At 69.9% G+C, this 56,390-nt stretch carries 48 protein-coding genes (1 of these 48 running past the window's edge); 15 read left to right on the top strand and 33 right to left on the bottom strand.

Features of this window, described 5'->3' with window-relative positions:
* On the bottom strand, nucleotides 1-141 hold the start of the coding sequence (locus D7Y11_RS06500) for a tetratricopeptide repeat protein (RefSeq protein ID WP_120575569.1). Its footprint begins 780 nt before the window's first position; the window shows 141 of its 921 coding nt (coding positions 1-141); its start codon is at nucleotides 139-141; the stop codon falls past the left edge of the window.
* Complete coding sequence (locus D7Y11_RS06495; protein ID WP_169820314.1) at nucleotides 141-368, bottom strand: hypothetical protein; 228 nt, start codon at nucleotides 366-368, stop codon at nucleotides 141-143. Before D7Y11_RS06495 ends, D7Y11_RS06500 begins: the two co-directional genes overlap by 1 nt.
* Nucleotides 369-568: 200 nt before the next feature.
* Between D7Y11_RS06495 and D7Y11_RS06490 the strand changes: the two genes are divergently transcribed.
* On the top strand, nucleotides 569-1,402 hold the full coding sequence (locus tag D7Y11_RS06490) for an SDR family NAD(P)-dependent oxidoreductase (RefSeq protein WP_120575568.1): 834 nt from the start codon (nucleotides 569-571) through the stop codon (nucleotides 1,400-1,402).
* Between the two features lie 4 nt (nucleotides 1,403-1,406).
* Here the strand turns inward: D7Y11_RS06490 and D7Y11_RS06485 are convergent, their stop codons facing one another.
* The 7 genes from D7Y11_RS06485 to lspA (D7Y11_RS06455) all read right to left on the bottom strand — a co-directional run bounded on the left by D7Y11_RS06485 (nucleotide 1,407) and on the right by lspA (D7Y11_RS06455) (nucleotide 6,734).
* Nucleotides 1,407-1,781, bottom strand: a complete 375-nt coding sequence (locus D7Y11_RS06485; protein ID WP_233596745.1) for a hypothetical protein — start codon at nucleotides 1,779-1,781, stop codon at nucleotides 1,407-1,409.
* A gap of 241 nt (nucleotides 1,782-2,022) precedes the next feature.
* Nucleotides 2,023-2,364 (bottom strand): hypothetical protein, encoded by a 342-nt coding sequence (locus D7Y11_RS06480; protein ID WP_126933262.1) that lies wholly within the window; start codon nucleotides 2,362-2,364, stop codon nucleotides 2,023-2,025.
* Nucleotides 2,365-2,386: 22 nt separating this feature from the next.
* Nucleotides 2,387-2,902, bottom strand: a complete 516-nt coding sequence (locus tag D7Y11_RS06475) for an HAD family hydrolase (RefSeq protein WP_120575565.1) — start codon at nucleotides 2,900-2,902, stop codon at nucleotides 2,387-2,389.
* A gap of 12 nt (nucleotides 2,903-2,914) precedes the next feature.
* Complete coding sequence (locus tag D7Y11_RS06470) at nucleotides 2,915-4,030, bottom strand: MXAN_5187 C-terminal domain-containing protein (protein ID WP_120575564.1); 1,116 nt, start codon at nucleotides 4,028-4,030, stop codon at nucleotides 2,915-2,917.
* A gap of 39 nt (nucleotides 4,031-4,069) precedes the next feature.
* A complete protein-coding gene (locus D7Y11_RS06465) occupies nucleotides 4,070-5,371 on the bottom strand; it encodes a prolipoprotein diacylglyceryl transferase (RefSeq protein ID WP_120575563.1) in 1,302 nt (433 codons plus the stop codon).
* Nucleotides 5,372-5,454: 83 nt separating this feature from the next.
* On the bottom strand, nucleotides 5,455-6,072 hold the full coding sequence (gene lspA / locus D7Y11_RS06460; protein WP_120575562.1) for a signal peptidase II: 618 nt from the start codon (nucleotides 6,070-6,072) through the stop codon (nucleotides 5,455-5,457).
* A gap of 32 nt (nucleotides 6,073-6,104) precedes the next feature.
* A complete protein-coding gene (lspA, locus tag D7Y11_RS06455; protein WP_120575561.1) occupies nucleotides 6,105-6,734 on the bottom strand; it encodes a signal peptidase II in 630 nt (209 codons plus the stop codon).
* Between the two features lie 141 nt (nucleotides 6,735-6,875).
* Between lspA (D7Y11_RS06455) and D7Y11_RS06450 the strand changes: the two genes are divergently transcribed.
* The gene (locus D7Y11_RS06450; RefSeq protein ID WP_233596744.1) at nucleotides 6,876-7,235 is read left to right on the top strand and encodes a hypothetical protein; all 360 of its coding nucleotides are present in this window, start codon (nucleotides 6,876-6,878) and stop codon (nucleotides 7,233-7,235) included.
* Between the two features lie 64 nt (nucleotides 7,236-7,299).
* On the opposite strand, the gene D7Y11_RS06445 is transcribed toward D7Y11_RS06450, so the two are convergent.
* Nucleotides 7,300-8,541, bottom strand: coding sequence for an endonuclease/exonuclease/phosphatase family protein (locus tag D7Y11_RS06445; protein WP_120575559.1), 1,242 nt, complete (start codon nucleotides 8,539-8,541; stop codon nucleotides 7,300-7,302).
* Between the two features lie 240 nt (nucleotides 8,542-8,781).
* Between D7Y11_RS06445 and D7Y11_RS06440 the strand changes: the two genes are divergently transcribed.
* Nucleotides 8,782-9,549 carry a Mut7-C RNAse domain-containing protein gene (locus tag D7Y11_RS06440; protein ID WP_121753806.1) on the top strand — a complete coding sequence of 256 codons (768 nt, stop codon included), beginning with the start codon at nucleotides 8,782-8,784 and terminating at the stop codon, nucleotides 9,547-9,549.
* Between the two features lie 112 nt (nucleotides 9,550-9,661).
* Nucleotides 9,662-10,450: a hypothetical protein gene (locus D7Y11_RS06435; protein WP_126933261.1), complete on the top strand. Its 789-nt coding sequence runs from the start codon at nucleotides 9,662-9,664 to the stop codon at nucleotides 10,448-10,450.
* 9 nt (nucleotides 10,451-10,459) lie between these two features.
* On the opposite strand, the gene ileS is transcribed toward D7Y11_RS06435, so the two are convergent.
* From ileS to D7Y11_RS06395, 8 genes are all read right to left on the bottom strand, one after another.
* Nucleotides 10,460-13,354, bottom strand: a complete 2,895-nt coding sequence (ileS, locus tag D7Y11_RS06430) for an isoleucine--tRNA ligase (protein WP_121753808.1) — start codon at nucleotides 13,352-13,354, stop codon at nucleotides 10,460-10,462.
* A gap of 53 nt (nucleotides 13,355-13,407) precedes the next feature.
* Nucleotides 13,408-13,704, bottom strand: coding sequence for a hypothetical protein (locus D7Y11_RS06425; RefSeq protein WP_014400417.1), 297 nt, complete (start codon nucleotides 13,702-13,704; stop codon nucleotides 13,408-13,410).
* Nucleotides 13,705-13,734: 30 nt separating this feature from the next.
* Entirely contained in the window at nucleotides 13,735-14,424 is a 690-nt protein-coding gene (locus tag D7Y11_RS06420; RefSeq protein WP_126933260.1) for a hypothetical protein, read from the bottom strand.
* Nucleotides 14,425-14,434: 10 nt separating this feature from the next.
* Nucleotides 14,435-14,767: a hypothetical protein gene (locus D7Y11_RS06415; protein WP_121782243.1), complete on the bottom strand. Its 333-nt coding sequence runs from the start codon at nucleotides 14,765-14,767 to the stop codon at nucleotides 14,435-14,437.
* Nucleotides 14,768-14,769: 2 nt separating this feature from the next.
* Entirely contained in the window at nucleotides 14,770-15,762 is a 993-nt protein-coding gene (locus tag D7Y11_RS06410) for a pilus assembly protein (protein ID WP_126933259.1), read from the bottom strand.
* The gene (locus tag D7Y11_RS06405) at nucleotides 15,762-17,432 is read right to left on the bottom strand and encodes a pilus assembly protein TadG-related protein (protein WP_126933258.1); all 1,671 of its coding nucleotides are present in this window, start codon (nucleotides 17,430-17,432) and stop codon (nucleotides 15,762-15,764) included. The genes D7Y11_RS06410 and D7Y11_RS06405 overlap by 1 nt, the downstream gene beginning before the upstream one ends.
* Before the next feature lie 5 nt (nucleotides 17,433-17,437).
* Nucleotides 17,438-18,229, bottom strand: coding sequence for a TadE family protein (locus tag D7Y11_RS06400; RefSeq protein WP_120575550.1), 792 nt, complete (start codon nucleotides 18,227-18,229; stop codon nucleotides 17,438-17,440).
* A gap of 168 nt (nucleotides 18,230-18,397) precedes the next feature.
* On the bottom strand, nucleotides 18,398-19,834 hold the full coding sequence (locus tag D7Y11_RS06395) for a sigma 54-interacting transcriptional regulator (RefSeq protein ID WP_172812962.1): 1,437 nt from the start codon (nucleotides 19,832-19,834) through the stop codon (nucleotides 18,398-18,400).
* Between the two features lie 77 nt (nucleotides 19,835-19,911).
* Between D7Y11_RS06395 and D7Y11_RS06390 the strand changes: the two genes are divergently transcribed.
* A complete protein-coding gene (locus tag D7Y11_RS06390; protein ID WP_120575549.1) occupies nucleotides 19,912-20,931 on the top strand; it encodes a RimK family alpha-L-glutamate ligase in 1,020 nt (339 codons plus the stop codon).
* A 195-nt stretch (nucleotides 20,932-21,126) separates the two neighbouring features.
* Nucleotides 21,127-21,798, top strand: a complete 672-nt coding sequence (locus D7Y11_RS06385) for a DsbA family protein (protein ID WP_120575548.1) — start codon at nucleotides 21,127-21,129, stop codon at nucleotides 21,796-21,798.
* A gap of 59 nt (nucleotides 21,799-21,857) precedes the next feature.
* Here the strand turns inward: D7Y11_RS06385 and D7Y11_RS06380 are convergent, their stop codons facing one another.
* Nucleotides 21,858-22,844 carry a hypothetical protein gene (locus D7Y11_RS06380; RefSeq protein ID WP_120575547.1) on the bottom strand — a complete coding sequence of 329 codons (987 nt, stop codon included), beginning with the start codon at nucleotides 22,842-22,844 and terminating at the stop codon, nucleotides 21,858-21,860.
* A 184-nt stretch (nucleotides 22,845-23,028) separates the two neighbouring features.
* Here D7Y11_RS06380 and D7Y11_RS06375 point away from each other — a divergent pair, with 184 nt between their 5' ends.
* From D7Y11_RS06375 to D7Y11_RS43180, 3 genes are all read left to right on the top strand, one after another.
* Nucleotides 23,029-23,952: a hypothetical protein gene (locus tag D7Y11_RS06375; protein ID WP_126933257.1), complete on the top strand. Its 924-nt coding sequence runs from the start codon at nucleotides 23,029-23,031 to the stop codon at nucleotides 23,950-23,952.
* A gap of 218 nt (nucleotides 23,953-24,170) precedes the next feature.
* Nucleotides 24,171-25,019: a carboxypeptidase-like regulatory domain-containing protein gene (locus tag D7Y11_RS06370; protein ID WP_120575545.1), complete on the top strand. Its 849-nt coding sequence runs from the start codon at nucleotides 24,171-24,173 to the stop codon at nucleotides 25,017-25,019.
* A 150-nt stretch (nucleotides 25,020-25,169) separates the two neighbouring features.
* Nucleotides 25,170-27,143 carry a cell wall metabolism sensor histidine kinase WalK gene (locus tag D7Y11_RS43180; RefSeq protein ID WP_158641893.1) on the top strand — a complete coding sequence of 658 codons (1,974 nt, stop codon included), beginning with the start codon at nucleotides 25,170-25,172 and terminating at the stop codon, nucleotides 27,141-27,143.
* Here D7Y11_RS43180 and D7Y11_RS06355 read toward each other — a convergent pair.
* Together D7Y11_RS06355 and D7Y11_RS06350 are read right to left on the bottom strand one after the other, a co-directional pair.
* Entirely contained in the window at nucleotides 27,140-28,186 is a 1,047-nt protein-coding gene (locus D7Y11_RS06355) for a PD40 domain-containing protein (RefSeq protein ID WP_167548352.1), read from the bottom strand. The two genes, D7Y11_RS43180 and D7Y11_RS06355, sit on opposite strands and share 4 nt — an antisense overlap.
* 76 nt (nucleotides 28,187-28,262) lie before the next feature.
* Nucleotides 28,263-29,873 carry an N-acetylmuramoyl-L-alanine amidase gene (locus D7Y11_RS06350; RefSeq protein ID WP_121754306.1) on the bottom strand — a complete coding sequence of 537 codons (1,611 nt, stop codon included), beginning with the start codon at nucleotides 29,871-29,873 and terminating at the stop codon, nucleotides 28,263-28,265.
* A 395-nt stretch (nucleotides 29,874-30,268) separates the two neighbouring features.
* Between D7Y11_RS06350 and D7Y11_RS06345 the strand changes: the two genes are divergently transcribed.
* Both D7Y11_RS06345 and D7Y11_RS06340 read left to right on the top strand, forming a co-directional pair.
* A complete protein-coding gene (locus D7Y11_RS06345; protein WP_121754305.1) occupies nucleotides 30,269-31,006 on the top strand; it encodes a metallophosphoesterase in 738 nt (245 codons plus the stop codon).
* A 173-nt stretch (nucleotides 31,007-31,179) separates the two neighbouring features.
* Nucleotides 31,180-31,761, top strand: a complete 582-nt coding sequence (locus D7Y11_RS06340; RefSeq protein ID WP_126933256.1) for a DUF2378 family protein — start codon at nucleotides 31,180-31,182, stop codon at nucleotides 31,759-31,761.
* 64 nt (nucleotides 31,762-31,825) lie between these two features.
* On the opposite strand, the gene D7Y11_RS06335 is transcribed toward D7Y11_RS06340, so the two are convergent.
* Complete coding sequence (locus D7Y11_RS06335; protein ID WP_120575539.1) at nucleotides 31,826-32,842, bottom strand: hypothetical protein; 1,017 nt, start codon at nucleotides 32,840-32,842, stop codon at nucleotides 31,826-31,828.
* A gap of 400 nt (nucleotides 32,843-33,242) precedes the next feature.
* Nucleotides 33,243-35,090 (bottom strand): potassium transporter Kup, encoded by a 1,848-nt coding sequence (locus D7Y11_RS06330; protein ID WP_120575538.1) that lies wholly within the window; start codon nucleotides 35,088-35,090, stop codon nucleotides 33,243-33,245.
* A 333-nt stretch (nucleotides 35,091-35,423) separates the two neighbouring features.
* Between D7Y11_RS06330 and D7Y11_RS06325 the strand changes: the two genes are divergently transcribed.
* Nucleotides 35,424-37,994 (top strand): GAF domain-containing protein, encoded by a 2,571-nt coding sequence (locus D7Y11_RS06325; RefSeq protein ID WP_121754304.1) that lies wholly within the window; start codon nucleotides 35,424-35,426, stop codon nucleotides 37,992-37,994.
* Here D7Y11_RS06325 and D7Y11_RS06320 read toward each other — a convergent pair.
* The 5 genes from D7Y11_RS06320 to D7Y11_RS06300 all read right to left on the bottom strand — a co-directional run bounded on the left by D7Y11_RS06320 (nucleotide 37,991) and on the right by D7Y11_RS06300 (nucleotide 44,103).
* Nucleotides 37,991-39,007, bottom strand: a complete 1,017-nt coding sequence (locus D7Y11_RS06320; RefSeq protein ID WP_126933255.1) for a hypothetical protein — start codon at nucleotides 39,005-39,007, stop codon at nucleotides 37,991-37,993. The two genes, D7Y11_RS06325 and D7Y11_RS06320, sit on opposite strands and share 4 nt — an antisense overlap.
* On the bottom strand, nucleotides 39,004-39,504 hold the full coding sequence (locus D7Y11_RS06315) for a hypothetical protein (protein ID WP_120579173.1): 501 nt from the start codon (nucleotides 39,502-39,504) through the stop codon (nucleotides 39,004-39,006). The genes D7Y11_RS06320 and D7Y11_RS06315 overlap by 4 nt, the downstream gene beginning before the upstream one ends.
* Before the next feature lie 172 nt (nucleotides 39,505-39,676).
* Nucleotides 39,677-41,407: a hypothetical protein gene (locus D7Y11_RS06310; RefSeq protein ID WP_126933254.1), complete on the bottom strand. Its 1,731-nt coding sequence runs from the start codon at nucleotides 41,405-41,407 to the stop codon at nucleotides 39,677-39,679.
* Between the two features lie 23 nt (nucleotides 41,408-41,430).
* Nucleotides 41,431-41,976, bottom strand: coding sequence for a hypothetical protein (locus D7Y11_RS06305; RefSeq protein WP_121754300.1), 546 nt, complete (start codon nucleotides 41,974-41,976; stop codon nucleotides 41,431-41,433).
* Nucleotides 41,977-42,066: 90 nt separating this feature from the next.
* Entirely contained in the window at nucleotides 42,067-44,103 is a 2,037-nt protein-coding gene (locus D7Y11_RS06300) for an alpha/beta fold hydrolase (RefSeq protein WP_126933253.1), read from the bottom strand.
* Between the two features lie 360 nt (nucleotides 44,104-44,463).
* Here D7Y11_RS06300 and D7Y11_RS06295 point away from each other — a divergent pair, with 360 nt between their 5' ends.
* A complete protein-coding gene (locus D7Y11_RS06295) occupies nucleotides 44,464-45,951 on the top strand; it encodes a DUF4397 domain-containing protein (RefSeq protein ID WP_126933252.1) in 1,488 nt (495 codons plus the stop codon).
* Nucleotides 45,952-45,953: 2 nt separating this feature from the next.
* Here D7Y11_RS06295 and D7Y11_RS06290 read toward each other — a convergent pair whose 3' ends face one another.
* The 3 genes from D7Y11_RS06290 to D7Y11_RS06280 all read right to left on the bottom strand — a co-directional run bounded on the left by D7Y11_RS06290 (nucleotide 45,954) and on the right by D7Y11_RS06280 (nucleotide 51,290).
* Nucleotides 45,954-46,616 (bottom strand): hypothetical protein, encoded by a 663-nt coding sequence (locus D7Y11_RS06290; RefSeq protein ID WP_121754297.1) that lies wholly within the window; start codon nucleotides 46,614-46,616, stop codon nucleotides 45,954-45,956.
* A 175-nt stretch (nucleotides 46,617-46,791) separates the two neighbouring features.
* Nucleotides 46,792-50,373: a M1 family aminopeptidase gene (locus D7Y11_RS06285; protein ID WP_126933251.1), complete on the bottom strand. Its 3,582-nt coding sequence runs from the start codon at nucleotides 50,371-50,373 to the stop codon at nucleotides 46,792-46,794.
* On the bottom strand, nucleotides 50,370-51,290 hold the full coding sequence (locus D7Y11_RS06280) for an ABC transporter ATP-binding protein (protein WP_121754295.1): 921 nt from the start codon (nucleotides 51,288-51,290) through the stop codon (nucleotides 50,370-50,372). Before D7Y11_RS06280 ends, D7Y11_RS06285 begins: the two co-directional genes overlap by 4 nt.
* A 107-nt stretch (nucleotides 51,291-51,397) precedes the next feature.
* Between D7Y11_RS06280 and D7Y11_RS06275 the strand changes: the two genes are divergently transcribed.
* On the top strand, nucleotides 51,398-51,928 hold the full coding sequence (locus D7Y11_RS06275) for a hypothetical protein (protein ID WP_126933250.1): 531 nt from the start codon (nucleotides 51,398-51,400) through the stop codon (nucleotides 51,926-51,928).
* Here D7Y11_RS06275 and D7Y11_RS06270 read toward each other — a convergent pair.
* Entirely contained in the window at nucleotides 51,837-53,216 is a 1,380-nt protein-coding gene (locus tag D7Y11_RS06270; protein WP_121754294.1) for a FadR/GntR family transcriptional regulator, read from the bottom strand. The genes D7Y11_RS06275 and D7Y11_RS06270 overlap by 92 nt on opposite strands.
* Before the next feature lie 1,013 nt (nucleotides 53,217-54,229).
* Here D7Y11_RS06270 and D7Y11_RS06265 point away from each other — a divergent pair.
* Nucleotides 54,230-55,396, top strand: coding sequence for an acyltransferase (locus tag D7Y11_RS06265; RefSeq protein WP_121756100.1), 1,167 nt, complete (start codon nucleotides 54,230-54,232; stop codon nucleotides 55,394-55,396).
* A 16-nt stretch (nucleotides 55,397-55,412) separates the two neighbouring features.
* Here the strand turns inward: D7Y11_RS06265 and D7Y11_RS06260 are convergent.
* Nucleotides 55,413-56,390: ATP-binding protein (locus D7Y11_RS06260; protein ID WP_126933249.1), on the bottom strand; the 978-nt coding region annotated here is incomplete at its 5' end.

Raw genomic sequence — 56,390 nt, 5'->3', positions numbered from 1 at the left:
CACCAGCGCTTCGTCCGGACGCTTCTCGAAGATGGCGTCGCGGGCGCGCTGCATGTGGTCCACCGGCTTGTCGCGGCAACCCGTGACGGCGAGCGCCCCTACCGCCAGGACACATGCCCACCGCGACAGCGCGCGCGTCATCAGCAGGACTCCGGGATGACGCGCACGCAGCGCGTCTCGTCGCAGCGCACGCACTCGCGCTCCGAGGAGACGTCCGTCACGCACACGGAGACGCGCGACGTCCTGGGGCAGTCCTCCGACGTCACACAACGGTAGAGGCCCCCGTCGGTCCGGGTGATGTCCACCGCCGTCGAGCCGCAGTTCTCCAGGTCGTTGCATCCCAGGAGCGCCGCCGCCGCGACTGCCATTGCTGCCACCAAGGCGCGTTGCACGGCTGTGGGTTCTAGCCAACTTCCGACCCCGGGTCACGAACCGTGCGCCCGCCTGCCCGCCCGGAAGCAGGAGTTCCCCGGGAAAGCGAGCACCCATGCATGGCCAGCGTTTCGCCCGCCGTGCTAGCCCTGTCGCGTCACGCCATTCTCCCTCTCGCCCCAGGAGTCCGAAAACCATGAGCCTTCCCTCTCGTCCTCGCGCGGTGGTGACGGGCGCCGGCAGCGGCCTGGGCCGTGCGCTGTGTGAAGCGCTGGCGGCCCGTCAGGCGCGGGTCATGGTGTCGGACATGAACGCGGCCAGCGCGGAGGAGACCGCCCGCCGCGTCACGGAGCTGGGCGGCGAGGCGCGCGTGCACCCGTGTGACGTGACGGACCCGGACGCGGTGGAGGCGCTGGCGCGCGCCACGGACGAAGCGTTCGGCGGCGTGGACCTGGTGGTGAACAACGCGGGCGTCGCCACCGGAGGCGCGGTGGGCACGCTGCCCCTGGCGGAATGGAAGCGCGTGCTGGACGTGAATTTGTGGGGCGTCATCCACGGCTGCCACGCGTTCGTGCCCCGCCTGAAGAAGCAGGGCTCCGGGCACGTGCTCAACATCGCGTCCGCGGCGGGGCTCGTGTACGCGCCGAACCTGGCGGCGTACAACACGTCCAAGGCGGCCGTCGTCGCGCTGTCGGAGACGCTCTACGCGGAGCTGCAGCCGCTGGGGCTGGGCGTCACGGTGGCGTGCCCCACGTTCTTCCGCACGAACATCGCCGCCGCGGCCGCGCCCTACTCCGACCCGGAGACGCGCCGCATGAGCGTGAAGCTGGTGGACCAGTCCAAGATTGGCGCGGAGTGGGTCGCCGAGCGGCTGCTCAAGGCGGTGGACCAGGGCGCGCCGCACGCGCTGCCCATGGCGGATGCGCGCTGGTTCTGGCGGCTGCGGCGGCTGGCGCCCGGGCTGTTCCTCCGGGGCGTCATCGCGGTGGAGAAGCGCCTCCGCGAGCGCACCGCGCGCATCCCCGGCTAGAACCTCAGTTGCTGCGCTGCTGCGTGGGCCCCTTGCCGGACGTGAGCACGGTGGCGTCCACGGACGCCATCGAGTTGCGCTGCTTCACCATCCGCGCCTTCTGGTTCTGCTTGCCCTCGTGCTTGAGGATGGCGGCCATGTGGGCGTCGGCCACCTTGCACTGGATGGCGCTCACCTCCTGGTGACGCCGCCCCAGCTCGTTCCACATGGCGAGCCGTCCCTGGCTGCCCAGGAGCCGGTCCTCGACCGCGTCCAGGGCCTGGTCCATCTGCTTGCCCTCGGCCTCCAGGGCCGCGAGCCGCGCTTCGGAATCCTCGGGGGACTGCCCGCATCCGGTGGCCACGGCGACCCCTACGGCCACCGCCAGTCCGAGCCACATCCGCCGCATCCCCACATCGCCTCCCAGGTGTCTCGGGCCGTCCACCGGCCTTCAGGCAGCGCAAGGTAGGAACGGGCCCTGGGAGCGACAACCCGAACGCCAGCCGGGGAGGTAGGCGTTTCCAGGAGCGAACGTTTGGGCCTCTTTCCTGTCCCACCGGTTTGACGGTGAGGCAGAAGGCCCGTGAATTTCGCGCGCCGCACACGCCCCGGGCCTGTCCCAGGTCGGGAGGGTCATGCCCTCACTGCGTGGACGCCGTCACCCCGCCGTCCGTAACGGGCGGATCCCAGAACCTGAGCTCGAAGGTGTACGGGTGGTCCTCCGCGTACCATCCGAACCGTTCTCCCTCTTCGGGTCCGTACTGCGTCGACTCGATGTCGCGGATGCCCTGCGCCAGACGCGCGTTGCTGACGGTCGGGTCCCACGTGATGGCGCGGCACTGCTCCGCCCGGCCCTTCTTCGTGATGATGCACTTCACGGTGGCACGCCCGATGGGCGGCGAGTCGGGCTCCTTCGGCCCCATGACGCTCGCGCAACCCGTCAGCCCCAGGATTCCCACCCCCAACAACATCCCCCACTTCATGCGGTGCTTCCCCTTCTTCACATCACGGCGCGACGCGCGTCCGATGCCTCAGGATGAACTCACACACCTCGCGCGCGGCGCCGAAGCCCGCGGCGCGCTGGGCCACGTAGTGCACCTGGGCGCGCACCTCGTCCGGCGCTTCCGGCACGGTGGCGGAGAAGCCCACCGCATTGAGCAGCGGCAGGTCCACCACTTCGTCACCCATGTAGCCGCAGTGCTCGGCGGACACGTTGAGGAGGGTGAGCAGCTTCTCGAAATGCGCCACCTTGTCCTGACTGCCGAAGTGCACGTGGCGCAAGCCCAGCGACTGCATGCGCATCTGCGCGGAGAGGCTGTCGCCGCCGGAGATGGCGGCCACCTCGATGCCCACCTCCTGCAGGCGCTTGATGCCCATGCCGTCGCGCACGCTGTACATCTGCGTCCAGCCGGAGTTGGGCACCCAGAAGATGCGGCCGTCGGTGAGCGTGCCGTCGATGTCGAAGATCATCACCGACAGGCGCGCCACCCGCGCCTTGAGCGACTCCAGGTCCTGGTTCATCCGTGCCTTTCGCTACTTGGGCACGGCCTTGAGCGAGGCCTTGCCGTCCTTGATGACGACCTTGAACTCCACGGCCTTCGCGTTGTGCTGCTTGAGCAACTCCGGAACCTGCTTGCGCAGCGTGGCCGCCACGGACTCGTAGGACAGCTTGGACGTGTCCTCCTGGCAGCGGCGCTTCGCGGTGACGTACGCGTCGTACACCGCGCGCAGCTTGTCGTCGGACATGCCGCCACCGGGACCGGCCGCCGCGGGACGGGGCGCGGCGGCAGCCACCGGACGCGCGGGCTGCTGCGGGGCCGCCGCTGGAGCCCTGGTGGCCATGCCCGGAGGCACCGCCGGACGCCCCGCCGCCGGAGTCCCACCCGGGGCCACCGCCGGCGTCACCGGGGGCAGCTTCGACGTCCCCACCGCCGGGGTCCCCTTCTGCGGCGTGCCCGCCACGGGTGAGATGGACGGCAGCCCGCTCACGGGCGCGACCGCCGGGGTCCCCTGCTTCGGAGGCACCAGCCCCGCGGGCGTGCCCCGGGGCGCGCCGGCCGGCTGCGCCGCGACAGGGGCCACCGACGGACTGCCGCGGAAGGGCGTACCGCCCGCGGACTGCTGCTCCGCCAGGTACTCCGAGGAGAGCTTCGGCTCGTTGATGGGGCGGCGGCCGGTGAGCTCCTCAATCTCCTCGAAGTCCATGTCGTCGATTTCTTCGGGGATCTCCACCACGCCCTTCGGGCGGTCGCCAGCGGCACCGGCCTGCTTCGGCCCGGCGCGGCGGCGGGCCTTGGCCAGGTCGCGGCGGTAGGTGCCGGCTTCAATCTCCTGGATGGTGCGCACCCACAGCCGCTCGTAGGTGAGGAACTTGTTGTGGAGGCTCTGCACGCGGAACTTCACCGACGTGCTGCGGATGAAGGCCCCCTTGAGCTTCAGCATCCGCTTCTTCAGGTCTTCATGCGCGCGGATGGGCGCCTGGCGCTCCATGCCCAGGAAGTACTGCTCGTAGCTGTGGCGCAGCTCCGCGATGGCCGCCTCCAGCTCTTCACATTGCTGAAGGGCGGCTTCGCTGGAGGAACTGGCGTCCAGTTGCGCGGGCCGGACCCCACCTTTGGCGGCGGACCGTGCGTTGTCGGGCGGCGGCATGTTCCCGGAGTGTCCCCAACCCGGGCGCGGCTCGCAACCTCAGGCCGCCGACGGTGTAGGCCCCAGGCCAGCGGCCTCACCCGCCGGTCGGTGGCGCAGCATCAGCCGCACACCGAAGGTGAACATGCCCAGGGAGATGAACTGGCTGGTGGACAGGTTGTACCAGGCCTCCAGGGGCACCGCCCCGGCCAGCCCCTGGGCGCCCAGCGACTCCAGCAGACCGTGCAGGGTGCCGCGCTCCACGTCGCCCCGGAACAGCTCCACCGTGGTGCGCAGGACGGCGTAGGCCATCAGCCACAGGGCGAAGATGTGCCCATGGAAGCGGCGGATGCGGCGCGCGTACAGGAGCGCCACGAAGAGCACCAGCTGCCCCACGGACTCGAAGAGCTGCGTGGGGTACACCGGCAGCGTGGTGCCGTGCTGGGCCACCCAGTCGGAGATGCGCACCGCGCCCGGCGCCCACTCGTGGAGCACCTGTCCGGTGGCCTCCACCACGTAGCGGGGATCCGAGGCCTGTGAGCCATACGCCAGGCTGGACGCACGCCCCAACTGGCCAAACAGGTCCTGGGCCAGCCCGGAGCCCGGAAAGGTGACCCCCGTGTGCGAGTGGCTCCCGGCCATGTCGCCCCAGCAGCACCCGGCGGAGAAGCACCCCAGGCGCCCCAGGCACTGCCCCAGCGACACGGTGGGGATGCACACGTCCGCCAGCCGCAGGAAGTTCAGGTTGTTCTTGCGAGCGAAGAGGAACGCCGCCAGCCCCGCGCCAATCAGGCCGCCGTAGAACACCAGCCCGCCGCCCAGGGAGAAGACCTGCGTCCAGTCGCGCGCATACTCCTTCCAGTTGATGAGCACGAACAGCACGCGGCTGCCCACGAGCCCGCCCACCAGCACCCAGAACGCCATGTCGAGCACCTGCTCGCGCTTCTGGGGCCCCTCCGTGTCCACCCAGCCCCGGCCGTCCACGAAGCTCACCCGGCGCCACTCGTCCTGCGCCAGCCGGCCCGCCACCGACACCGCGGTGACGAAGCCCGCGGCCAGGAGCACGCCGTAGGTGTGCAGCGGGATGCCCTCGCCCCTTCCCCCGGGGAACGCGTCCGCGGGCAGCGCGTACATCAGGCCGAAGTAAGCGAGGAAGCCGCCCACCACCGCGAACCCCACCGCGCGCAGGAGCTTGTCCTGGAGCGACGCGGGGCCCTCCTTGCCCGTCTTCGCGTCCACCGGCCCCAGCGTGCCGCGCCAGCCGTTGACGGCGACGGAGGCCACCACTCCCACCGCGGCGGCGTACAGCAACAGCTGCATCCACAGCGTGGTGAAGGACAGGCGGAACAGGACGGGGAGCATGGGGACCTCTTGCCCGGGAGGCCCGGACGAACGGCGGGGACAACCGGGACGGGCGGGAGGGACATTCCCGGCCCGCCGTCACGTCACTGCGCGGCCTTCGCGGAAGCGGAGGCCTCCGGCTTCTCCTTGCGCACGAAGGCATCCACCACGAGCATGCCCACGCCGATGCAGATGGCCATGTCCGCGACGTTGAACGACGGCCAGGCGGCCTTGTCGTACCAATGGGCCTCCAGGAAATCGATGACGAAGGCCCGCGACAGGCGGTCGATGTAGTTGCCCAGCGCGCCGCCCAGCACCAGCGGCAGGCCCCACAGCGCCCACACCTCCGCGGGGTCCTTGCCGGACAGCTTCCGGAAGTAGAAGACGATGAGCAGCACCGCGCCCAGGCTCACCAGGTGGAAGAGCGGGCCGCGCACGTTCGGGGCCAGGTTCCTGAACATGCCCCACGCCGCGCCCGGGTTCTCCGCGTAGCGCAGGCGGAAGAAGTTCTCCGCCACCTCCACGTGCGTTTTCGGCTGGAAGTGCAGGCCTCGGAAGCCCGGCGCTTCCGCGGGCGAATAGAACTCGCCCAGCCGTTCCGACAGGGTGGTGGCCCCGTCGAAGCGGGTCGTGAGATCGCGCACGACCAGGTACTTCGTCCACTGGTCCAGCACGATGACGCCCAACGTGAGGGCGAGGAGGATGACGTATTTGCGCGGCACGGAGAGGGCTTATACCAGCCCACCCCCGCGCGTCACGGCTGCGGGCTGCTGCCCTGGGGCAGCGGCTGAGCGGCGGCTGCCTCCGGCCGGCGCACCGAGTCCAGCAGCATCAGCGCCACGCCCACGCAGATGGCCGCGTCCGCCACGTTGAACGTGGGCCAGCGCATGCCCGGCTGGTTGCGCCAGTGCCAGTCGATGAAGTCGATGACGTAGCCCCGGATGAGCCGGTCCACGAAGTTGCCCAGCGCGCCGCCGGTGATGAGCGCCAGCGCCACGCGCACCAGCTTCTGCGACGGCTCCGTCTTCCGGTACAGCGTCAGGATGAACCCCAGCGCCACCAGGCTCACCACGTGGAAGAACGCCTTGCGCGCCGTCTCCGGAAGGTTGGAGAACATGCCCCACGCCGCGCCCGGGTTCTCCACGTAGCGGAAGTGCCAGTAGTCCTCGATGAAGCGGTACGGCCGGGTGTTCTTGCGGAACACGCCCTCCACCGGAGGGTCGTTGTCCAGGTTCTGCTCGCTCAGGAAGCCGGACACGCGCGCCATGCCGCTGCGGCCATCCAGCGCTTCCGTCAGCCGGGACACGGCCAGGTACTTGGTCACCTGATCCGCCGCCAGCACGGCGAGGACCACCACGAGGAGAAGACGGAAGGAGGCTTTCATGGGGTACCCGAACCTCTATCGCGCCCCCGGGAGCCCTGACAACCCGGACCCGGGCCGCACGCCGCCGGCCCGCCTGCCCTCTCCCTCCCGGAGTCCGCCCGTTTCGGGCATGGTGCGCCCATGGCGCCTGTTGAGCCCGACGTGAAACCTTCCACTCCCGACATTGCCCCACCCGGAACCACCGCACCGCCGGCGGCGAAGCCGACGTTGATGGCGCGCTTCAAGGCGTTGCTCCTGGAGTACGGCCCGGTGGCCTTCGCCCTGTACTGGCTGAGTTTCTTCCTATCGCTGGCGGGCTTCTGGGCGGCCATCCGCGCCGGCTTCCAGCCGGAGGGCACGGGGGCGCAGGCGGGTGCGTGGGGCGCGGCGTACGTGGCCACGCAGGTCATCAAGCCGCTGCGCCTGGGCGCGGTGTTCGTGCTGACGCCGCTGGTGGCGCGCATCCCGCCGGTGGCGCGCTTCCTGGAGCGCAACCGGCACAAGTGGAGCAACCTGCTCTGAAACGGCGCGGGCCGGGCACCGGGGAGCTCCCGATGACCGGCCCGAGTTGCCTGCGGGGTGCCCGTTAGAAGTTGGGCGTGCGGAACGTCTTGATGACGCCCATGTGCTGCATGCTGGATGCGCCGCTGTCGGAGTTCAGCGCCGGGTAGATGTCCGAGATGGGCGTGTACACGCGGCTGTCGAGCACCAGTCCGTTGTTGAAGGTGCTGGTCCCGACGACGGTGGGCACTTGGTACTGGCGCAGGTCGGAGTCCACGATGACATGGTCGTAGGGCTTGCTGCGGCCGGCGTTGGTGCCCTCCTTGCCGTTCTTGTCCGCGGGGTGCGGGCCCGCGATGTCGACCACCTGCTTGAAGGTGGTGAGGCACGCCTCGGAGCGGGAGTCGGTGTTGAAGTCACCGCCAATGGCCAGGTAGTCGCCCTCGGGGATGTTCGCCTTGATGTAGCCCACGAGCTGGGTGGCTTCCGCGTTGCGGTTGCTGGAGCTGGTGGTGAGCAGGTGGACGCTGATGGCCCACAGGTCGCGAGGCCCGGGGATGTCGATGCGGGCCCAGGCGAAGTCGCGGTTGGAGACCTTGGCATCCTTCCACTCGCCCGACTCGATGATGGGGTAGCGGCTGATGATGCCGTTGGGGATCTGCGCGCCGGTCTCGCGGTAGTAGTAGAAGCCCGCGCCGATCATATCGACCATGGAGCGCATGTCCGAGGCGGAGTCCGACTTGTAGTTGAACTCCTGGATCATCACGACGTCGGGCTTCACGCCCTGCATCAGCCGGATGCCGTGGCCCGGGTCGTAGTCCTGGCCGTTGCCGCTGGAGAGATTGGCGGCCATCAGGCGGATCTGCGTGTAGCCACCGTCGGTATCCGTCTCGCCAATCGGGCCCGCGTCCGCGGAGCCACCGTCGGTCGTGGTGCCCGCGTCCGTCGTGGTGCCCGCGTCCTCGGTGGTGCCTGCGTCGGTCGTGGTGCCAGCATCGACCGTCGTGCCCGCGTCGACCGTGGTGCCCGCGTCCTCGGTGGTGCCCGCGTCCTCGGTGGTGCCCGCGTCCACCTCGACCTCGGTGCCGGCATCATTGGTGCCTGAATCCACATCGGATCCGGCGTCCTCGGTGGTGCCCGCATCGTCCGTGGACTGACCCGCGTCGGATCCGGCATCGACGGTGGTGCCCGCGTCGGTGCGGGTCCCGGCATCGACGGAGGTCCCCGAGTCCGGAGGCGCGGTGGGCTCTTCACCCTCGCCGCAAGCGAGGGCCAAGAAGCCCATCGCCAGGAGGGGGCGGAGATACGGGGGGAGCTTCATTGCCATGCAGGGCCTGGATCCTTGCTTCCGAGGGTGTCGAGGGGGTGACCCATCGGCTTCGGCGCGCCGACTGGCGCGTGAGTATAGAAGTTTGCAAGAAGGCTGTCCTCTGACCGCCCGTGAGGATTGCGTCACTGCCTTTCAAGAATCCGAGATTTTCGTCGCTCCGCAGCTGGGGAAGGCGGGGATTCAAAGAAAGGCATCACGGGCATTGGCTACGACGCAGCAGGACGTGAGGAGTCCAGGATGTCATCACGGCAGCTCACGGTGCGGATCCACGGCGCACTGAACGACTTCGTCGCACCGGAGCGCCGGGGGCAGGCGTTCACGCACGTGCTGCAGGGAAGCCCGTCCGTGAAGGACCTCATCGAGTCGCTGGGTCCACCGCACCCGGAGGTGGACGTGGTGTTGGTGGATGGAGCGCCGGTGGACTTCGCGCACCGCGCGGAGGAGGGCACGAGCCTCGACGTGTATCCGGCGTCGGATCCATCGGTGCCGCAAGTGGCGAGGGAAGCGCGAGTGGGGCCGCCCCTGCCAGAGATGCCGCGCTTCATCCTGGACGTGGGGTTGGGGAGGCTGTCGGGCTTCCTGCGGATGCTGGGCTTCGACACGCTCTGGCGCAACGACTACGCGGACGACCAACTGGCGCGCCTGTCCCACGACGAATCGCGAGTACTCCTCACGAGGGACCTGGGCGTGCTGAAGCGCTCGGAGGTGGTGCACGGCTACTTCCCGCGAGCGACCGACCCCGCGCACCAGTTGGTGGAGGTGGTGCGGAGGTACGGCCTGACTTCGCGCATGCGGCCCTTCTCCCGCTGCATCGCGTGCAACGCGCCGCTGTCCACCGCGACCCCGGAAGAAGTGCAGGGCCGCGTCCCGGAAGGCGTGGCCCAACGCCACAGCCACTTCCAGCAGTGCCCCGGCTGCCAGCGCGTCTTCTGGCCCGGCACGCACCACCAACGCATGCAGAACCTGGTGGAGACGCTGCGCAAGCTGGAGGCCACCAATCCCTAGGCAGTCCCAATTCCTGACAGGAGCATTTTCGCCACGAATTGGACGCACCCTTGGGAAACGGGTTCATTGCCATCCGGCCAACATGACCCTTCCTCATTCCAGTCTCCTGCTCTTGGGCGCCGCGATGTTGATGGCTTGCGCTTCCAGCAAGCCCCCTGTCGTCTCGGCTCCCGCCGCCACCAGCCAATCCCTCTCCACACCCAAGGCGCGCGTCCTGGCCGTCCCCCACTGGCTGGGACACTACAAGCTCAAGATGCGCTCCCATGGCACCTGGATCCAGGGTGACAAGCGTTTCGACTGGGCGGACCAGCTCGAGTTCAGTGGCGTGTTCCGGATTCACATGGATGCCGCCCGGGGGGAGGGACATGGCACCGTCCATCACGGATGGGTCAATCTCACCAGACGCTCCAAGACGACGGACGGAGCCCAGATCACGGAGGAGTTGGACGGAGGGTGCTCCGATTCCGTGCCCGACGTCCCCATGGACGTCCTGTCATTTCCCACGGACGACACGTTCCTGTTCCGGGGGTTCGTCGCCCAGGCGGAGTACCTCCGCTGCGCCGCGTTCCGCAAGGTTGCCGGAGGCGAGCCTCAGAGGACCGAGGTAGCGGCCCCCGCGTTTCCCTCTCTGCCGGCCGCGCTCTTCACGTTCCCCATACCCGATGGAGGCAAACCGAAGCTTCCGGGCCGACTGCGCTTCATCACCCTTGGCGACAAGGTCGTGCAGGAGATCCCCTCCACGCTCCGTTGGGGGGAGACGCCTATCGAATGGGAGATCGATTGGCGTCTCGGCCGTGAGGCAACCAACGGACCCACGCTCAGGATGCAGCCCGAAAGCAGCGAAGCCTACGACAACTGGCTTCCCATGGGCCCCAAGCTCGAGCCGAAACCCCAGCCCTGAGCCTTGCTTTCAGCTCAATGCCTCACGGCACTTGAGACAGACATCATCCCCCTGCCCCACCGCCTCGGAATACACCCAGCAGCGCGGGCACTTGGTGCCCAGTGCGGGAAGCACCTCGACGGAGAGCGACGCGCCGTCACCGAAGGTCTGTGAAACATCCAAGGCCTTCGCTGCATCAGACGGATCATTCGCCAGCTCCACCTGGCTCACGATGAACAGCCCGGGCAGCTCCGCGAGGTGCGCCTCCAGCATCTCGCGGACCGCGCCCGTGGCGCTCAGCGCCACGCGGGCCTCCAGTGAAGCACCGATGCGCTTGTCCCGCCGCGCCACTTCCAGCACGCCCTGTACCGCGCTGCGCACCGCGAAGAGCTTCGCGTAGCGCGCCTCCAACTCCGGCGGCATCACGGCGCCCACGTTCGTGAAGCCCGCCAGGAATACGCTCTTCGTGCGCTCGCCCGGCAGGTGCTGCCACGCCTCCTCCGCCGTGAAGCTCATCACCGGTGCCAGGAGCGGCAGCAGTACCGTGAGCACCTCGTGCAGCACGGTCTGCGCGCCACGTCGCGCAGGCCCGTCCTGCTTCGCCGTGTAGAGCCGGTCCTTCAGGATGTCGAAGTACACGGCCGACAGGTCGTTGGCGCAGAAGTCCACCACCGTCGCGTAGACGAGGTGGAACTCATAATCCTCGTACGCCTGCCGCACGCGCGCGGCCACCTGTGCCAGCCGTCCGCGCGCCCACTGGTCCAGGGGCAACAGCTTGTCCCCTGCCACCGCGTCCTTCGCCGGGTCGAAGTCGTGCAGGTTGCCTAGCGCGTACCGCAGGGTGTTGCGGATCTTCCGGTAGCCCTCCGACAGCCCCTTCAGGATGGCGTCCGACAGGCGCACGTCGTTGCGGTAGTCGCTCGCCGCCACCCACAGGCGCAGCACCTCCGCGCCGTACTGCTGGATGACCTTGTCCGGGGCCACCGTGTTGCCCCGGCTCTTGGACATCTTCTCGCCCTGACCATCCACCACGAAGCCATGCGTCAGGCACGCCTTGTAGGGCGCCACGTCGCGCGTGCCCACTGACACCAGCAGCGAGGAATGGAACCAGCCCCGGTGCTGATCACTCCCCTCCAGGAACAGGTCCGCCGGCACACGCTGCCGCTTCGCCAGCACCGCGGACGCCATGCACGCCGAGTCGAACCACACATCCAGGATGTCCGTCTCGCGGTGGAACTCGCCCTTGCCGCAGCGCGGACACGTGAAGTCCTGCCCGAGGAAGTCCTTCACCGGCGTGCGGTACCACACGCCCGCGCCCTCCTTCTCCACCGCCGCCGCCACCCGCTCCATCACCTCCGGAGACACCACCGCGTCGTCGCACCCGTCGCAGTACGCGATGGGAATCGGCACGCCCCAGCTGCGCTGCCGGCTGATGCACCAGTCCGGACGGCCCTCCAGCATGCCCCGGATGCGTGACTGCCCCCACGACGGCACCCACTGAACCTGCTCCACCTGTTCCAGCACCACCTGCCGGAACGTCTGCGTGCCGTGGAACGGCGCGTCCATCGGGATGAACCACTGATAGGTCGCCGCCTGGATGACCGGCTGATGGCAGCGCCAGCAGTGCGGATAGCTGTGCGTGACGGTGTCCGACCTGTCATTGAGCAGCGCGCCCCGCTGCACCAGCAGATCCAACACCACCGGGTTCGCCTCGAACACGCGCCGGCCCGCGAGAACTTCGCCCACCGTGTCGTCGTAACGGCCGTCCGCGCGCACCGGGTTGTAGATGTCCAGGCCGTACTTCAGGCCGACCTCGTAGTCCTCCTGGCCATGTCCCGGCGCCGTGTGCACCAGCCCCGTGCCCGCGTCCAACGTGACGTGCTCGCCCAGCACCACGCGCCCCTGCCGCTCCAGGAACGGGTGCTGATACGTCACGTGCTCCAGGTCCTCACCCGTCGCGTACGCGAGGATGCGGGACGGATCCACCAGCGCCGGAGACGACACCTCGCCCGTGGGCAGCTGCACGTGCTTCACGGCGAGTTCGTCCGACTTCACCTCCGCCAGCACCTTCGCCAGCAGGTCCTTCGCCACGCAGAGGACGCGGTCCTCCAGCCGGTAGAAGACGTATTCGAACTCGGCGTTCACCGCGATGGCCAGGTTGGCCGGCAGCGTCCACGGCGTCGTGGTCCAGATGACGAAGGACACACGCTGACCCTTCAGCTGCGGCAGCTTGTCCACCAGCGCCGGCCCCGCGTCGAAGGCCACGTACGCGGACGGAGACGTGTGCTCCGCGTACTCTACCTCCGCCTCCGCCAGCGCGGTCTGGTCCTGGAGGCACCACGCCACGGGCTTCTTGCGCCGGTACAACATGCCCCGGCGCGCGAACGCGGCCAACTCGCGGACCTCCTGCGCCTCGTAGCTGAAGTCGAGCGTCCGGTAGGGCGCGTCCCACGTTCCGAAAACACCCAGCCGCTGGAACTCCGCGCGCTGGATGTCCACGAACTCCAGCGCGTACTCGCGGCAGCGCTCCAAGAGCGCGTCGCGCGACAGTGTGCGCTTGTCCAGCTTCTGTTCCTTGAGGCGCTTCTCCACCGCCTGCTCGATGGGCAGACCGTGGGTGTCCCAGCCGGGGATGAAGTCACACGGGCGTCCGGAGAGGTTCCGGAACTTCACCACGATGTCCTTCAGCACCTTGTTGAGCGCATGCCCGGCGTGCAGGTGGCCGTTGGCATACGGCGGCCCGTCCGCCAGCACGAAGGGCTCACGGCCCGCGTTCTTCGCGAGCAACTGTGTCCACACGTCCTGCTCCCGCCACCAGGCGAGCAGGCGCGGTTCGAGCTGGCCCAGGTTCCCCTTCATGGGGAACTCCGTGCGCGGCAGGTGGACGGTGGCGTCGAGATCCTTGCGGGAGGGGGCGTCGCTCATGGCTTGAGCGCCCGTAACACCCTCCCGCCGGTCCTTCAATCACACCCGCGGACTCACTCGTCGTGGTGGTCGTCGCCGTGTTCGTGCGTGTGCGGCTGGGGCGTGTTCTTGCCCTTGCCCTTGGGACACTTCTTGGCGCACTTCGCCTTCGCGGCCTGGAACGCCTTCGTGCACTTGTCCGTGCAGTTCCTGTCCTTGGCGGAGCACTTCTTCACACAGGCCTGCATCGTGGGGCCGGCGTTGATGGAGCACTTCTCGTCGCACGTCTGCGCGAGCGCCTGGGGCGCCACCAGCACCGCGCCCAACGCCATCAGTCCCAGCCAACCCCTCACCGCGATACGCGTCGTCATGTCGCTCTCGTCTTCCCTTGCCCGATGGCGTCACTCGCCCGGGCGAATGTCATCGTCCGCCGCCACGGCCCGGCGCACCAGCCGCACCGCCACCGGACCTTCCTTGGTGATGCCCAGGGTGAGCGAGACCTCCTCCGTGGAGGACTTGAACACGCGGGGTTGGATCTCCTTGAACCCCGCCTTGGTGAGCACCTCGCGGTAGAAGGCCTCCACGTCCGCGGTCGTCTTGCCCGGCACCGAGTAGCTCACCGTGTGCGAGCCCTCCGTCTGCGCCGTCAGCACCCCGGAGCCGCCGGGGAAGACGGGCAGCCCGGCGGGCTGCGGGGCCTTCGCCGCGCCCAGGTTCGCCTGCCCCAGGAACACCGTGGTGGTGCCGTCCGGGTTCACCTGGAGGATGGCCGTGTAGGAGATGAAGTTGCGCGTGTCGAGGCCCGTCACCATCGGCTCGCGCAGGAGCTGCGGCTGCTTGTACGCCTCCTGCACCGAGAAGCCCCAGGACTGGAAGCGGTCCACCACGCTCTGGAGGATGACCTGCGCCTTCTCCTTGCTGCGCACCGCAAGCAGCTTCACCGGCACGCCATTGGCGTCCACCTGGCCCGGCACATCCACGACGCTGACGGTCTTCGGAATGTCCCAGGTGAAGTTGGCCCGCTGCGCCCAGGCAGGAGCGGAAAGCCCCAATACCAGCGTCAGGGCCGCCCCACGAATCGCGCGCATCATCCCGCCCCTCCTACCCGCCGCGGTGCGAACGCGCGGCCTTGACGGACTTGCCCGACTTCGGACCCGTGTCGCCCTCCGGCTTGGGGCAGCGGGACTTGCACTGGTTGAACTGGGCCTGGAATTTCTGCGCGCAGCGCGCGGAGCAGGTGCGGCTGCTGTCCTTCGCGGACCCCGGGCTGCTCGGCGCCGGACAGGCGGTGATGCAGGCGTTGAGCGTGTCCCCGTTCTTCGTCGCGCAGTCCGTGTTGCATGAGTTGCTGTCCGCACGCGCGGGAGACGCCGTCAGGCAAACGCCCAGAACCAACGCCAGCACTCCACCCGACAGCAGGCTTCGCATCTTCATCTTCAGCAATCCTTTCCAAGGAAACAGCCGTTACGGTCCAGATAGCCCAGACCGTAATGGGGCGTGGTGATGCCAATCAGCGCGCCGGGCGACGTGTTCCAAATGTTGCCCAGGGGCGTCAGCTTGAGCCAGGCCTGCATGAATTGGCTCTCCTCACCCGCCGCGCTCATCCAGAAGGTGTTCTCCCGCTGCATCAAGACCAGGGGCGGCAGCGGGTTCATGAAGAGGGCGTCCATCGCCAGGAAGCTGGCGTAGGTCGGGATGGGCAGCGTGGTGGGCTCGTAGACGCCCTTCGTGGCCGCGTAGAACGGCCCGTTGCTGCACGGCAGCGCCATGTCCTGGATAAACAAGCAGGTGGCGGACTCCATCTCATTGGACAGGCCCCAGTCGTCCACGAGCATGGAGAAGCTGCCCCGGCAGGTACCGCCCACCGCGCGGCCAATGCCACACACCTGGATGTTGGCGTTGGCCGCTTCCTGGTGCTGCTCGTTGTACAGGCCCGTCTCCGAGGACTGATCCAGGAACCGGGTGGGAATGTTCCAGGAGCTCAGGTTCGCCTGGGACGTGCACGCCGTGCCGCCCTCGTCGCGGTACATCAACCGGGTCAGCACGGGGCCATCCCAGTCCAGGCCCCCGTTCCGGCTGCAGTTCACACGCAGGCCCGAACCCTGCGTGAACACCTGCGTGATGGTGTCACCGTGGTTGACGGACGACAGGCCGTTGAAGTCCGCGTACCGCGCCTGCGCGTCCTCACCCGCCTGCCGCATGGAGTCATGCGCCGAGCCGTAGTCCAGCGGGATGTCGTGCATCTCCCCGTGCGTGCCGTTCCACAGCGCTGACACGGCGGCCTCCTGCACCTTCAGCGACAGGAAGCCCACCTCCGCGAAGTGGATGCCGAACACCAGGATGGTGATGAACAGCGTGACGCCGAGGGCCGCCTCGACGATGGACTGGCCGCGCGCCTGCCGGCGGTGACGACGAAGCTGGCGGTGCATCACTGGAACCCCCTGAAGCCCACGCGCCGCAACTCCTGGATGGTGGCGGCGGAGGAAGGAGAGCTGGAACCCAACGCGTCGATGGCGTCCTGAAGACCCGACTCGTCCGTGTCCACCGGTACCAGCGTGGCGCGCCAGTAGGGGTTGAGCAGGTTGGGCGGCTCACTCCAGTGGGAGACGCCCAGGCTGCGGCCACGGTGGTAGTACGCGATGCCCGTGGACAACGCCGTCTGGACGCCCAGCGGCGTGACGCCGTCCGCCATGGTGACGCTGGTGTTGTCGAACTTGCCCGCGTTCGGGTTCGGATTGGCCGCCTTGAAGCGGAAGCGGAACGCCAGGTTCCACGGGTCCTGATCCATCGCGGACATGGTGCTGCGGTCGCGCTGGATGACCGCGAAGTTCTTCGGCTGCCCGAAGTTGTTGTCCGCGCCGTTGGGCCACAGCTCCGTCAGGTTGTAGTCCAGGAACGGCGGCCAGATGCCCGGGCAGCTGGACGGGCCGCCCAGACACGGCGCCAGCATGTGCCGCGCGAAGGGCGCGGGGTCCGTGCCGCCAAACCACATATGCGTGGGCGTGGGCATGACGCCACCGGAGGCCGCGAACAGGGCAAGGGTCGGGACCGTACCGCCCACCATCACCGGGCACGGCGGTCCACCGCCATGCGCGATGTGGTTGTAGATGAAGGCCACGACGCCCTCGTCCTCGGCCGTGACGGCGGGAGCGTAGGGGGGGAAGAGCCCGTACTGGAGGATCGGCTTGCCGAAGTGGGACGTGCCCGCGGCGAGCGGGAGCGTGACGATGTCCGGCGGCATGATGACGAAGGCCAGGTTCGCCTCGTGCGCGACGTACTGCTCGATGGTCCGCGACGTGACGAAGGTGAAGCCACGGCTTCCCATGGCCGCGTCCACGCTGTGGGCCACCGTCAGCGGCAGCGGATCACAGACCGCGCCGCCACCCAGGCACGCCGTGTTGTCCGCCAGCTCCTTCTTGGAGATGTTGCCCGCGGACGGCGCCAGCCACCCCGCGTCGTGAGGGTTCCTCCCCGCCACCAGGTCTCCCAAGATGTCGTTGGCGAAGCCCTGATCGTTCACCTTGTCCTTGAGGCTCCTGAAGTCCGCATACGAGGAGGCGTACAGCGCGCCCGCCGCCACCTGGTGCAGGCGCATCTGCAGACCCACCATCGGGTCCAGGGCCTGGAAGACGGCCTCCACACGCAGGTCCTCGCGCTGGAGCATGGTCATCAGCCGGCCCAGGTCCGTCACCCCACGGATGCCGCACTGGCACATGCGGGCGCAGAAGCCGTTGGACCAGGCGCAGGGGCAGCCCGCGGTGGCGAACGCCTGGTAGACGGGCACCCACGCCGCGTAACCGAACTTCGCCGCGTTCAGCTCGCCGCGGTAGAGGCTCGCCCAGTTCAAGAGGCTGGCCGCGCCCGCGTTCGCCACCATGTGGGCGATCTCCGCGCGGTTGCTGACGGCGATGGTGTTGAACGTGCGCGCCGTGGCCACCGCGTTGGAGTACGCGGCCGCGTCCGCCACCGTCTGCACCTCGATGCGCTCGCGCACCTTCATGGTGAACGACAGCGTGAGGGCCACCATCAGCAACAGCAGCAGCATGCTGAGGACGAACAGCACCAGGGTCTGACCGCGCTGGGGGGAGGAGCGCTTCATCGTTTTCACCGGGGACAGGCCATGGTGGCGAAGAAACGCGACTTCACGGGCGTCATCATTCGCATGGTGAACGTGGTGATGATGGGGAACACGTACTGCCGGTTGAGCACGCGGTCCGCCAGCTCCATGCCCAGCTCGCCGTCCAGATCGTGCACCGCCGTCACGTCACTGCCGTTCCAGTTGGCGTTGCGCTCGGCGACGATGAGCGGGTTCGCGTCCGTGTAGGGACGCAGGTTGAAGTGCGCCAGGAACATGCGCGACATCACCCAGTTGGCGAACGGGATGCGCAGCGGGTACCAGAACACCAGCTGTACCTCCAGCCGCCGCAGGTGGCCCGGCCGGTCGAAGTCGCTGTCCTCCGGGCTGTCCACGCCGCCGCCCGCCAGGTCCCGCTGGATCCACACGATGCTGCGGTTGTGCACGCCGTCCAGGCCCGGGCCCGAGTAGCGGTTGTTCATCCGCGCCGCGAACGCCTCCGCCAGGAGCCGGGGCGCGTCCGAACCCGCGCCTCGGGCCAGCGGACCGTTGAGCGAACCCGTCCCCTGCCCCATGAACGAGTGGAAGGTCGGAATCAGCGCCAGGATGGCCGCGTGGGTCATCCGCTCGCAGTCCCCGTGCGCCACGCTGCCCGCGCGCGTCGCCCGGAAGGCCGCGTAGTGCGTCATCACCCGCGCCTGCATCATCAGGAACAGCTGCAACGCGCCCAGGATGAGGAACGTCACCAGTGGCAGCGACAGCGCGGCCTCCACCAGGGCCTGGCCGGACTCGCCTGCTTCACGGGGGGATCGTGCGCTCATACGGAGGCTCATCCTGCGGGATGGGGGAATCTCGCAGTATCCGTCAAGTGACCGCCGACACACTGCGTCGGGGTCTGAAAGGGGGGCCGGGATTGTCTCAGAGGATGGGCCCGGTGAAAACTTCCTGGGGAATAAACACCCTCAGTGAAACCGTGTAACGACGCTGTTTCAGCGCGGTTTCAGCCCCTTGGCGTCGAGCTGATACTTCTTCACCAGCCGCTCGATGGACTTGCGGTGCAGCCCGCTCTCCCGGGCGGCGCGGGACAGGTTGCCCTCGCAGCGGGTGAGGACGCTGGTGACGTACTCGCGCTCGAAGTTCTCCAGGAGCTGCTCCTTGGCGTCCTTGAAGGCCAGGTGCTCGTTGAAGGGCAGCGGCCCCTCGCGGGCCTGGCCCCGGACGCGCGGGGGCAGGTGGGAGGGCAATATCTCCTCGCCCTCGTCGGAGAAGGTCAGCACGTGGGAGAGCACGTTCATCAGCTCGCGCACGTTGCCGGGCCATGGGTAGGCCATGAGCAGCCCCAGGGCCTCCGCGGAGAAGCGCTTGCGGCCGTGGGTGTCCACCACCTCCGGCTCCGCCAGCGCCCGCTTGAGGATGAGCGGGATGTCGTCCCGGCGCTGGCGCAGCGGCGGCAGCTGGATGTGGATGACGGACAGGCGGAAGTAGAGGTCCTCGCGGAAGTTGCCCGCGGCGATCTCCTTCACCAGGTCGCGGTGGGTGGCGGCGATGACCCGGCAGTCCACCTCGATGACGTCGTTGCCGCCCACCCGGCGCACCTCGCGGTTCTCCAGCACGCGCAACAGCTTGGGCTGCAGGTCCAGGCGCAGCTCGCCCAGCTCGTCCAGGAAGATGGTGCCCCCTTGCGCGCGCTCGAAGGCACCGGGGCGGCTGGACGTGGCGCCGGTGAAGGCGCCCTTCTCGTGGCCGAACAGCTCGCTCTCGATGAGGTTGGGCGGGATGGCGCCGCAGTCCAGCACCACCATGGGGCCCTTCTCGCGGCCGGACAGCTCGTGGATGGCGCTGGAGACCAGCTCCTTCCCGGTGCCCGTCTCGCCCTGGATGATGACGGACACGTCCATGGGCGCGATGCGCTTGATGAGCCCGAACACCTGCCGCATCTTCACGCTCTGGCCCACCATGCCGCACAGCTCGCCCTCGCGGTCGGGCTCCACCGCCACCTCTTCGTCCATGGGAGCGAAGGTGATGACCGAGGAGCCGGCGCGAATCTGCGAGCCCGGGGACAGGTAGGCCCGTTCGATGCGGCGGCCGTCCAGGAAGGTGCCGTTGGTGGAGTTCAGGTCCACCAGGAGGCGGCCGCGCTCGGTGTATTGCACCTCGAAGTGGTGGCGGCTGGCGGTGCGGTCCTCCACCAGCACCAGGTCGTTGCCCGGGTGGGCCCCGCAGCGCAGCCGCTCCTTGTCACTGACCATGGAGCGCCCGGTGTCCGGTCCCGACGTCACCAGCAACCGGCACTTGTGCATCTTCACGCTGGCGCGCGGATCCACCACCAGTGTCTCCCCCAGCAGAGGGGACTGGGAGGACAGCTCGAGGCCGACGTCTCCTGGATTGGTGTGGATGTCGTCGGGATGCGGGTTGGGTGCGGTCATCAGTGAACGCGAGGATAGCAAAGGGTGCCCACGTGCCGTGCCTCCACGCCTGTGCGTGCTAGTGTCCCGCGCCCCGCATGCCCCCCCGAAAAGCCCAGCCGAAGAAGGCGCCGGTTCCGCCTGGCGCACAGGCACCCGAGCGCGGTGACGCACCGCGACCCAAGCGGCCCCGCGTGAAGAAGACCGTGGCCATCCTGTCCCGCAAGCGCTCGCTGTACTCGACGCGCCGGCTGGTGGAGGCCATCAAGGCCCGGGGGCACCGGGCGCTCGTGTTCGACACGCTGCGCTGCTGCCTGCTGCTGGCGCGGGGCCAGCCGCGCATGACCTACCGCGGCGCGGAGGTGAAGGGCGTGGACGTGGTGATTCCGCGCATCGGCGCGTCCATCACCGCGTACGGCCTGGCCGTGGTGAATCACTTCGAGATGATGGACGTGCCGGTGCTCAACCCGCCCACGGCCATCGCGCGCAGCCGCGACAAGCTGCGCGCGCTCCAGTTCCTCGCCCGCGCGGGCCTGGACATGCCCCGCACGGTGATGGCGCACGACCGCGGCAACGTGCGCAAGCTGGTGCAGGAGGTGGGCGGACTGCCCGTCATCATCAAGCTGATCAGGGGCACCCAGGGCGTGGGCGTGATGATTGCCCACACGCTGCCGGAGGTGCAGACCATCCTCGACACCTTCTGGGACCTGGGCCAGGAGATCGTCCTCCAGGAGTTCGTCGCGGAGAGCGAGGGCCGCGACGTGCGCGCGCTGGTGGTGGGCGACACCGTGGTGGGCGCCATGCGCCGCAAGGCGAAGAAGGGCGAGTTCCGCTCCAACATCCACCGCGGCGGCGAGGGCCGCGCCATCACCCTGTCCTCGGACTACATGGAGGCCGCGGTGAAGGCTGCGCGCATCATCGGCCTGGAGGTCGCGGGCGTGGACATGCTGGAGGGCCGCGAAGGCCCGCGCCTGATGGAGATCAACTCCAGCCCCGGCTTCGAGGGCCTGGAGGGCGCCACCGGTCAGGACATCGCGGGCCACATCGTGGAGCACGCGTTGGTGTACGCGGGGACCCGGGGCAGCGCGTTGCGCGCACGGGCAGGCCGCGCTTCCTGAGCCAGATGTTGTGTTGAAAGCAGGCACGCGAGCAGCACCTGCGTGCCTGCCCGCCTGCTCCATGGCATGCGTGCGGGACTTCACGGTGCGCACGGTGCCTTGGATGCTCCTCAGGAATACGGGAATGCCTTCGGGCGGGGATTGTCCAGGGGTGTTGGCAGCGGTGGGGATGCGCCTCTAATCTGGCGACCCCCGATGAAAACGCTGCACAAGCCGCTGCAGATCACCGTCTACCAGGATGTGCTTTGCGCCTGGTGCTACCTCGCCGACCAGCGGTTGGAAGTGCTTCGCCAGGAGTTTGGCGATGCCGTCCGCTGGAGCGTGCGTCCCTACCCTTTGCGTCTGCACGACGTACTGCCCACGGAGCGCGAAGTGCGCGGGCTGGTGGAAGAGGTGAAGCGCGCGCAGCGCGAACCCGACCCCACGGCCTCGCTGCTCTCCACGGACCTGTGGCTTGGCGGTGATCCGCCGCGCTCCAGCGTGCCGGCGTTGGCGGCGTTGGAAGCCGCGCGGTTGCAGGGACCGCAGGCGCGGGCCTTCCTCGCCCGGTCCATGCAGCGCGCCGCGCTGGAGCAGGGCGTCAACGTGTCGCGCTCGGATGTGGTGTTCGAGCTGGCGTCGCGCGTGGGCCTGTCCATGAACCAGTTCTCCGCGGCCTTCCGTTCGGAAGAGACGCGCCGGCTCATCTACGACGAGCACCGGCTGGCCGGCAGCCGCGGCGTGCGCGGCGTGCCCTCGCTGGTGATTGGCGGCCGGTGGATGCTGTGCGGCCTGCGCGAGCTGTCCGAGTACCGCGAGCACATCCTCGCGTGCCTGGGCAAGGTCGTCACACCCCGCTCGGGTTACTCCGAGCGGCTGGTGCACTGAGGTCGCCCGCGCGCCTTCGCCCTGTTCGCGAAGGCGCGCCTCCTTGCTTCCCGCGGCTTTCAGCCCGGGAAGGACTCCGCGGCGTCCTCCCGCGGGGAGCGCATGGACAGGAACATCCCCGCGATGAGCAGCTGGGCCAGCGCCATGCCGGGGATGAAGCCCACGCAGCACACGAAGAACCCCGCCACCATGACGGCGCCCCCCGCGAGCCCCACGCCCAGGATGCTCAGGCGCTGACCGCGCGCGGCCTCCCAGCTGCGGCGCAGCACCTCCACGGGCGAGGGCGGCACCTCTTCGTACGCGAGCTCCGGCTGGACCAGGTACAGCGGCAGCACCAGGTACGCGATGGGCCCCAGCAGCACCAGGAACCCCAGCCCCATCACGCCGAGCATCGGAGCCAGCGCGCTCCAGACCTGGTCCGATGAGGAGTTCAGGTCCACGCCGCTCAGGATGCCCGTGCCCACGAGCGCGAGGATGACCAGGACGCTCAGCAGGGCCAGCGGCACCATCACGATGGCGAAGACGAGGAGCATCGTCAGCGTGTAGGGCACCGCCTTGTGCATCTGGCTGAAGAGGCGCGCCACGTCCGCGCGGCCTCCGTGCAGCACGTCGAAGCACACGCGCAAGAGGCCCAGCTGCACCAGGCCCTGCACCAGCTGCTGCGCCACGAGCCCCACCACGCTCAGCACCACGGCGACGACGACACTGTCCACCGCCGCGCCAATGCCCGTGGCCACGTTGACGAGCAGGTTCGCGCCCAGGGACACGCCCAGGGTGATCAACACCGCGAGCGACAACATGCCCCACTCGCGCTGGAACGCCGCCCAGCACACGTCCCACAGCTTGCTGAAGTTCCAGTTCTCCCGCTGGAGCGGGAACGTGGCGCCGGAGCGCTCCCGGCACGTGGGGCAGCGGGGCGACGCGCCGTTCTGGCTGCACGTGTCGCACGTGAAGTTGCCGCAGCGGGCGCAGGTGCCCGTGGCCTCCCGCCCCGGGTGCAGCGCGCAGGACGCCCCCATCGCGCGTCCGAAATCCACATCCGACATCCGTATGCCTCCCAAGGCGCGACGCCCCCAGGGGCCGCGACCCGGGTGTCATATCAGGCGGGCCCCTTCCCTTCCCGGCGGGCAGGCGTCCCGGGTGAATTTCCGGGGCAGCGGGCCGTCATGGGGGGCAGAGGTTGCGAAGCAGGATGCTTTGAGGGTCCACTTCCGCGACAGGAGACTCTTCATGAACCGCTTGCTCGCCCTGGTCGTCCCCGTGGCCCTGCTGATGGGGACGGGCTGTGTCGTCGAGGCCCACTCGCACCGCCCCGTCGTCCGCCGCGCGGCCTACATCGCCCCCGCCGCCGTGGTGGAGTACCGGTTCGCCGGCGCGCACCCCGTCCCCGACGACTACGGCGGCGGCTGGTGCCCGGAAGACTACGCCCACGTCCACGACTACCAGCCGCCCCAGGCGTCCTACGTCTACACGGACGACGTCTACTACTACCGGGGCCCGACGGTGGTCTGGTACTGGGACTACCACCCCACCCCCAGCGGCGCGTACTGCAACTTCCACGGCCGCCACCAGCACGACTTCTATCCGCAGGGCTCGTGGGGCGCGGGCTACAGCTACGACCGCGGCACCCGGGGCTACCGCTGGAGCAACAGCCACTCGGCCTCCGCGGTCCCTGGCGGCCGCAACAACATCGCCCCCTCGCGGCCCGCGCCCGCTCCGGCCCCCGTCAACCAGGGCCGCAACGCGCCTCCCGGCGGCACGGGCACCGGCGCCCGGCCTCCCAGCGGCTCCAGCTGGGGCCGCGGCAACAACGCCGCTCCCTCCAACAACGCTCGGGACAACGACAGGGACAACGACAGGGACAACAGCCGCAACAGCGGCGGCTGGGACACCCCGGCCAGCAAGAGCCGCGACGACGACAAGGACAACAACCGCGGCAACAGCAACAGCGGGAGCAGCAATAGCGGGAGCAGCGGCAGGAGCAGCGGCGGCTGGAGCACCCCTCCCGGTGGCAACAGCGGCGGCAGCAGCGGCAGCAGCGGCAGTGGCCGGAGCAGCGGCGGTAGCAGTGGAAGCAGCGGCGGCAGCAGCGGCGGCGGATGGAACACCGGCAAGAGCTCCGGCTCCTCCGGCAAGAGCGGGTCGGGCTGGTAGACGCTCCGCTTCCTCCTCCCTGGCGTGACCCGCGGCACCGGGCGCGGCCTTCCGTTTCCAGCGGAAGGCAGGCTCCCGGTGCCGACGTGTTTTCAACACCCGGAGGGCCCGATGTCCGGTGCGTCCTGCCCGCGAGCGCGGCGGTGCGTCGTGAAGGGGACGGACGACACCCGGGGACGGATTGCGTGCCTCCCCCGCCGTGAAGATGTTGCCGCCCGATGAAACACTACATTCGGGCGGCGGGTGGTGCCGTGCTCGGGCTGTTGGCGATGGCCTGTGGCGACGGCGGCTTCACACCGGACCCCGGCGTGCGGACCGAGGACGCCGAGGCGGTGGATCTGGAAAACCTTCGCATCCTCGTGACGGGCGAGGCACGCGTGTTCCCGGAGGCCGAGGGCTCGGCCGCGGCACCGGCGTCGCTCACCGGGATGGCGCTCACCGTGGAGGAGCCGCTGCGCGTGGCCGTCAACGACGCGGCCGCCACCTTCGCCACCGGCGAGGTGTCCGAGGACGGCGCCTTCCGCATCACCGACGTGCCCGTGCGCGACGTGCACCAGGGGCTCGCGGTGGGCCTGGTGCACGAAGGCCTCGTGCGCAGCACCACGCTCGTCTACGACACCGCCTTCACCGGCACCCGTCCGCGCACGGACGTCATCGACGCGCACGCGTGGGCCCTCCCCATCGCGTTCGTGGATCAGCTGGGCGCCGCCGTGGGTGCGCCGCGCCTCCAGGGCCACACCGGGGACCCGGAGGCCACCCTGGCCTCCGCGGGCTTCGTGCTGGGGCGCGTGGTGGACCTGAACGGTCAGCCCGTGAGCGGCGCGCGCGTGGCGTTGAACCGCGCCGACCTGGCGGACCGCGTCTACTACCCGTCGGGTGACCTCACGTCCGTGGACACCGCGGGCACCGCGGCCCACGGCCTGTTCCTCTTCGTCCACTCCGGCGCCGGGGCCTCCTCCTTCCAGCTGTCCGTGGAAGGCACCGACACGTACGTGCCGCGCAACGTCGACGTGGGCCCGGGCCTGGGCGTCGTCCTCACCGTGTATCCAGGCCGCTACGCACCCTGACCCAACCCTGGACAAGTCGGACATCCCCGCCTAGGACGGACATCCTTCCAACCCCGGCGTCCCATTGCCGGGGGGGCCCATGAGGCGAGATGTTGTGGCAGGATGCAGGGCTGGCGTTCCGGGGGGACGCGGATGATGAGCGGCCAATCCATGCCACGAAGCACGGCGTTGGTCCGTGCCCTTGCGCGCAGCTCCGCGGCGGCCTCCTGCCTGGTGGGCCTGCTGGTGCTGGTGGGCTGGGCGTTGGATGTCATGGTGCTCAAGTCCATGGGCGCCGCGCTCCCCGCCATGCGCCCCAGCGCCGCGCTGGGGTTGATGCTGGGTGGGGCCGCGCTGGGCCTGCGGCTGCCGGCCACTCCCCACCGCATCCAACACCGGCTGGGCACCGCGCTCGCCCTGGCCACGGCCCTGCTGGGCGCGGCGAGCCTCGTGGATGGCGTCATCACCGGAGGCAACGGAGGCCTGGACGCGCTGTTCCTGCGCCTCTTTGGCGAGGACGTCAGCGCGTCGCCGGGCATCGTGCCGTCGCCCCTGACGGGGTTGTGCCTGATGCTCCTGGGGCCGGCGCTGGCGCTGGTGGACCGGGGTCACCCGCAGCGGCTGTCGTGGTCGGACGCGCTGGTGGTGCTCGCGCTGATGGCGGCGCTGACGGGGCTCAACGGCTTCTTGCTGGGCCCGCTGGTGACGCCCGTCGCCGCTCCGTTCTTCCAGGAGCGCAGCATGGGGCTGCACACCACCTGCGTGCTGATGCTGCTGGCCATGGGCACGCTGTGCGCCCGGCCGGAGCTGGGGCTGATGGCGCGGCTCACGCGGGACACGCTGGGCGGCTTCGTGGCGCGGCGGCTGGTGCCGGTGATGCTGCTGGGGCCGCCGGTGCTGGGGCTGACGCTGGTGTTGCTCCACCTGATAGGCGGGCTCAGCCACGACGCGAAGCTGCCGCTCTTCGCCACGGTGGTGGCCGCCGGCGGCGTCACGCTGGTGCTGCTGGCGGCGCGGGCGCTGGACGTGCTGGACACCGAACGCATGCGGGCCACGGCCGCGCTGGAGGCCTCCGAGGAGCGCTTCCGCACCTTCCTGGACACCGCGCCGGACCCCATGGTGGTGGTGGACGCCACCGGCCGCGTGCGCTTCGCCAACGCGGAGGCGGAGCGCGTCTTCGGCTACCGCCGGGAGGCCCTGCTGGCCCGCGAGGTGGAGCTGCTGGTGCCGGAGGGGCTCCACGGCCCGGCCGCCCCCGGAGAGGGCCCGGAGCGCGCCACGGGAGGGCGGCTGGTGGTCGGGCAGAGGCAGGACGGCACCAGCGTGCCGCTGGAGGTGCGGCTGAGCCCGATGAAGGGCGAGGACGACGCCACGCGCATCGCCATCCTGCGCGACGTCACCGAGCGCCGGGACCTGGAGAAGCTGCGCGAGGAGTACGTGGGGCTCATCTCCCACGACCTGCGCAACCCGCTGAACACCATCAACCTGCGCGCCCACCTGCTCCAGCGCGCGCTGCACGAGCGGAAGCTGGAGCGCGAGGGCATCATGGCCCAGGCCATCATCCACAACGTGGAGTGGATGAGCACGATGATCGAAGAGCTGCTGGAGGGCTCGCGGCTGGAGTCCGGCCGGGTGACCCTGCGCCGCGAGGCGCGCGACCTGGGCCGCTTCCTGGAGGAAGTGCTGGAGCGCGACGTGCCGCCCGACGCGCGCGAGCGTTTCCGGCTGCACCGGGTGGATCCGCTGCCGCCGGTGCCCATGGACGCCGCGCGCCTGGAGCGCGTGGTGACCAACCTGCTGACCAACGCGCTCAAGTACAGCCCCAAGGAGACGCCGGTGGACGTGCGGCTCGCCGCCGCGCACGACCAGGCCGTGGTGTCGGTGACCAACCAGGGCGCGGGCCTGTCCCCGAGGGACGCGGCGCGCCTGTTCGACAAGTACTACCGCACGGAGGACGGCCGCTCGGCGGACGGCAAGGGCCTGGGACTGGGGCTCTACATCAGCCGGCTCATCGTGGAGGCCCACGGCGGCCACATCTGGGTGGAGAGCGAGCCGGACCGGGGCGTCACCTTCTTCTTCAGCGTGCCCCTGGAAGCCCCCGCCGCTCCCACGGCGCCCGCACCGCTGCGCCAGCGTGCGGGCTAGCGCGGCACGAACCAGCGCGGCAGCCAGTCCGCGCCCTTCGCCGTGGTGAGCCGCGTCTGACCGGTGCCGTCTGGACGCATGAGGTACAGATCGGTGTCGCCGTCGCGCTCGGAGACGAACACCAGCGCCTTGCCGTCCGGGCTCCATGCCGGCATGTCGTCGCGGTGCTGTCCGTCCGTCAGCGCCACCGGCGCGCCTCCCGCCACGTCCGCCACCCAGATGCGGCTCTTGCCGTCCGGGTGCCGGGCCACGTACGCCACGCGCTTGCCGTCCGGGCTGAAGACCGCCTCGCGCTCGTCGCCCGCGAAGCCCTCTCCGGACAGGGCTCGCAGGTCCGCGCCGTCCGCGCGCACCAGGTACATGCGCTCCTTGCGCTCGCGGTTGCTCACGAACAGCAGCCACTTGCCGTCCGGGCTCCACTGCGGCGTCCGGTCCTCCATGTAGAACGTGGTGATGCGGCGAGGCTCGCCCGTGCCGTCCGCGCGGAAGACGTAGACCTCCGGGTCCCCGTCACCGCTGCACACGCACGCCACCTCCGTGCCGTCCGGAGACACCGCGGGCTCGAAGCAGCCCTCCTTCACGTGCGTCAGTTGCGTGTCCACCGCGTTCGCCTCGGGCAGCACGCGCACCACGTCGCTGAAGCCCTGCGCGTCGGACTCCGCGACCAGCCACGTGCCGTCCGGCGCCCAGCTCGCGTTGCGCGCTCGGGGCCGGGGCGGATGCAGCGCCACCTGGCGTCCTCCCTCGAGCGGCTGCAGGCGCAGCTGCTGGAAGACACGCCCGTTCGCCTCGCCCGACGCAATCACCAGCAGCGTGCGGCCGTCCGGTGACGGCGGGCCGGGGTACTCGTCCTCCGGCGCGGAGGTGACCTGCGTCTCTTCTCCGGCGGGCGTCACCCTCCAGACGTCCTTCTGTCCCGCCCTTTCGGAGAGGAAGACGATGGTGCCCGGCAGGGCCCGCCGCTCCGCCTCCGACAGGGCACCGGGCGCCGTGGCTCCACCAGCGCCGCCGCAGCGGCCCTGACAGCCCATAGCGCCCAGCATGGCGAGCACGGCCCACCACCGCCGTGCCCGCGAGGGCCCGGAACGCTTCCGCCGTTCAAGGCCCTCGTGCCTCACGTCAGCGCACCCGGACGGCGTCGGCCATGACCACGAAGCCCGGGGTCGTCCAGCGGCTCAGCTGCACCTTGTTCCAGCCCGCGGAGAAGCTGTACGTGCCCAGCGTCACCCACTTGCCGCCGTTGGTCTGCTGGTTGACGGACACGCGGCCCACCTCGGTACCCGCCGCGTTGTAGGCGATGAACGGCGCCGTGGCGGAGCGGTTCGCGCCCGCCACCCACCAGGCGTCAATCGTGCGCGTCTGCGCGGTGGGCAGGTAGAACTCGAATGAGGCCGGCGCGGAGATGGCCTCCGTGGCCGCGTAGAAGTAGCCGCTGCCGTAGTAGCCGGCGCTCGTGCCCTCCGACCAGTTCCCCGTCAGCGAGAGCCTCGCCTTGGACGCGTCGTTGTTGGCGCTGTTGCTGTCGATGATGATCTCACCGGTCGGCGTCGTCGTGCCGCAGTAGCTGTTCACCTTGCTGAGGTACGTGGACCACGGCCAGTTGGGACCCGGGTCCGTGCGCGTCGCCGGCTGCAGCTTGCCGTGCGCCACGATGTGGTAGCTGTCCTTCACGATGGAGTTGTCGCGCGCGATGTCGCACGACAGCTTCGCGGACGCGTCAATCTGCCCGGCCGGGAAGGACGTCTGGCTGGCGTAGCCGCCGTGCTCGATGCCGATGGTGAAGTTGTTGGACTGCACGCCGTTGAGCCACGCCTCCTTGCCACTGTTGAGCGACGAGTCGTACGTCGCGCCGATGTGGTAGGCCCGGTGCGCCTCGCGCACCAGCTGGGAGATTTCGGAGCCGCTCTCGTTCACCACGTAGTGCGCGCTCACGCCCGCGGCGCTGTTGGTGAGCCAGCTCCAGCACGAGCCGTAGGAGCCCTCACAGGTGTGGATGATGATCATCAACGGGTTGTGCGACCTGCTCGTGCTGTAGTTGCCCGACGGCGCCGCCCGCCAGATGGACGACGCGTAGTCCGGGCCCGCCGCCATGGCGCGCACCTGGGGACGCTCGAACTTCGCCTCCACCTTCACGGGCTCCAGCGACACGGCCACCGAGCCGTCCTGGTTGAGCGCCACCGCGCCCTCGTTCATCACCGCGTACACGGAGCGGTGCACGTGCTCCGCCTGCGCCTCCGGGTTGGTGATGCCGCTCAGCTGCGCCACCACCGGCGCCCACGCGGCCAGGTCCCCGCGCTCTACCTTCGCGTCCATGGCCAGCTGGGACAGCCGCGCCGCGCCCGCGCGCAGGTTGGACAGCGCGTCCGTGCGCGCCTCCTCCGCCGTCACGCCCGCCAGCGCCGCGCCCTGCTCCAGGTCCTCACCCCGCAGCGCCATCAGGCCGAACGCCGGCTGCTGGCCCGGGAACTCCGCCTCGCCCCGCACCATCTGCCAGCGCGTCTCCGCGTAGGAGACCGCCTTGAGCAGCTCCGCCGGGACGTTGAACTCCTGCGCGGCCTGCGCGAACAGCGGGTCCATCTCACGCGGCAGCGTGCTGCCCGCCGTGTCCGGGGAGGGCTGCGACGGCGTCTCGGCCGGAGGGGTCTCGGAGGGCTGCTGCGCCTGGGGACCGCACGCGGAGAGCACCAGGGCGACGGCCGCCGCCGCGAAGGGATTGCGGAAGGTTGACATGAGGGGACTCCAAAGTCGGGGGGAGGAACTCCACGCCTTCACAGCACCGTGCGTGCCAGCCGCCTTCATCCGTCACCTTCGTCCAGTTTTCTTCCTCGACCGGTGCATGCATGCTCCACCCGCACCCGGCGCTCGAAGTTCCTTGTGACTTCAAGCACCTGAAATCACGGAATTACCTACATCCCAGGGCCCGCTATTTCACGCGGAGTCCGAGATGGCACACGGATGCCGCACTGCCGCAATTCAGGACATCCGTGACGTAACGTTTTGTTACGCCATTTCTTGTATTAATCACTATTTGCACCCTTGGTGGACCGGGCCAGAAAGCCGTCCGGGCGCGCGCCGCGCTGGAAGGGCCGACATGGGGCCAGGGCATCCGCTATGACGCCACCATCATGCGGCTCTTCGGTATTGGCGACACGCACCTGCCCTCCACCCGGCAGAAGGACATGCACCGCTTCGGCTGGACGGACCACCCGCTGCCCTTGCAGCGCGCGTGGGACGAGCGGGTGCGGCCGGAGGACGCGGTCATCGTCGCGGGCGACATCTCCTGGGCCACCCGCGCCCACGAGGTGATGGAGGACCTGGCGTGGCTGGACGCGCGGCCGGGGCGCAAGGTGCTGGTGCGCGGCAACCACGACTACTGGTGGGGCGACTCCGCGTCCAAGCTGCGCAAGCTGCTGGAGCCGTTCCGCACGCTGGAGGGCTTCCTCCACAACAACGCGTTCGTGCTGGGGCCCTGGGTCATCGCCGGCACGCGGCTGTGGACCGCGCCGGAAGCGCCGCCCATGCCGGGCGGGGAGATGGGCGACGAGCAGGGGGATTCCGGCTACGTGGAGCGCGAGACGCGCCGGCTCAATACGTCCATCGATGACGCGCTCAAGAAGGAGGCGGCCTCCCCCACGCCGCTCACCCGCATCATCGCGGTGCACTTCCCGCCCGTGTACGCGAACGAGCGGGCCACCGCCTTCAGCGCCCCCATCGAAGCGTTCGCCCCCAAGGTGTGCGTGTACGGGCACCTGCACTCGAGCGGCATCCCCGCGGGCTTCACCGGCGAACGGGCGGGCGTGCGCTACGTGCTCGCGTCCTGCGACGCGGCCGGCTTCGCGCCGATGCTGCTGGACGAGCGCTGACGCCCTCCCCGGGCCCGAAGTCACGGGAGCCCCAAGGAACCTGCCGCGTCGGCCCGGACACCGGACATGGGAGGTCGGGACGGGTGTGACGCCCGGTGAAGCGCTTTGTCGACAGGTGAAAAGGGGCCGTTAAGCTGGCCCCGGGTTCGCCCGTGAACCAAGGAGTGGAAGTCATGCCGTCGGACAAGGCCGAACTCGCCGCCCGGATCGCCATCCTCCAGCAGGGGGACTCCATCCGTGGACTCATCTTCAAGTCCGTCTTCGGCCTGGTGCAGCAGCACTCGGGCGCCATCGGCATGGAGAAGCTGCGCGTGGGGGAGCTGAACCACGACTACGCGGAGCTGCGCTCATACCCTGCGCGGGAGTTCCTCACGCTGCTGTACAGCGCGGCGGACGTGCTGGAGAGCGCGCTCGGCGCCCAGGACGCGGTGTTCCACGCGTGCGGCGAGGTGAGCATCACCCGCTACTCCACCGGGCCCGGGATGCTGGTGTTCGGCATCATCTCCCGGGGCGACCCCCAGAAGCTCTTCGCGGGCGCGCAGATGGCGTACAGCGCGGCGGTGTCCTACGGCAACCGCGAGTACCTCACGACGGGCCCCAAGTCCGGCACCCTGCGCATGCGCCGGGACATGATGCCGCCCGCGTACCACGTGGGCATCCTCACCGGTTCGCTCAAGGTGTTGGGTTTGACGGGCAAGGCCACCGCGAAGCCGCAGGGCATCGACCGCGTGGACTACGACATCGAGTGGGCCTGAAGCGGGACGCGGGGCCGCGCGTCGACAGCGCTCCGGGTGCGCTTCAAGCGGACTTCGGGGGACTTCAGTCGACGCGGGTGTAGGTCACGTCCAGCTGCGCCACCACGCGCTCGCCCACGGACGCCCAGCAGGCGAAGGTGTGGTCCGCGCCGCGCACGCGGGTGCGGTGCGCGCCGAACACCACCGTCTGGCCCGCGTAGGCCAGGCTGTCCGCGGACAGCTTCACGTCCTTGGCCACGAAGCGGGCGCCGGGCGCGCGCTCCAGCGAACGGCCCAGCGTGGTCGCCATGCGCGTCATGCCGCCCGCGACGACCGCCACCGGCATCACCGGGTGCATGGCGAAGTGGCCCTTGCACAGCTCCGGGGTGACGACGAGCGACGAGCGCATGATGTCGCCCTCCACGCGGAAGTCCTGGAGGTCCAACGGCTTGCTGTACGGGTTCTGCCGCAGCTTCGCCCACTCCTCCGGGGTGCGCTGCACGGTGTCCGCGGGACGCGGCTCACGGCGCATCTCCTGGCGCGCCTCGCCGAACAGGCGGGTGAAGGCGGCGGCGGACAGCACGTTGTAGTCCACCTCCAGCTTGAACAGCGGCGTGCCGTCCGACGAGGACAGCAGCGTGCGCGCCGTGCAGGTGCGCTTGCCGGTGTACTCCGCCTGCGCCAGCGCCCAGAGCATGTCCGTGGCGCGCTCCTGCGGGGCCGGCTGCAGCCACTGACCGCGCGCCGCGCTGGCCAGGTAGAAGTGCTGCCCGTCCTTGGGCGCCACCAGCGCCGCGCCGCACGAGCCCAGGATGGCCAGGTGCCGGCCCGCCTCGCCCAGGCCCAGCGGCATCGCCTCCGCGTCCGACGCCATCTGCACCGGCACGCGCGCCACCACCTCACCCGGCAGCACCGTCACGTCCTTCAGCGCGAAGTACGGATCACGCACGCAGATGCGCGGGTACAGCTCCTGCGCGCTCAGCACCGTGTACGGCGCCGCCTCCGACAGCGGCATCCTCGGCTCGGCCATCCACGACATGACGGACTTCACCGGAGAGACGGCCGGGGACGACACGGGGGCGGGGGAGATGGCCTGGAGCATGGAAGGGCTGACCTCGTTTCAGACGCCGGGTGCCGGGGGACACCTGGCCGCAGGGTAACCAAGTTCTATTGCGCTGGGACAGTATTTTTCTCTGCCCCGCGAAAAGATTCTCGATTCATCGACGAAAGTGTTGCTGCCCTGCCGTATTTTTCTATCTGAACCGGAAAAAACGGACAGGGGCGGTGTAATCTGAAGCAGGCAAGCCCCTGCGTAAAGGGCCGTGTGGCAGTCAGTTACTGACACCCCTGGGTCGGAACAACCCCTCCCCGGAGAACCCTGCCCATGTCTTTTCAAGGAGTTACGAGGCGGAATAAACCTCAAGCCCGGTAAAACACGTGCAACACCGCCCGAGTAGGTTTTCTACTCCTGGGGTGAAGTCGCGGTGCGGTAACGCTTTGGGTTACAGCTCCACCTGACTGCCCAGCTCCACCACGCGGTTGGGTGGAATCCGGAAGTAGGCGGTGGCGCTGCGGGCGTTGCGGCTCATCCAGGTGAAGAGGGCCTCGCGCCAGGCGGCCATCCCGGGCTTCTTGGTGGGGATGAGCGTTTCGCGGCCCAGGAAGAAGCTGGTGCCCATCAGCTGGAACTGGAGGCCCTTCTCCCGGCAGCGCTTGAGGATGTCCGGGATGCTGGGGTTCTCCATGAAGCCGTAGCGGGCCACGACGCGCACGAAGCCCTGCTCCAGGGGCTCCACCTCCACGCGCTCCTGGGCCACCACGTGGGGAATCTCCTCCGAGATGATGGTGAGCAGCACCACCTGCTCATGGAGGATTTTGTTGTGCTTCAGGTTGTGCAGGAGCGCGGGCGGGGTGCCTTCCGGGTTGCCCGTCATGAAGATGGCGGTGCCGGGCACGCGCAGGGGCGGGTGGTCCCCGAAGCTGCCCAGCAGGTCCTTGAGGCCCAGGCTGGCCGCGCGCAGCTTGCCGGCGAGGATGTCCCGGCCGCGCTTCCAGGTGGTCATCATCGTGAAGATGCAGACCGCGAGCAGCAGCGGGAACCAGCCGCCGTCAGCGATCTTCGCCGCGTTGGCGCCGAAGAAGGCCAGGTCCACCACCATGAAGAGGCTGGCGATGGGCAGGGCCACGGAGCGGCGGACGCCCCAGCGCTCCCGGGCCACCACGTAGGCCAGCACGGTGGTGATGCCCATGGTCGTCGTCACCGCGATGCCGTACGCGGCCGCCAGCCGGCTGGAGGAGCCGAAGCCCAGCACCAGCGCGATGACGCCCACCAGCAGCGCCCCGTTGACGCCGGGCAGGTAGATTTGCCCCATCTCCTCCGCGGACGTGTGCACCACCTCCATGCGCGGGCAGTAGCCCAGCTGCATGGCCTGCCGGGTGGTGGAGAAGGAGCCGGAGATGAGGGCCTGCGACGCGATGACGGCGGCGGCGGTGGACAGGGCCACGAGCGGATACAGGGCCCACTCCGGGGCCAGGAGGAAGAAGGGGTTTCGGGCGGCCTCCGCGTGGCGCAGGAGCAGCGCGCCCTGGCCCAGGTAGTTGAGCACCAGCGACGGCAGCACCAGCAGGAACCAGGCGCGCCGGATGGGCCCCGCGCCGAAGTGGCCCATGTCCGCGTAGAGCGCCTCGCCGCCCGTCACCACCAGGATGACGGCGCCCAGCACCAGGAAGCCGTGCCACCCGTTGTCCATGAAGAACTGCACGCCGTGCACGGGCGACAGCGACCAGAGCACCGCGGGGTTGTGCAGCAGCTCCTTCACGCCCAGCACCGCCAGCACCAGGAACCACACGGTCATCAAGGGGCCGAACACCGTGCCGATGCCCGCCGTGCCCTTGCGCTGCACCATGAACAGCAGCAGCAGGATGACGAGCGAGATGGGAATCACGTACGGCTGGAAGACGGGGGTGGCCACGCTCAGGCCCTCCACCGCGCTCATCACGGAGATGGCCGGGGTGATGACGCCGTCACCGTAGATGAGCGCCGCGCCGAAGAGGCCCAGGGTGATGAGCACGGGCCGCGCGCGGTGTGACTGCCCCCGGGGCCGGTGCATGGCCAGCGCCATCAGCGCGAGGATGCCGCCCTCGCCCCGGTTGTCCGCGCGCATCACGAAGATGATGTACTTCACCGACACGACGATGATGAGCGACCACACGATGAGCGACAGCACGCCCAGGACGTTGGCCGGCGTCGGCGTGACGCCGTGCGCTCCGGTGAAGCATTCGCGCAGCGCGTAGAGCGGACTGGTTCCAATGTCTCCGTAGACGATGCCCAGCGCGCTCAGGGCGAGCATCGCGATGCGTTTGGGAGATTCCGGCCCCTCCGAAGGGGCGGCCGGTGATTCCGAGGGTGCGTTCACGGCCCCCGCTTTAGCCGAACGCGGGCCCGGAGCAACCGGCGCCTTGCCGCTCCTCTGGTTTCCAGCCGCTCCAGGTGTTCCCATGTGCGCGCTTGAGCGCCCTGCCCTCGGGGGTGCCGGGCCCCGGAACGAGGTAGGTGCCCGTCACCAACGCTTCCGGTGGGTGGGTGTCGAGCATCCGCAGAAGTCAGGGATGGCGGGACCTGGGACGCAGAGCGCCGCGGACGAGGGCGTGCTCCCATGGCGGGTGCAACGGGGGGACGTGGCATGACGATGGTCGCAACCAGGCTGGGGGAAGCGCGGCAGTACGGGGCGCGGCTTCCGGAGATTGAAGAGCGGCTGGCGCTGCTGGCGGAGGCCTCGCGGGTGCTGGCGGACGCGTCGCTGGAGCCCCCGGCGGTGATGGAGCGGCTGTGCGGGTTGGTGGTGCCCCTGCTCGGCTCCGCGTGCGCGCTGCGGCTGTTGTCGGAGGACGGGTTGTGGCTGCGCACGGTGGCGTCGGCGGCGGCGGTGCCGGAGGCGCGCGTGCGGCTGCAGGCGGTGTTCTCCCAGCGGGTGCGCGCGGACGAGGGCGTGGCGGCGGAGGTGCTGGACACGGGCCTGGCGCAGGGGGTGGAGGCGGTGCTGGTGCTGCCGCTGCGGGCCCGGGGGCGCGCGCTGGGGACGCTGACGGTGTGGCGGGAGGCGCCGGAGCCGGCGTCGTTCGATTCGGCGGAGCAGCTGCTGCTCCAGGAGCTGGCGGACCGGGCGGCGCTGGCGCTGGACGTGGCGCGGGCGTACGCGTCCGAGCGGCAGGCGCGGCAGGCGGCGGAGGTGGCGGCGGGAAGGCTCGCGCGGCTGCAGCACGTCACCGCGGAGCTGTCGGAGGCGCTCACCGCGGCGCGCGTGGCGGAGGTGGTGCTGGAGCAGGGGCTGGCGGTGGCGGACGCGAAGGCCGGGGCGCTGTGGGGCGTGGCGCCGGACGCGATGAGCGCCTCGCTCCTGCGCTGCGCGGGCTGCACGCCGGACGCGGCGGAGCGGCTGAAGCGGATGTCCCTGGAGGAGGACTCGCCGGTGGCGCGGGTGCTGCGCGAGTCGCGGCCGGTGTGGCTGACGGCGGAGGACGCGCTGTCCGGGGCGGAGCGGCCGGCGAACTCGTCCGCGTGTCTGCCGCTGGTGGTGGACGGGCGGGCGCTGGGGGCGCTGGTGTTCACCTTCGGCCTGCCGCACGGGTTCGACGACGACGAGCGGGCCTTCCTCCAACTGGTGGCGCACCACGCGGCGCAGGCGCTGGCGAGGGCGCGGCTGTTGGAGCGGGAGCAGCGGGCGCGGGCGGCGCTGCGCGAGGCGCACGGGACGCTGGAGGCCATCATCCAGGCGAGCCCCACGGCCATCATGCTGTTGGATCCGGACGGCACGGTGCGGCTGTGGAATCCGGCCGCGGAGCGGATGCTGGGGTGGACGGCGGAGGAGGTGCTGGGGAAGGTGTTGCCTGCCGTGCCACCAGAGCACTGGGAGGCGTTCCGCCACGGGCTGGAGCGCGCCACGCGGGGCACGGTGCTGGACGGCGCGCCGCTGGCGGCGCGGCGGCGCGACGGGGGCGCGGTGCAGGTGGCCATGTGGACGGGGCGCGTGCACCCGGCGAGCGGCCCGCCGCAGTGCCTGAGCGTGATGGTGGACATCACCGAGCGCCAGCGCGGCGAGGCGGCGCAGCGCTTCCTCGCGGAGGCTGGCGGAGTGCTGGCGGGGAGCCTGGAGGAGGAGGAGACGCTGGAGCGCGTGGCGCACCTGGCGGTGCCGCAGTACGCGGAGGCCTGCGGCGTGTTCCTGGAGGACGAGTCCGGCGGCGTGCGCTGCGTGGCCACGGCGGGCGTCGAGGACGGTGACGTGCCGCCCCCGGGGCTCGCGGTGGTGTCGCGGGTCATCCAGTCCGGGAGGCCGGAGTCGCGCTCGGGGTTGTCGGAGGGGGACCCGTCGTACGCGCGGGCGGGCGGGACGTGCGCGTACCTGTGCGTGCCGCTGCGGGTGCGCGGGCACACGCTGGGGGCGCTGACGTTCGTCACGTCGAAGGGGGCGTACGACGCGCAGGACCTGGCGCTGGCGCAGGAGCTGGCGCGGCGGGCGGCGCTGGCGCTGGACAACGCGAGCCTCTACCGGGACGCGCGTCAGGCCATCCGCCTGCGCGAGGAGTTCCTGTCCATCGCGAGCCATGAGTTGAAGACGCCCATCAGCGCGCTGCAGCTCCAGGTGCAGAGCCTGCTGGCGGGACTGAATCGGTCGGGGGCGGCCTTCGACCCGGAGCGGCTCAAGCGCGGCCTGGAGCGGGTGGACCGGCAGGTGAAGCGGCAGACGCTGCTGGTGAACGACCTGCTGGACGTGTCCCGGTTGAGCGCGGGGAAGCTGGAGCTGGTGCTGGAGCCCCTGGAGATGGGGGCGCTGGTGCGGGAGGTGGCCGAGCGCTTCGAGCAGGAGTACGCGCGCTCGGGCACGCCGCTGGAGCTGGTGCTCGCGCCGGAGGTACTGGGGCAGTGGGACCGGCTGCGGTTGGACCAGGTCTTCACCAACCTGTTCTCCAACGCGCTGAAGTACGGGCGGGGCAACCCGGTGCACGTGTCCCTGGAGGTGGAGGCCAACCGGGCGCGGCTGCGCGTGAAGGACGGAGGCATCGGCATCGCGAAGGAGCACCTGCCGCGCCTGTTCCACCGCTTCGAGCGCGCGGTGTCCGAGCGCAACTACGGCGGCTTCGGGCTGGGGTTGTGGATCGCCCGCCAGATTGTCGAGGCGATGGGCGGCCACATCGAGGTGGAGAGCGTGCTGGGCGAGGGGTCCACGTTCATCGTGGAGCTGCCGCGCGGCTAGCGGTGGAAGGCGGGGAGCCCCTCCGCGATGAAGCCGCAGCCGCGCTGGGAGTCGCGGCGGTGGAGGGCGTGGCAGCGCTCGGGGGTGGGGCAGTCGGTGTCGTGGGTGCAGGGCTGGAAGCAGTAGCCGCTGGTCTCGTCGCAGGTGAGGCCCTTCGCGCAAGGGGTCTTGTCATCACAGCGGGTGCGGCACTCGAAGGCCCCGGTTTCGAGGGTGGGTTCGGCGAAGCCGCGCAGGCAGTCCTGGTTCGCGGCGCAGGGCGCGGCGTCCAGGCAGGCGGGGCCCACGAAGGGGCGGCAGGTGGGGACTTCGCCCGGGTAGTCCGTCTCGCAGCGTTCGCCTTGCGGACAGGCACGGTCGCGGCAGCTGGGGACGCAGGCGCCGCGGACGCGGTAGGGATTGGGAGCGCACTCGGTGCCGGTGGCGCAGGCGTCCGGGTCGTGCACGTTGCACGGCGGGCCGCAGAACTCATGGACGCAGAGGAGCCCCGGAGCGCAGTGGCCCTCCAGCTCCCGTGAGTACCCGGTGCACCGCTCCCCGGCGCGCAGCGTTCCCTGTGGCACGCAGCGACGGAGGACCTGGCCCGAGGCGGACGTGTCCACGGGGTGGCAGGTATCGGACGGGGTGCAGTCCGACGCGTCGTCGCAGAAGCGGTGCAGAGGCTGGCAGTCGCGGAAGCCGAAGTCCGGGTGATGCGCGCACACGGTGTCGGCGGGGCACGCGTCGTCCGCGTCGCAGCGGTCCTCGCAGGTGAGGGAGCCTTGAGTGTCCGCGTGGCAGTTCGTCGGGACGTTGGTGAGCCGGATGCCGTTGCTCAGCACGACGACGTCAGGAGGTTCGCTCCCTTCGCTGTCCGGGTCGTCGCTGGATTCGAGGTGCAGGCGGACGGGGTCGTCCGACAGGTCCGCCTGCGCGGTGAGGTCCGGTCCGGGCCACGCGAGCCACACGCCCGTGCCCACGGCGGTCACGAGCGCTGTGAAGGCGATGAGGAGGCTGAGTTTGCGCGGAGTCACAGGTCGAGCACCTGTCGCATCCACCGCTGACTCTCCTCGTCCCGGGTCACGAGTCCGTCGAAGCGACCCGCGCGCATCATCTCCACGAGGGCCGTGTCCTGCGCGATGAGCCTTGCCGCCGCGAAGGGGAACGTCGTGGTCGAGCATCTGCCCGGGATGAAGTCCGGTTCCCCCGGAAGCAGCGCCATGAACCGGGCAAGCTGGTTGAACAGCTGGTCCACGTTGGAAGCCACCGGCACCACCAACAGGTCCTCCTGCATGTCGATGTAGAGCACTGGCTGGACTCCGTGCTCATCCGCAAGCGTCGGCACCACGCCGTAGTAGTACGCGAGGTTCGAAACCTGCCCGAAGAGAACACATGAAGAGAATGGAGCCTGTCCCCTGCCCCGCAGCCATGCGTTCACGTCCAGGACTCCATCCGGGCCGGAGCCAGGACGATACAGCTCGATGTCTCCCAGCGTGGCTCGGCCCGCTCGCGAATAGATCCCGGCGAGCATGGGATCGAGCGGATGCCCCAACAGCGTTGAACCAGGACGGGGAGCATCGGCCGAGGGTGGCTCCACGCTGACCCGAAAGCCCAAGCGATGGCAGGCCTCGATCAGCCTCGTCAATCCGCCCCTCTCTGTATCCAGTCCCGCCAAGCGAACGCGCCTCCTGAAACGCCAGGGCCTATAACCCCAGCACGGCCGCGACTTCCTTCAGCGCGGCCTTCTCCGCGGAGGCAAGCGCAGCTCCCGACTTCGACGGATCGTACAGGACGTGAAACCACCGTCCGAAGTGCTTGTGCGTGATGCGAGCGATTTCCTCCACCTCTTTCGCGGAGACGTTTTTCGCGTTCGTGCGCACGAGGGTCCAGACCGAGTTGACGCTCGAATGGACCTCCCGCGCCATGCCCACCAGGTTCTCCGCCACGTTGACACCGCGGGTGGGAAACAGATGGGCATGCTCGATGGGCACCAGATGGTGCACTTGATACGCCCCCAGGAGGTCCTTCCCCAAGGCTTGTGCCAACTGGGGCCGGTGCACCTCGAAGTACTCCTGTCGAGCCCACTCCCTGAGCTTGTCTTTCGAGTACTTGTCCGTGATGGGCCTTCGGAGTTGGTGTTCCATCCCCTTCAGCAATGACTGGAGCTCGGCCTGTTCCCCAGCCTTGAGTGCCATCAGGCCCTCTGCCTCCACCTTCATCCAGATGCGCTGGAGGGCTTCGCGCTCGGCGGGCGGCGTGCGTATCAACACCGTGCGGAACCACTGCGCGGCCTTCGCCCCTCCCCTCCCCAGCACCGAGACCACCGTGGGCGCGACGGCCTCCATCGCGCCGAGCGCGCCCTTCGCGATGAAGCCTCCCACGTACCAGTACGCGAGCTGCTCGAAGGACCACACGCCCGCGAGGCGTGCGCTGTCCTTCACCTCCTCGCGCCAGTGCCGGAGGATCTCCTCCTGCATCGCCCGGTACTCCCTGGCGATGTCCTGCATCTCCTCTGGAGGCTCGGAAGGTTCGAGCGTCGTCGCGGCCACCACCCGCCAGCGCGGCTCCGCTTCACCGCGCACATGCCTTCCCTCCAGCTCCACTTCGACGGTGCGGCTTCCCACCGCGTTCGCGAAGGGCAACAACGCCTGCACCACCGGCATGCGCAGGTCAGCGCTCCCGGGAGCGGTCCTCCGGCCCGACCCCTCCTGGACCTCGAAGACGACCAACTCCACCTCCGGATGCAATCGCAGTCCTTCGAACTGGAGTCTTGCCCTCTCATGCACCCGGCCCTCCCAGGGCACGCGAGACGCGGGCAGCAGCTGCCGGGCCACTGTCAGCGCATCCGACACCAGGGGCTCGGACGCTCCCGGCAGGGACTCGGGCACTGTTCGCGCATGGACCGCGACCGCCCCACGGACCGTCTCCAGGTCGAAGCGCCAGCGCTCCGGCCCACGCTCCAGCGTGAAGCGCACACGCCGTGGCTTCACGCCCACCAGCGTGGACAGGCTCCGCGTCAGCTCGCGGGAGAACCCGCTCCACTCCACGGCCGCACCGGCGCCCTGGCCCGTCGCCGTGCGCCGGAAGGACACCAACGTCAGCGCACCGTCGTGCACCTGGTAGTCGAAGGTCCACGCCTCGCCCGGAACTCCGCGCGCACCCGCGACCTCCCAGAGCTCACGCACCACCCGGGCCGCTTCCGCCTGCCGGGCGCGCTCACCGCCCACGGGCCCGGCACGCTCCAACGCCCCCTCTCGCGTGAATCCGAGGCCCGCGCGCTCGGCCGGGGTGTCGTCACCCGTCGCTGCTTGGAACGACTCCCGCTCGAAGGAGCCATCGCTCGCGCACGCGGCCAGCGCGAACACCCACAGGAGTCCCAGCACCGGCGGCATCCGGTGCCAGGGCCCCTCTCCACGGGAAACGGAACGCGTCATCGCGCCCCGAGCCTATGGGGAAACTACAGCGCCAGGAGCAGCAGCGACGCCTGCTCCGCGGGCGAGGCCGCGAGGAAGGCGTCCGGCAGCGTGATGACCGTGGGCGGCATGAACGAGCGGTCGCAGCTGCGCTTTCCCTCGTAGGTGCGGCCCTCCTCCTTCGCCTTCAGCCGGTACGTGCAGTCGCGAACGTACACCGTCAATTCCTGCGGCGACAGCGTCAGGTTGACGGGGCGCCCGTAGAAGCCGCCCTTCGCCTTCACCGCGTCGCCGTCCTTCTTCACTTCCAGGTTCACCACCGAGGTCCCGATGTTGCCCTTCACCTTCTCGCCCTCCAGCCTCAGCGTCACCGGGGCGTCCGCCACGCGGCCTCGCAGCTCGCCTGGAAGACGGGACACCTGGAACTCGGGGCCCGTGACGTTGTCCGGCGTCATCCGCAGGTTGAACTGCGTCCGCGCCACGCTGAAGGCAATCTGGTCCTGCTCCGAGGACGCCCACGCTCCGCCCACACCCGCGAGTACCGCCAACACTCCCACACCCCGACGCAATGACTGTCTGTCTCGCTTCATGGATAGGACCCTCCTCGCTGACATGGATAATGTGTAACGTCCCCGGGGCGGCGACATATCGGCCGCGCCCGGGTCCCTCCGAATCGGGGGCTACCTTCCGCCCGCTGCCCCGCTCCCCTGCCCTGCCGCCGGGCCCAGCAGGTGCTTTTCGAAGAACATCAGCGCCGTCGTCTGGGCCATGTCCCGGTTGGTCTTCTTCTGGAACCCGTGCCCCTCGTCCGTGGCCAGCAGGTACCAGACGTCCGCGCCCTTCTTGCGCACCGCCTGGGCGATCTGCTCCGCCTCCGACTGCGGCACACGAGGGTCGTTGGCCCCCTGCTGCACGAAGAGCGCCGCGCGAATCTTGTCCACCGACCCCAGCGGCGAGATGCGCTCCTGCACCTTGCGCACCGCCGGGTCGCGCTCGTCGCCGTACTCCGCGCGCCGCAAGTCCCGCCGGTATGCCTGCGTGTTCTGCAGGAACGACGGCAGCGACGAGATGCCCACCACGTCCACCGCCGCCTTGATGCGGTCCGGGAAGAACGCCGCCGTCGCCAGCGTCATGTAGCCGCCGTAAGAGCCGCCGTAGATGCCCACCCGCGCCGCGTCCAGCTCCGGACGGGAGGCGACGAAGTCCAGCGTGGCCCCGATGTCCGCCAGGCTCGCCTCGCGCTTCACGCCGTCATCCATGGCGCGGTACGCCTTGCCGTACCCTTCCGAGCCGCGCACGTTGGGCAGCAGCACCGCCATCCCCAGCTCCGTCACCATCAGCTGGGTCTGCGCGCTGAAGATGGGCTGGCTCTGCCCCTCCGGGCCGCCGTGGAACATCACCACCACCGGCACCTTCCCCTTCGCGTTCTTCGGCAGGTACAGGAACGCCGGCACCTTCACGCCATCCGTGGACGGGTAGCGCACCAGCTCCGGCTCCACGAACGTCTCCGGATCCAACCCGCCCACCTCCGAGCGCGTCCAGCGCGTGGTCTTCTTCGTGCCCAGGTCCACCGTGAAGATGTCCAGCGGCACGCGCGCCGACGTCAGCGAGAACGCCACCCGGTCCGACCGCTTCGCCGGGAAGCGGACCTGCGAAATCACCCCGCGCGGCGTCTCCACCGGCGACAGCGCCTGCGTGCGCGTGTCCAGCAGATACAGCCGGCCGAAGCCCTCCTCGTTGATGGCCACCGCCAGCTTGCGCCCGTCCGGGGACAGCTCCAGGTTCTGCACGTTCCAGCGCACCGACTTCGTCAGCGACGGCGGAGCGGCCTGGGGCGCGCCCGTGAGCGGCAGCCGGTACACCTCCGCGAAGTCGCTGTAGCGGTCCGTGGCCACGTACACGCCCTGTCCGTCGTGCGTGAAGACGGCGGCGTCCACGCTGCCCTTGCCCTCCTTGGGCGTCAGCTGCGTGCGCGCGTTCGTCTTCACGTCCACCACGCTCAGGTCCGCGTCGTCCGCCGCGCGGAACTGGCGCACCAGCAGCTTCGAGCCGTCCTGGGAGAACTCCAGCGGCGCCCAGCTGCCCTCCACCTCCGTCACCCGCTTCGCCTGCTTGGGGTCCGCCGTGGGCGCCACGTACACGTCGGTGTCCTTGCCGTTGCGCCCCGTGCCCGCGTACGCGAGCCAGCGCCCGTCCTTCGACACCACCAGCTCCTCATGCCGGCTCTTGCCGTCCGTCAGCAGCTCCGAGCGGCCCGTGCGCCGGTCCAGCTTGAGCACCTGGTAGAACTCTCCGCCGCCCGTGTCCTGCAGGTAGAAGACAATCTGCGGATTGCCCGGCAGGAAGCGCGCCCGGTTGATGGGCTCCTTCGTGAAGGTGAGCTGCGTGCGCGCGCCCAGCGGCATCTCCACCAGGTGCAGCTGGTTGACGTCCGCGAAGCGCGTGGAGATGAGCACCTGCTGGCCATCCCCGCTCACGTCCAGCAGCTGCGCGGAGCGGGACTCCAGGTACTGCTGCACGCGCTGGGAGAGCGCGGGCGGCACCGGCGGCACGCCGCTCACCCACAGGTTGGGCAGGCCGGGCAGCGGGGCGATGCCGGGGACGGCGGACGGTGCCTTCGCGGCGGCGGCCGGCGCGGGGGGCGCCTTCGACGGGGCCGGCGCGGGCGTCTGCGCCGCGAGCAGGGACACGATGAGTGGAAGGGACGCGAGGTTCATGGTGCCACCGACCCTACCAGCGCCGTCACGTTCCCCGGCACCCACGCGCGCCGTTCCTCCCTCTCCGCGCGATGATGCGTGTTGAACACTGGATGGCCCGGGCGGCCACCCTGTTGGATGCCGCGCCGCGGCGGCCGAACGAGCGTGACCGCGGGGCAGGGTGATCGCTCCCGGCCTCACTTCGAAGCCCTCCACGCCTGTGATGCCCGGGGCTTGCGACGTGCGCCGGTGCACAACGTCGCGGGCGGACAGTGGCCCTTGCGTGGGGGTTCGCCTGCGTGGGGGTGATGCCCACCCTTACCCCTGTCGACATCGGTGCCGAGCCGCGTTCGCGGCCCGCCGAGGAAGGGGGACTTCGACATGGCCAGGATGCGGGAGAAGACACTGCTCGTCGTCGCGCTCATGTCGCTGGGGGTGTTCGCGCCCGCGTGCGGCGGCGGCTCGGCGGAGGACTCCGACGCGCCGCCCACCCAGGACGGGCCGGTGCTCGTTCCGCCCACTGAGGCGCAGCTGCGCATCGTACAGGCAGCGCCGGGCTCGCCCGCGATGGACGTCTACCTCGCTGGCGACCCCACGCCCGTGGCCCGGGCCGTGGCCTATGGCGCCACCACGCCCTACCTCACGCGCGACGCGGGCGCTGTCACCGTGGAGCTGCGGCCCGCGGGCTCGGCGGCGAGCACCGCGCCCATCGTGTCCCAGCGGGTGGGCATGGAGGCCGGGACGCGCTGGACGGTGGTGACCGCCGGGGCCTTCGGCGCCTCGGACTCCGGCGCGGCGATGCGCACGCTGCTCCTGCGCGACAACACCGTGCCCGCTGACGGAGGCCAGACGCGCGTGCGCATCATCAACGCCGGCACGGACGCGCCGACGGTGGACGTGGACCTGGGCAATGACGGCTCGGTGGAGGTGGCGTCGCTCGCGCGCTTCCGCGACTCCGGCGAGCAGGCCCAGGTGCTGCCCTCGGGCGCCGCGTTCCAGGTGGGCCTCCGCACGGGTGGCCAGACCCTGACGTCCTTCACCGTGCCCGCGCCCGGCTCCGGCACCGACACGCTCATCGTCGCCACCGGCCTCATGTCCGCCTCCGCGCGCGCGGGCGACGGCTTCTCGCTGCTCACCGCGGGCCGCGACGGCACGCTGGCCATCCTCCGGCAGAACCCCACGGTGTACGTGCTGCACGCGTCACCGGACGCGCCCGCGCTGGACCTCTTCGCTGGCGAGCGTGAGCTGTCCGGTGACCTCTCCTACGGCACGCTGTCCTCGCCGCTCCAGGTGCCGCCGGGCGCGTACACGCTGGACTTCTTCGCCGCCGCGTCCGGGACGGAGCGCCCCTCGAGCGCGCCGGTGGCGACGGCGACGACGCCCACGCTCGTCCCGGGTGAGCACTACCTGATGGTCGCCGCGGGCTACCTCGAGCCGCCCCGGCCGGCGGCGTCTCCGTTCACGCTGCTGCCCCTCACGGACCGCTTCGCGAGCGACCCGTCCAACCTGCGTCTGCGCTGGGTGCATGCGGCCGCGGACACGCCCGCCGTGGACGTGGGGCCGCTGGGCTCGGAGCGCCGCGTGCTGCCGGACGCGCCCTTCCTCAACGTGCCCTTCGCCTCCGCCACCGCGCAGGACGGCCTGCCGCTGCCCTCTGGTGGCACCGTCACGCTGGGAGTCGTGCCGTCCGACGACGCCAACCGTGCGCCGCGCACGAGCTTCTCCGTGACGCCCCAGCCGGACACGCGCGTCTTCGCCGTCGCCACCGACACGCCCGGCTCCGCGCCTGGCAGCTGGGACCTCCAGCTCCTGTGGGTGGACACCACCCGCACGCCATGGACCGTGAGCACGCGGGCGCATGGGCCCTGACCTCAGAAGGCCCAGCCCACGTTGAGCAGGATGCGCTGGGTGAAGAGCCACGTCGCCTGGCGGACCCGCACCATCCCCAGCCTGCCGTCGTCGCCCAGGCGCATGGCGTCGTAGGCGAACGCTTCACGGCGGGCCCCGAAGCCCACGCCGCCCTGCACCGTGAAGCCGGGCTCCACCACCAGCGAGTAGCCCAGGACCGCCGTCCCGCCCACGGCCCAGTCATCCGTGGGTTTGCGGCTGGGCGGTTCACCCTCCAGATGGTTCACCACCGTCTCGTCGGAGATGCGCCCCAGGCTGGCCTCCAGGCGCGGTGACACCCACAGCCCCTGGGGTGCCCGTCCCGTCAGGTAGAAGCGCACCGAGGGCGCAAGGCCGAACTGCAGATACGAGGTGTCATAGCCTTCCAGGCCACCGGCCTGGACCTCTTCGAACCGCGAGCGCTGGTGGGCGAAGGACGCGAACACGCCCAGCCCCACGGAGAAGCGCTCGCCCATCACGCGCTCGCCCTCCAGTGACAGCTGATTCAGGTTCTGGAGGGGAACGGACACCGTCACCACGTTGCGCCGCTCCACCGGGAACGACCCCGAGGTGACGCCCTGCTCCGCGAACGCCACCGCCGACACGAACACCAGCGACACACCCATCTTCCACTTCATCGCGACCATGTGATGAACCCCCGTCATGGAGCAGGACCCCCAAGGTCCGCCATGCGAAGGACGCCCATCGCAATCGATGTGCCAGCCTGCGCGCAGAGGGAGCGGCGCGACGGTGACGTCTGACATCGTGACAACGTGTCCCCGGCGCGCGGAGACACGCGTGTCACCGTGTCATGTCATCGCGTCACGGCGGTGAAAGCTTCGCCTGGGCCTGCTCGCGGCGCAGTTGGAGCACGCGCACGTCCGGATCCACCAGCAGCCGCTCCGGTTCGAACTCCGAGCGCAGCGTCACCTGCACCGCCTCGCCCGCGCCGGGCTCCACGCGCGTCACGGCCGCCGCGGCACCCAGGGGCGCGGCGGACTCACCGGCCTTCGTCACCGTCACCTCCACCGGCATGCGGCCCGTGCCCACGTTCGTCACCGTCGCCGTGGTCACCCACTGGCCGCCGGACTTCGTCACGCGCGCGTCGCTGACGCGGTACTCGGGCACCACCACTTCGAAGAAGGCCTGCCGGGTGAAGCGGTCGAACGCTTCGGGAGACGGCGCGAACGGGCGCATCACCGCGATGAAGTCCTGCAGCACCGGATGGTCGGCGTTGTTCATGTATTGCTTCAGGAAGGCCTGGAGCCCCGCGTGCATCGCATCGCGGCCCATCAGGTCCTCCAGCATCCAGAACGTCCAGCCGCCCTTCTCGTAGAGGACCACCGTGTCGCCGTCGCGCGAGCCGTCCAGCTTCACCAGCGGCTGCTCCGCGTCCACGCGCCGGTCCTTGCCGTAGCGCTCCTCCATGCGCTTCGCGGTCTGCCGGCGAGCCTCCTGCCCATCGAGCTGCTCGATGAGCTTCAGCGACGAGTAATGCGACATGCCCTCTGACAGCACATTGCCACCGGGCCCCTTGCCGGGGATGAGCAGGTCGCCCCACCACTGATGCGCGGCCTCGTGCGCGGTGACGAGCAGCACCGCGTTCGACTCCGGTGTGGTGAGCGTGAGGAACCCGATGGACTCCGAGAACGTGATGTCCGTGGGGAAGCCCTGCGCGTAGTTGTCCAGGCCGGCGAACTCCGACAGCTTCAGCTCGGCCCACGGGAACGGGTGGAACCATTCCGAGTAGTACCGGCGCGCGGCCTCCAGCCCGCGCATCATCTCCGGCACGTTGTAGCCGTGCGAGGGGTCGTGGAACACCACCGTGCCCGCGCCGTCCACGCGGGTCCACTTCCCCGCGATGACGTTGAAGAAGCTCACCGGATGGTCGCTCCGCCACACCGTGGTGCGCCGGCCGTCCTTCACCGTATCGCTCTCACGCACGCCCACGGAGTTGAGCGTGTAGGACTCCGGGCCGCTGACGCGGATCCGGAAGGGGAACGGCATGTTGCTGCCCCAGGCGGCATCCGTGGGCCCTTCGTAGAAGTCGTCCGCGTACACGCGCGGCTCGTAGCGGTTCTCCTTCGGGTCGATGCCGCGCTCCTCCTCGTAGCCGACGACCGGCGCGAACGTGGGCGTCTCGCTGGTGAGCACCACGCCGGACGGGAGGATGAACTCCCTGAACGCGCCGCCCTCGCGGGACACGCCATCCGGCACATGGCCCGCATACTGGAAGCCCACCGTCACCTTCGCTCCGGGCGGTAGCGGCGGGGACGGCGTGAAGACATACAGCCCGGCGCGGTCCTCCGGCGTCACGTCCTTGCCGTCCAGCGTCCAGCGCACGTCCGTCCAGCCATCGCCGCCGCTGAGGGCGAAGCGCGGCAGCGCCACGGTGTGCCGGTTCAGCAGCGTGTACGTGCCCTTCATGCGGAAGGCGCTCGCCTCCGGCTCCAGGTCCACGTCCAGGTCCACGTCCGCCAGCATGGGCTGAGGCGCGTCCTTCCACGTCGCCAGGTTCTTCTGCCAGTACTCCTTCGCGCGCTTCTTCGCCGCCGCGCCCTGGTGGCCCTGCCCCACGAGGATGCCCAGCCACGTCAGCGCCACCACCGGCACCGCCAGGTACGGCGCCAGCCGCCACAGCCCGCGCGCGAGGCCCGAAGGCTTCAATCCTTCCAGCGTCGTCACCGAGTCGCGGACGCGGCGGCCATCCAGGCGCACCGCCAGCGCGGTGAAGAAGACGGCCGCGCCCAGCGCTGCCACGCGGTTGAGCACCAGCGCGGCGCGATCCACCTGGAAGGCGCCCAGGTCGGTCCACCGCACTGCGTCCCACAACGGCCAGTTGGTCACCCAGGTGAGATCGCCGCGCACGGCGAGGTAGCCGGTGAGGCCCAGCGCGGACAGGGCCAGCGCGTAGGTGCCGAAGCGGCCTCCCGTCACCGCGCGCGCGGCCAGGATGAAGCCCGTCCACAGGAGGAACGTGGGGAACAGCAACAGCCCCCACACGAGGACATACGGCGTCAGCGACAGCGGCACCTTGCCCTGCGACACCTGCACCAGCGTGCCCGCGAGCGCCATGGCTGCGAGCAGCGCCACCGCGACGAGGCTGTTCGCCAGCGCCTTGCCCAGCAACACCGACAGCGTGCGCACCGGGGTCGCGTCGTGGATGGGCGCGAAGCCGGAGGCCTGCTCACGCTCCAGCGACTCCACCACGTAGAACATCAACAGCAGGCACACGAGCACCGACGCCTGCCCCATCGTGCGCACCGCGAAGCGCCCGGGCACCAAGAGGAGGCTCGTGTCGAAGGGGCCCACCGCCGTGGCGCCCTGCGACACCATGTGCAACATCAGGAGCGGCAGGAACAGGTAGAGCCCTGGCTGCGACAGCAGGCCCCGTCCTTCCGCGCGCGTCACCGTCCACAGCCCCGTCCAGAAGCCCGGCGGACGGACGCCCATGCGCAGCGAGGACAGCGGCGCCTCCGCGTGCGACAGCGCCACCTGTTTGGGAGGCGCGTCCAGGACCCCGCCCTTGCGCGGAGCCTTGGTGCCCACCTCGCCCCGGAGCGCTCGGCGGAAGTGGCTCTCGCTCCAGGCCACCGCGCCCAGGCCCAGGGCCATGAGCACGAAGCGGCTGGTGACGAAGAGGGCGTCCAGCCCCACGGGCTGCGTGTTGTAGAAGTCCACGCCCCGGTCCACCTTGATCCACGTCTCAGTGAGCCACCGGAAGCCACCGGGATCCAGCGCCATCAGGAGCCGGTTCACGCGCGGGTCCAGCCAGCCGGGGGACCAATCCCAGAGGAAGAACGCGCTGAGGAAGAACAGCCCCACCGGCAGGAAGTACACCGGCACCGCGCGGCGCGTGCGCTCGCCCGTGGCGAAGGCCGCGCCCGCCATGAAGACAATGAGCGGCAGGCCGAACCACACCGCGCCGCCCACGTAGTTCCCCCACGCGAAGGGCCCGCGGAACTCCGCGTCCGCGCCCGCCGGCACGACGTGGTGGAAGAAGACGAGCCACCCCATCATCCACCCGAGCGCCAGCACATACGCGCCCAGCACGCCCGCGAACTTGCCCCACACGTACTCCGAGGGCGTCAGCGGCGTGGTGTGCAACAGCGGCTGCACGCGGGCCTCGTCGTCGGAGATGACGGACATGCCCGCGCCCACGGACACGAAGAAGGTGAACAGCATGAAGGAGAGCAGCAGCACCGTCTGCGCGACGGCGAAGGCGCTGGTGATCCACGCCTTCTTGCCGCCCACCTCCGTGCTGCCCGCGGCGATGGTGACGTTGCCGGAGGACACGCCCCACACCAGCAACACCAGCAACACCAGCAACACCCAGAACAAGGGGCGCCGCGTCTGGTGACGCCACTCGGTGCGCGCCACGCGCCAGAGCCGGGCCGCGTTCACGCGCCCACCGCCGGGGCGGATGCGGGCGCCGGGGCCTTGGGCTCGGGCGCGTCCTTCATCAGGAGGAGGTAGGCGTCCTCCAGCGTGGGCGGCGTGCGCTCGAAGCCCGGGGGTACGGGCGCGCCCGGAGCGGCGTGGATGCGCACGCGGTTCTTGCCCTCGACGAGCACGGCCTGGGTGACGCGGTGGGCCTGCTGGAAGGCGGCCATGTCGGCCGGGGGGACAGTGCCTTCGAAGAGGGAGTCGTGGAGGGCGGCCTTCGCCTCGGTGGGACTGGTGATGGCCATCACTCGGCCGTGGCGGATGACGGCGAAGCGAGGGCAGAGCATGGCCACGTCCTCCACGATGTGCGTGGACAGGAGCACCGTGCGCTCATGGGCCACCTCCGCGAGCAGCCGGTAGAAGCGCTGGCGCTCCTCGGGGTCCAGTCCCGCGGTGGGCTCGTCCACGATGAGGAGCTTCGGGTCACCGGCCAGGGCCTGCGCGATGCCCAGCCGCTGCCGCATACCGCCGGAGTACTCCTTCACCTTGCGCTTCGCCGCGAAGGTGAGGTTCACGCGCTCCAGCAACTGGGCGCACAGGGCCTTCAGCCCTTGCGGCGCGGTGACGCCCTTGAGCTCCAGCAGGTAGCGCAGCATGTCCTGCCCGGAGAGGTACGGGTAGAAGCCGAACTCCTGCGGCAGGTAGCCCAGGTGCGGGCGCAGCGCCTCCGGGTGGCGCACGAGGTCCAGGCCGTCGAGCGTCACCTCGCCGGAGGTCGGCTCCAGCAGGCCGGAGAGGATTTTCATCAGCGTGGATTTGCCCGCGCCGTTGGGCCCGAGCAGGCCGAACATCCCCTTGGGAACGTCCAGGTCCACGCCACGAAGGGCCGTCACCGGGCCCGGATACACCTTCACCAGGTTGCGCAGGCTGAGCATGTGGCCCGTTCTACGCCGAAGCCGGGGTCTCCATTTCCAGCTTCGCGAACGAAGGGTGCACGGCGCGTCCATGAGCGCTCTCGCGCGGTGTGTTAGACAGCCTGAACATGAACCTTCGACCTATCTGCCTTTCCGTCTTGGTGGGCGCCTTCGCGTTCCTGGGCTGCTCGGGTCCGACCTACCTCCACGGCAAGGCCCTGGAGCAGAACGAGTACCGGGGCTACGGCGAGTACCTGCCCGAGCGCGACCGGGAGGTGCTGGCCCAGGCGGCGGCGGTGAAGGACGCGGCGGCGGTCATCTTCCTGCAGGAGACGTTGCCGGAGGGCATCGAGATGACCTCCCACATGCTCCAGGTGAAGGACGGGTATTCGCACCAGTTGCTGGGCAAGCTGGCCTTCAGCCAGGGGCGGGTGGACTCCAAGCAGGACCTCATCGCGCACGTAAGGAAGGTGGCGCAGGCGGCGGGGGGCGACGCGGCCGTCGGCCTCTTCCTGCTTACGCCGGCCAACGACTACACCCAGGCGCAGGCGGTGGAGGCGGTCATCCTCAAGCTGGACCCGCGCGTGCGCGCGAAGCTGCGTCCGGATGAAGCGACGGTGAAAGGCTCGTCGGCCGCTCCCGGCATTGAGCAGCTCTGAGCAGGTCGCCTGAAGCGCGGTAACTCGAGGCGAGTCGTCCCAGGGAATGCGCAGTGGACCGCAAGAGGCGAGCCACCCACCGTCTCAGGTGGCCGTGAATCGCGCCACCCACCTCGCGTTCCGCCACGTCCGCTTGTCCATGGGCGCGGGTGGGTGGTGGTTCGGATTGAAGGCCGCCATCCGAAGACGAATTGTCACAACTTGTCCGACAGTCGGAAAGGTTGCCCAAGGCCGCTTCCAGCAGGTCCGTCTCGATGCATTCCCCCCGAGACGCGAGCAAGGCGAGCCCGCCGGCATCTGAAGACAACGACCCTCCGCTGTCGGGCTCCACAGGGAAGCAGGGAGCAATCCCGAGCACCTGGATATCCCCAGCGGCTGACGCAACGCCGCCAAGGTCGCGCTCCTCGCCCAAGGGCCGTGCCTCCAGCGCATTCTCCTGCACGCTGCATTGTGTGGAATCGCCGGGACGGCACTCCTGGACGCAAGGCCGCGCCTCCAGCGCATCGTCCCGCGCGATGGCTGACACAGGGGTGCCGTGAACGTCCGACTGGGAGCCTGGGGCGACGGGGGCCGCAGGTACCTGAGGAGCAGGGGCGAAGGCATTCAGCACGCGCTCATCGCGCGCCTTCAGCAGTGCCGGCAGCTCATGCTGAAGTGCCTGCACGTCGCGCTCGTGCAGGACTGCCATCGCGCGGAAGGCCCACTCGCGCAGCGCCGCTCCGCCCATGAGCGGCAGCAGTTGGGCGGCTCCTCCCAGGAAGGCCCGCTGCAGGGACTGCACGAGGAGCACGTGCCCCGGACGCGCCGCCACCCGCGCCGCATGCCGCAGCAACTCGAATTCCGCCTGCGCGCAGGTTTCCCCCGACTCCCAGCGCGCCGCGTCCTGGAGCTGGTAGCACGTGCTCCCCAGCCGGTCCAAGTCGAGGTCCGAGGCCCTCGCGCAGCAGTCGGCCAGAAGCTCCACCAGCACCTGCCGCTTGAGGCTGAAGTAGCCCTCCAGCAGCCACCGGGCATCCGGGTTGCTCGCGTCATGCAGCGCCAGCCCCAGGTTCTCCAGCGTCAGTGACTCATCCAGCGGCACCGCGCGCGTCTTGCGTCCGGGGCGCTGAACCACCAGGCCTCGCGCCGCCAGCCGCCGCAGCGCCTCGCGGATGGTGCCCCGACACACCTCATAGCGGCGCGCCAGCTTCGCTTCGGAGCCGAATTGTCCGCTCGGGTGCAGCCGCCCCAGCGCGATATCGCGCTCGATTTGCGCCTCCACATAGGCCACGAGTCCTCGCCGTTCCATCCCCACTCCCCCTCCTCGTCCCAGCATCGCCATCCAACCACAGGGGTCTGACATGGACGTGCGAGCCCACCCTTCTCATTGCCAGCCAGGGGGCAACCTCCGGGCCCGGTCGGAGAAAAACCTGTCCGACTGTCGGACAAGTGCGCGGGCCGCATGCAGCGAAAACCTGTCCGACTGTCGGACAGGTTTCTGGCCTGTGCTCCCGGCGGACGGCCCCCACGTCCATGGACCCTCTTGGCGTCCGCGCACGCACGGCGTCGCGGCTCACCGCGAGACTCCGTCAGGCGCACTTCCTCGACGTCTTGTGGCGCGAGCCTGTCCGACAGTCGGACAGGTTTCTGGCCTGTGCTCCCGGCGGACGGCCCCGACCGTGGAGCCGCTTTCTCTCTCCGCGCACGCACGATGTCGCAGATCACCGCACGACTTCGTCAGGCCCACTTCCCCGGCTTCGTTTGGCGCGAGCCTGTCCGACGGTCGGACAGGTTTTGAGCATGCGTGCCCTTCAGGGGCCCTCTCCGTGGACCCTCCTTGCCGTCCACGCACGACGTCTTGGCCCACGGCGGGCATGCGTCTTCGGCTTTATGTGGCGCGAACTTGTCCGACTGTCGGACAGGTTTTGAGCATGCGTGCCCGGCAGGGGGCCCTGTCCGTGAACCTGCTTTCTTCGCCCGCGCACGCATGACGTCGGGAACTGCTTCCGAGCTCCACCAAGCGCGTGACCTCGGCTTCGTGTGGTTTGAGCCTGTCCGACTGTCTGACAGGTTTCTGAGCTGCGCGCCCGGCCGGCGGACCTGCCTGGTGGCCCCGCTTTTTCGGCGGCTCAATGCCTGCCGTCCCGGGTCATCGCGGAGCGCATCCGATGCGTGTCATTGCGAAGGACTTCCGACCGTGGGTGGGGTTGAAACACTTCTGGTGACCTGACTCGCGCCGTGAGTCTACTCAGCCGCCGGTCAGGTCCATTGCACCCGGGCTGATTGAGGAGCACGCTCGGGGCTGCGAGACTCGCGGCCCTCATGGTTTCTTCCCTGCAGCAACTGCATGCACTCACCGGGCTGCGGTTCCTCGCGACCGCGCACGTCGTCGCCTACCACGTGTATCACCTGGTCTTCTCCGGCACGGAGGCGCCGCCGGGACTGCACGGGCTGCTCGACAGCGGGTACGTGAGCCTCGACCTCTTCTTCGTCCTGTCGGGCTTCATCCTTGGCTACAACTACCTGGAGCAGCCGCCGGGCACGTACGCGGCGCGCAAGGCGTTCTGGGTGGCCCGCTTCGCGCGCATCTATCCCGTCTATGCGTTGGGCCTGGCACTCGACGCTCCCGCGTACCTCAAGGGGCTGCGTGATACGTGGGCGGTGGACCCATCGAGGGGGCTGCAGCACGCCGAGGCACTGGTGGTCACGCCGCTGCTGCTCCAGAGCTGGACGCCTTGGACGGCGATGGCGTGGAACGGCTCGGGCTGGTCGCTGGCGGTGGAGGCGTTCTTCTACGCGGCGTTCCCCTTCCTGGCCGGGAGGCTGGGCCTGCTGGGGCCAAGGGCGCTCGCGGTGGGCGCGGCGGTGACGTACGGCGCCGCGATGGTGTTCCCGGCGCTCTACATGACGGTGGATCCGGACCACACCGGAGGCACGGCGTCCGCGTACAACTCCGGCCCGTGGATGCTGGCGCTGCGCTTCAACCCGCTGGCGCGGCTGCCGGAGTTCATCCTGGGCATCCTCGCGGCGCGCTTCTTCCTGCTGCGGTCCGGAGAGTCGCGGCGCTCGCATCCGGTGGCCGTGGCGGTGGTGTGCGCGGGAGTCATCGCGGCGCTCGCGGGGAGCACCGTGCTGCCCTTCCCGCTGCTGCACAACGGGCTGCTGGCGCCGGTGTTCGCGGCGTTGTTCATCCTGCTGTCGTGGAGCCAGGGCGCCGTGGCTCGGGTGCTGGCTTCACGGCCGCTGCGCCTGCTGGGTGAGGCGAGCTATGCGCTCTTCCTCTTGCACATGCCGGTGCTGTTCGCCTGGAAGGCAGTGCTCAAACGGCTGGGTGAGTCGCCCACGGCCGCCTGGGCGGTGGTGGCGTTCGTCGTGGGCTCGATAGGCCTGAGCTTGCTCGTGCATGAGCGCGTGGAGAAACCCGCCCGGGCATGGATCCGCGACCGGTGGGCTCGGCGAGGCACGGAGCAGTCCGCGGCGGGCCTCTAGCCCCGGGCGTGAGGTCCTATGCGCTCTTCATCTGGGACCGGCGGCGTGTGCCGCGCTTCACGGGCCCCAGCTGCGCGAGCACCCGGCCGATCTCCACCAACTCCACGGGCTTGACCAGGTGCAGGTCGAAGCCCGCCTCCTCGCTGCGGGCCCGGTCCTCCGGCGTCCCATAGCCCGTGAGCGCGATGAGGTGCGCGTCCGACGCCACGCGCCCGCTCAGCTCCTGCGCCACCTGATAGCCGTCCAGGCCCGGCAGGCCGATGTCCAGGATGATGACGTCGTAGGTGCCAGGAGTCGCCATGGCGAGCGCCTCCGGACCGTCCGAGGCGACCGCGACGGTGTGGCCCCATAGCTGGAGCATCTCGCTCAGGCCGTCGCGCGCGTCGGGGTTGTCGTCGACCAGGAGGATGCGCCACTCGCGCCGGCGGGACTCGATGCGCTCCACGGTGGCCTCAGGCCTCGCGGCGTCCGTGAGCAGCGGCAACGTGATGGTGAAGGTGCTGCCCTGGCCTGGCCCCTCACTGAAGACCTCCACGTGGCCACCGTGTTCGGTCACGAGGTGGCGCACCAGCGTCAGGCCAATTCCCAGTCCGCCCCGGCTGCGCGCGAGGCCCGCGTCCAGCTGCGCGAAGAGCTCGAAGATGTGCTCCTGGTCCTCCGGCCGCAGGCCGATGCCGGTGTCCTGCACGGAGACGCGCACGCGCGAGTCCTCGGACACGTGGGCGCCCACGGTGACGATGCCGCCCTCGGGTGAATACTTGGCGGCGTTGTCGAGCAGGTTGGTGAAGACCTGCTCCAGGCGCGTCCGGTCGCCGTCCACCCAGCAGGGCGCGGTGGGGCGGGCCTCCCGCAGGACGAGTCCGCGCTCCTCCATCACGGGCCGCGCGGCGGCGAGCGAGTGCTGCAACACGGTGTTGAGGTCCAGCCGGCCGCGACGCAGGGCGTACTTGCCGCGCGTGATGCGGCTGACGTCGAGCAGGTCGTCCACCAGGTG

Origin of the sequence: Corallococcus sp. AB018, assembly GCF_003986945.1 — a bacterium.
Classification (GTDB): domain Bacteria; phylum Myxococcota; class Myxococcia; order Myxococcales; family Myxococcaceae; genus Corallococcus; species Corallococcus exiguus.
This window is presented reverse-complemented; position numbering and strand designations above follow the sequence as displayed.

Excerpts from the sequence above, each read along its gene's own strand:
- D7Y11_RS06380 (WP_120575547.1), bottom strand. The coding sequence starts at position 22,844 with ATGTCGGATGTGGATTTCGGACGCGCGATGGGGGCGTCCTGCGCGCTG.
- D7Y11_RS06325 (WP_121754304.1), top strand. The coding sequence starts at position 35,424 with ATGACGATGGTCGCAACCAGGCTGGGGGAAGCGCGGCAGTACGGGGCG.
- D7Y11_RS06445 (WP_120575559.1), bottom strand. The coding sequence starts at position 8,541 with ATGGCAATGAAGCTCCCCCCGTATCTCCGCCCCCTCCTGGCGATGGGC.
- lspA (WP_120575561.1), bottom strand. The coding sequence starts at position 6,734 with ATGAAAGCCTCCTTCCGTCTTCTCCTCGTGGTGGTCCTCGCCGTGCTG.
- D7Y11_RS06385 (WP_120575548.1), top strand. The coding sequence starts at position 21,127 with ATGAAAACGCTGCACAAGCCGCTGCAGATCACCGTCTACCAGGATGTG.
- D7Y11_RS06415 (WP_121782243.1), bottom strand. The coding sequence starts at position 14,767 with ATGAAGATGCGAAGCCTGCTGTCGGGTGGAGTGCTGGCGTTGGTTCTG.
- D7Y11_RS06425 (WP_014400417.1), bottom strand. The coding sequence starts at position 13,704 with ATGACGACGCGTATCGCGGTGAGGGGTTGGCTGGGACTGATGGCGTTG.
- D7Y11_RS06300 (WP_126933253.1), bottom strand. The coding sequence starts at position 44,103 with ATGAACCTCGCGTCCCTTCCACTCATCGTGTCCCTGCTCGCGGCGCAG.
- D7Y11_RS06485 (WP_233596745.1), bottom strand. The coding sequence starts at position 1,781 with ATGTGGCTCGGACTGGCGGTGGCCGTAGGGGTCGCCGTGGCCACCGGA.
- D7Y11_RS06275 (WP_126933250.1), top strand. The coding sequence starts at position 51,398 with ATGAACCTTCGACCTATCTGCCTTTCCGTCTTGGTGGGCGCCTTCGCG.
- D7Y11_RS06265 (WP_121756100.1), top strand. The coding sequence starts at position 54,230 with ATGGTTTCTTCCCTGCAGCAACTGCATGCACTCACCGGGCTGCGGTTC.
- D7Y11_RS06465 (WP_120575563.1), bottom strand. The coding sequence starts at position 5,371 with ATGCTCCCCGTCCTGTTCCGCCTGTCCTTCACCACGCTGTGGATGCAG.
- D7Y11_RS06440 (WP_121753806.1), top strand. The coding sequence starts at position 8,782 with ATGTCATCACGGCAGCTCACGGTGCGGATCCACGGCGCACTGAACGAC.
- D7Y11_RS06395 (WP_172812962.1), bottom strand. The coding sequence starts at position 19,834 with ATGACCGCACCCAACCCGCATCCCGACGACATCCACACCAATCCAGGA.
- D7Y11_RS06495 (WP_169820314.1), bottom strand. The coding sequence starts at position 368 with ATGGCAGTCGCGGCGGCGGCGCTCCTGGGATGCAACGACCTGGAGAAC.
- D7Y11_RS06405 (WP_126933258.1), bottom strand. The coding sequence starts at position 17,432 with ATGAAGCGCTCCTCCCCCCAGCGCGGTCAGACCCTGGTGCTGTTCGTC.
- D7Y11_RS06480 (WP_126933262.1), bottom strand. The coding sequence starts at position 2,364 with ATGAAGTGGGGGATGTTGTTGGGGGTGGGAATCCTGGGGCTGACGGGT.
- D7Y11_RS06310 (WP_126933254.1), bottom strand. The coding sequence starts at position 41,407 with ATGACGCGTTCCGTTTCCCGTGGAGAGGGGCCCTGGCACCGGATGCCG.
- D7Y11_RS06270 (WP_121754294.1), bottom strand. The coding sequence starts at position 53,216 with ATGGAACGGCGAGGACTCGTGGCCTATGTGGAGGCGCAAATCGAGCGC.
- D7Y11_RS06370 (WP_120575545.1), top strand. The coding sequence starts at position 24,171 with ATGAAACACTACATTCGGGCGGCGGGTGGTGCCGTGCTCGGGCTGTTG.
- D7Y11_RS06400 (WP_120575550.1), bottom strand. The coding sequence starts at position 18,229 with ATGAGCGCACGATCCCCCCGTGAAGCAGGCGAGTCCGGCCAGGCCCTG.
- D7Y11_RS06315 (WP_120579173.1), bottom strand. The coding sequence starts at position 39,504 with ATGCTCGCCGGGATCTATTCGCGAGCGGGCCGAGCCACGCTGGGAGAC.
- D7Y11_RS06375 (WP_126933257.1), top strand. The coding sequence starts at position 23,029 with ATGAACCGCTTGCTCGCCCTGGTCGTCCCCGTGGCCCTGCTGATGGGG.
- D7Y11_RS06390 (WP_120575549.1), top strand. The coding sequence starts at position 19,912 with ATGCCCCCCCGAAAAGCCCAGCCGAAGAAGGCGCCGGTTCCGCCTGGC.
- D7Y11_RS06410 (WP_126933259.1), bottom strand. The coding sequence starts at position 15,762 with ATGCACCGCCAGCTTCGTCGTCACCGCCGGCAGGCGCGCGGCCAGTCC.
- D7Y11_RS06305 (WP_121754300.1), bottom strand. The coding sequence starts at position 41,976 with ATGAAGCGAGACAGACAGTCATTGCGTCGGGGTGTGGGAGTGTTGGCG.
- D7Y11_RS06335 (WP_120575539.1), bottom strand. The coding sequence starts at position 32,842 with ATGCTCCAGGCCATCTCCCCCGCCCCCGTGTCGTCCCCGGCCGTCTCT.
- D7Y11_RS06295 (WP_126933252.1), top strand. The coding sequence starts at position 44,464 with ATGGCCAGGATGCGGGAGAAGACACTGCTCGTCGTCGCGCTCATGTCG.
- D7Y11_RS06355 (WP_167548352.1), bottom strand. The coding sequence starts at position 28,186 with ATGCTGGGCGCTATGGGCTGTCAGGGCCGCTGCGGCGGCGCTGGTGGA.
- D7Y11_RS06330 (WP_120575538.1), bottom strand. The coding sequence starts at position 35,090 with ATGCTCGCCCTGAGCGCGCTGGGCATCGTCTACGGAGACATTGGAACC.
- D7Y11_RS43180 (WP_158641893.1), top strand. The coding sequence starts at position 25,170 with ATGCCACGAAGCACGGCGTTGGTCCGTGCCCTTGCGCGCAGCTCCGCG.
- D7Y11_RS06470 (WP_120575564.1), bottom strand. The coding sequence starts at position 4,030 with ATGCCGCCGCCCGACAACGCACGGTCCGCCGCCAAAGGTGGGGTCCGG.
- D7Y11_RS06420 (WP_126933260.1), bottom strand. The coding sequence starts at position 14,424 with ATGATGCGCGCGATTCGTGGGGCGGCCCTGACGCTGGTATTGGGGCTT.
- D7Y11_RS06475 (WP_120575565.1), bottom strand. The coding sequence starts at position 2,902 with ATGAACCAGGACCTGGAGTCGCTCAAGGCGCGGGTGGCGCGCCTGTCG.
- D7Y11_RS06290 (WP_121754297.1), bottom strand. The coding sequence starts at position 46,616 with ATGGTCGCGATGAAGTGGAAGATGGGTGTGTCGCTGGTGTTCGTGTCG.
- D7Y11_RS06490 (WP_120575568.1), top strand. The coding sequence starts at position 569 with ATGAGCCTTCCCTCTCGTCCTCGCGCGGTGGTGACGGGCGCCGGCAGC.
- D7Y11_RS06350 (WP_121754306.1), bottom strand. The coding sequence starts at position 29,873 with ATGTCAACCTTCCGCAATCCCTTCGCGGCGGCGGCCGTCGCCCTGGTG.
- D7Y11_RS06345 (WP_121754305.1), top strand. The coding sequence starts at position 30,269 with ATGCGGCTCTTCGGTATTGGCGACACGCACCTGCCCTCCACCCGGCAG.
- D7Y11_RS06280 (WP_121754295.1), bottom strand. The coding sequence starts at position 51,290 with ATGCTCAGCCTGCGCAACCTGGTGAAGGTGTATCCGGGCCCGGTGACG.
- ileS (WP_121753808.1), bottom strand. The coding sequence starts at position 13,354 with ATGAGCGACGCCCCCTCCCGCAAGGATCTCGACGCCACCGTCCACCTG.
- D7Y11_RS06340 (WP_126933256.1), top strand. The coding sequence starts at position 31,180 with ATGCCGTCGGACAAGGCCGAACTCGCCGCCCGGATCGCCATCCTCCAG.